Below are 55,782 nucleotides of genomic sequence, written 5' to 3'. Positions count from 1 at the left end.
CCTGATCCGCTGGACCGCACCCTGCTGGCACAGACCCGTGCCTTCCTCGACCTGCACCAGGTGCAGCTGTACAGCGAACACCTGAGCTACTGCGCCGCCGGCGGACATGTCTACGACCTGCTGCCGCTGCCGTTCACCGCCGAAGCCGTACACCATGTCGCCAGTCGCATCGCCCAGGTGCAGGACATGCTGGGCCGGCGCATCGCCGTGGAGAACATCTCCTACTACGCCGTTGCCGGCGCGGACATGAGCGAGATCGACTTCATCAACGCCGTGCTCGCCGAAGCCGACTGCGACCTGCTGCTGGACGTCAACAACGTCTTCGTCAACGCCTGCAACAACGGTTACGACGCCTTCGAATTCCTGGCCTGCGTGCCGTCCCACCGTGTCGCCTCGCTGCATGTGGCCGGCCATTTCGATGAAGACGATGGCTTCAAGATCGATACCCACGGTGCCCCGGTGAAAGGCGTGGTCTGGGCGCTGTTGCGCGAGGCCTATGCGCGGGTCGGCGTGCGCCCGACGCTGCTCGAACGCGACTTCAACTTTCCGCCGCTGGCGGAGTTGCTGACCGAGGTTGCACAGATCCGCCAAGCGCAGGTCGAGGCACGTTCACCCGAGGTGGCCCATGGCTGAGTCGCTGGCTACCCTGCAACGGCGCTGGGCCGATCATGTGCGGGACCCAGCAATTGCCGCACCCGACGGCGTCGAGGCGGGCAGGCTGGCGGTATACCGCCGCCTGTGCATCGACAGCCTGGACACCCTGCTGGCCGGCAGCCTGCCGCGCCTGCAACAGCAGTTGGGCATGCCACGCTGGCGCGACACGGTGGAGCACTACTACGCCCGCCACGCCTGCCAGACCCCGTTGTTCCCACAGATCGCCGGCGAGTTCGCGACCTGGCTGGCAGTACAGGACACGCTGGCACTCCCGGCCTGGACAGCGGAACTGGCGCACTACGAGAGCTCGCAGCAGTCGCTGCACATTGAAGCACGTGACGCCGGGCGGTCCCTGCACCGCGTTCCCGAGGGCAGCGATGTGCTGGCGGTTTCGCCGCTGGTGCGGGTGCTGGGCTACCAGTGGCCGGTGCATGAGGACGAGGCCCTGGAACCGGTGCCGAGCGCTGCGCCCACGCTGCTGCTGATCCAGCGCCGCGCCGATTTCAGCCTGCAGGTCGAGCAACTGTCACCGCTGGCCTACGCGCTGCTATCAGCCTTCGGTGACGACGGCGCGCCGGTGGATGAGGCACTGCAGACGCTGTCCGAAACGCATGGCGTGGCAACGGACGCATTGCGCGTGGCCTGCGTGCCCGTTCTGGGCGAGCTGTGCATGGCAGGCGTGCTGGTTGCATTGCCTGCTTCCTGAGGTTGCCGGCCAGCGGTCGGCACTACCCACTCGGTGCCCGGCCAGCGGCCGGTGCCCCCATTCCTGCTTCGAGGTCTCACCATGGCTGCTTCCAACACTTCCTTCCTGCACGGCTGGCGCCTGTTCGTGGCCATCGCCGTGGTCCTGATCGCATTCGCGCTGGCGGCCTTCGCCCTGTATCCCGATGCAGCCGAAGGCAGCCGTGCGGCGATCCGGATCACTGCACGCACATCGTTCCTGCTGTTCCTGGCGGCGTTCACCGCATCGTCGTTCGCCAGTCTTCTGCCCGGCCCGTTCACCCGGTTCCTGCTGCGCGAACGGCGCACCGTCGGTTTGTCCTTCGCGTTCTCGCACCTGCTGCATGCCATCGCCATCACCAGTTTCGGCATCCTCAACCCGGCGTTCTGGCCAGCACGATCCGCGCTGGCCAATCTTCCGGGCACGGTGGGCTACATCGCCATCCTGGCGCTGGCCATCACCTCGCATCGGGGGATCGCCCGCCGCATGGGCCCCACTGCTTGGCGTCGCCTGCACCTGTCCGGCATGTGGATCATCGCGGCGGTGTTCACCTACTCGTACTTCAAGCGCGTGCCAGGCAACTTCTGGTATGCGGTGCCGTCGGCACTGCTGTTCACCGCCTTCGTGGTGCGCTGGATCACCAAGCGGGCGCAGTCACTGCGCCGAAGCGCGCGTGCGCGGCCACCGCTGCGGAGTTCTCAAGGAGGCGGTTACTTGTAGAGCCGAGCCCATGCTCGGCTGCCTCTGGTTCAGCCGAGCATGGGCTCGGCTCTACAGAGGGATCCCAGCACGATCGGCATCGAATCCCCTGCGGAAAGGGATCTGCCCCACTTCAGGTCACGGCGCGCGGCGCAATGTCACCAGGGTGATCTCCGACGGCACGCCGATGCGTGCCGGGAAACCGGCCCAGAGACCCGCACCATTGCTCACGTAAAGGGTCATCCCGTCCACGTCGTAGCGACCGGAGACGAAGCCACCATTGGCCCGCTTCACCAGTTGGTCCATGCCGATGATCTGCCCACCGTGAGTGTGCCCGGACAATTGCAGCTTCACGCCGCGCGCCGCCGCCTCTCGCGCGTTGCGCGGGCGGTGGTCAAGCAGGATCACCGGCGCAGAGGGATCGGCGCCGGCCAAGGCGGCGTCCAGATCCGGCAGCGGCAGGCCGTAGCGTGCGGCCACCGGATCGGTGACCCCGGCAATGGTCAGCGCTGCATCACCGCGTCGTACCTGCAGGTGGCTGTTCTCCAGCACCTGCATGTGCAGCGCGCGGAACGCCTGCATCCATGCCTGGTACTGCGCGTAATACTCGTGGTTGCCGGTAATGGCGACGACACCGTCCGGCGCCCGCAGATCGGCCAGAGGACGCGCGTCGTCACGACGGGCCTCGACACTGCCGTCGATCAGATCGCCGGTGATCACGATCAGATCCGGCGCCAATGCGTTGCTCTCATCCACCACCCTGCGCACCCAGTCGCCGGTCAGCAGGCGGCTGGCATGGATGTCGGTCAGCTGCAGCACGCGATAGCCGTCGAACGCCGCTGGCAGCCCGGCAACGCTCACCTCGATCTGCCGGGGCTGGGGCACTGCCATGCCCTGACTGACACCATAACCACTGACCAGCAGGGCCAGCACGCCGGCCGCCGGCCGCAAGCGCCGCGTGCGCAATGCGGCTACCGCACGTGGCCAGCGCAGCAAGCGGGACGCGAGCAGGCCCACATCCATCGCCAGCATCAGCAACGCCAACAGCAACACCGCCGTGGAGCCGGTGGCCAGCGTGGCGATGGCCAGTTTCGGAATTTCCGGCGACGCCATGGTGCCCCAGAAGGTGGCGACGATACGCAGCTGCACGGCTACGCCCACCAGCAGCAGCGACAGCACGACCTTCAGCCAAGTGGGCATGCGCTGTGGCCAGAACAGGCGCCAGGCGACATACAGGCCCATCAACAAACCGATCGTACTCAGCACTGCAACCATCCTGGAAAGAAAGTGGGCCGCCATGGTGACGGCTGCAGGCGGTGTTGTGTAGCACCGAGCCCATGCCCGGTATTTCAATCTGCAGCCGAGCATGGGCTCGGCGCTACAACAACAGGGGCGTCAAGCCATTCCGTCGAGGCGCTGCACCCGCAGGCGGGCAATGCGGCGCTTCTCCATCGCCAGCACGGTGATGCGCACACCCGCCACCTCCACCGCATCGCCGGTGTCCGGCAGCCGGCCCAGCTGCTCCAGCACGAGCCCGGAGATGGTCATGTAGTCGGCACTGCGTGGCAGCGATACGCCGGTCAGCCGCTGCAGGTCGTCCAGGGTCAGCGCACCGTCGGCCTCCCACTGGTCCTCGCCCTGCGCGACCACGCCATAGCGCTCGTCCTGGGTATCGACCAGATCGCCGGCAATCGCCGCCAGCAGATCGTTGGCGGTCACCAGGCCTTCCACGCTGCCGTACTCATCCACCGCCACCGCCAGCGGTACCGGATGCTGGCGGATCAGTTCCAGCGCCTGCAGCGCACTGGCGCTGGACAGCACGTACTGCGGCTCGCGCAGGTTGCCTTCCAGCTGCAGCGGCCTGCCCTGCAGCAGGTCAGCCAGCAGGTCGCGGCTCTGCACCACGCCACGTAGGCTGTCCAGGTCACCCTCGCCCACCAGCAGCCGGGTGTGTGGCGATGCCACCAGGCGGGCCACCACATCCTCCTGGCCCCGCGCCAGGTCGATCCACTGCACATCGGCGCGCACGGTCATTACGCTCGACACCGGCCGGTCAGCCAGGCCCAGCACGCTACGGATCATCTCGTGCTCGGCCGGCTGCAGGCGCTCTTCGGCATCTACCGGCTCGTCCACGCCGTCATCGGCATGGCCGTTGGCCGGGCGCGCCCCGAGCATGCGCAGCACCGCATCAGCGGTGCGCTGGCGGAACGGCTGGCGGCGCTCGTTGCGCTCACGATTGAAACGCACCCACTGGTTGAACGCCTCGACCAGGATCGAGAAGGCGATCGCCGCGTACAGGTAGCCCTTCGGGATCTTGTAGCCCAGGCCCTCGGCCACCAGGCTGAAACCGATCATCAGCAGGAAGCCCAGGCACAGCACCACCACGGTGGGATGCTTGTTGACGAAGCGGGTCAACGGCTTGCTCGCCAGCAGCATCAGCGCCATCGCGATGGTGACGGCGGCATACATCACGCCCAGGTTGTCGACCATGCCGACCGCGGTGATCACCGAGTCCAGCGAGAACACCGCATCGAGCACCACGATCTGCGCCACCACCATGGCGAAGCTGGCGTAGACCTTCTTGCCGTCTTCGTGGTGCGCGCGGCCTTCCAGCCGTTCGTGCAGCTCCATGGTGCCCTTGAACAGCAGGAACAGGCCACCGCCCAGCAGGATCAGGTCACGCCCGGAGAAGCTGTGCTCGAACAGCGTAAGCAGCGGCGCGGTCAGTTTCATGATCCAGGCCAGCGCCGCCAGCAGCACCAGCCGCATCAGCAGGGCCAGTGCCAGGCCGATCACCCGCGCGCGGTCGCGCTGGTGTGGCGGAAGCTTGTCGGCAAGGATCGCGATGAACACCAGGTTGTCGATGCCGAGCACGATCTCAAGCACGACCAGGGTTGCAAGGCCCATCCAAATCGAGGGGTCAGCCAACCATTCCATTTCAGGTCCGTTTCGTCAGTGGGTAAGGGAGAAGAAGAAACACTCAGTCTGCTTCCTGCGCCCGCACCGGGTCGTACCCGAGCAGGTCGCCAGGCGTGCATTGCAGCTCCCGGCAGATCGCATCCAGCGTGGAAAAGCGGATGGCGCGCGCCTTGCCGGTCTTCAGGATCGACAGGTTCGCCAGGGTGATGTCGATGCGACCGGCCAGCTCGGACAGGGTCATGCCCCGTTCCTGCAGCACGCGGTCCAGGGTGATGACGATTGCCATCAGATGACACCGTCGAGGTCATCGCGCATCGCCGCGCCCACGGCGAAGACGCGTGCCAGCACGAACAGCATCAGCACCGCCACCAGCCCGGTGATCGACATGCCGCCGCCCACCTCCATCCAGCTGAAGTCCGGGCCCATCCAGGCCGCGTAGGCGCCGATCAGGATCGACAGCAGCTCCATCGCCAGCATCAGCCACGCCATGCGTTGCAGGCGCTGCGCATTGGCGTGGGTGAACGGCCTTTCACGCGCCGCCGATTTCAGCAGCCGCAGCAGATGGCGCAGGAACAGCAGGCACAGCACCAGCAGCGCGACGATCACAGCCAGCCCCAGGCAGAAGTGCAGGAACAGCGCGTTGCCGTGTGCAGCAGCGGCAGCGGCATCGTGGACGCTGTCGAGCAGCCAGCGACGGTCGTGCGCGACCAGCGGCACGGCCAGCAGTGCGGCCAGGATGCCCAGCCAGCACATCGCCCGGACGGCCTGGACGGCGGCCTGGGCCAGGGTGAACAAGCCTCGCGCGGGTCTGGCGCGGGCGGGACGAGCGGTCAAGCGGCCTCCGGCATTGGGGCGGCCTCGCCGCCCCGGGGTGGATTTATCGATAAACGATATATCACAACGTGCGTGAAAGGCTGAATCGCGGGCCTGGGCAGCCTGCGCGGCACGGGGCCAGCGTTATTGGCTGGGTGCAGTCTGCTCCAGCATCGCTTCGCCCGGCGTCACCGAGGCCATCGCCTGCACGCCGGCCTCGGCCGCCTGCCGCGTGACCAGCCGGAAACGCACCTGCAGCTTGGCCTGCCCGGGCGTGGCCCAGCCGTACTGGATCGCCACCTGGTCCGCCGACAACGGCCCACGGCCTGGCAGCGAGCGCGCCTGCAACGGCGTCGGCGCCGCCTGCACCAACCGGGCAAAGCCCTTCTGCACGACCGCCGCGTCGGCCTTTTCGGCGTAGACCGTACACGTGCCATCGTCAGCCCAGCTGACCGCATAGCGGCCGCTGGCCAGCGGCACCATCCAGGCCACGCCCGACTGCCCCTGCAGCAACGTTGCCGCCTCGGCAGGCTGCAGCGGTGACAGCCCGTTGGATTCCATCAACGACTGCAACCGCGCCGGTGCGCCGATGTGCTGCATGCAGGCGGTATCGAACAACTCACTGAAAGGGTCCTGCGCCTGTGCGCTGGCCTTCGGTGCACGTGCAGGCTGCGCCGCCGCCAGGGCAGGCAGCAGGGCCAGGATCAGCCAGGAGGCAGGGCGCATTGGAACTCCACGGTACGGAAAACAGCAGGGAGGATGGCAAAGCCCGGGCGCGGCGCGCAACGGCCGCGTTGCCGCCGGCCTCCCCGCGCCGGGATCAGGTTGTGATTTCGCCCTCGTCCTCGCCATCCCAGTAGTGGATACGGCTGGCGCGCACATGGATCAGTACCAGTCCCGGTGTATCCACTCCCTGTTCGAACCACCGTTCCAGGTCCTTCACCCAGTGCTCGCGCATCGTGGCCCGATCGCGCACCAGCGCCGCCCTTCCCTGCACGTGCACGAACAGCGGCGGCTTGCCCAGCAGCGACTTGCTGCCGGAGAAACCCAGTGCGACGGTGGGGTCAGCCTCGATCTCGCGCACCATGTCGGTGTCTTCCATGGTGAAGAACCAGCTGTCACCGTCATAGTCCACGTCACCGTTGTTGCTCATGGGGCGACCGGCAATTTCTCCACCGGCGCGGGTCTGCAGCATCGTGAAATCGATGCCGGCCATTTTCTTGGCAAGTTCTGGGAGGGTGAGCTGGGTCACGGCGCGGTCCTTGATCGGAGGGACGCCCAGCGTCTGCGCAGAGCGGTGACCGGAAAGTGCATGAGCACTTGCGGCCTCTTCACGGGAAACGAGATACGGCGCATGGTCCATGCGTGACGCACTCCACACCGCCATGCTTACGTTAAAGGCAGATAGAGGAACGCCCCTGCGGAGCACTACACCCAGCTAACAGGGGCGTGCCCGAGAATCGCGCAACCCCGTGGCACGACCGGCATGGCAGCCGGCGTGCACGCGGCGACTCCTCCCCCAACCGCACGGCCTCCACATGGATCTGTTCGCCTGGCTCGCGTTCGGCTGCTACCTGTTGGCGTTCTTCATTGTCTCGCTGTTTGCTGCGGCCTATCTGAAACGTTCCGACTTCATGCCCTACCACGCGCAGGCCGTGGGCATGTCGTGGGCGGAGATCGAACCGCGCATGCAGGTGCTGCTGATGGCACTCATCCGCGTGGTCGGCGCCGGGTGGATCGCACTGGCCGGTGCCGGCGTGATGCTGGCCTGGTTGATCTTCTTCGGTGGTCACTTCGCGCTGCCACAGCTGCTGGCGTTCCAGTTGTTCTGCCTGGTCGCCACCGCGCCCCCGGTGCTGGTCGCCTCCGGCGTGCGGCGACGCACCGGTGCGCGTACCCCGGTATCCACCGGCGCGGTCGTGGTGCTGCTGTCGCTCCTCGGCCTCGCGCTGGCCGTGCTGTCACTGTCCCGGTGAGTTCCCTTGCCCCCTCCCCACGAGGCTCCGCCATGAACCCCGAATCGATCTTCTACAGCGTGGTCAACGGTAATCTTCCACGTTCCCAGGCCGGCACCCTGCTCGGCTGGCGCTTCGTCGGCTATGACGATGCACTGCGTCGCATCCAGGTCGAGTTCGACGCCGGGACGGTGCTCACCAATCCGATGGGCAACGTGCAGGGCGGATTCCTGTCAGCGATGCTGGACGACTGCATGGGGCCGGCGATCTACGCCACCCTGCCAGCCAACCGCATCGCGGTCACGGTGGAATCCAAGACCAGTTTCGTCAACCCGGCACGGCCGGGGCGGATCATCGGCTGGGGCGAAGTCGAGCACAGCAAGGGCAGCATCGCCTTCACCCGTGGCTGGCTGACTGACCCGGCCGGCAAGGTACTGGCCACCGCCAGCGCCACCTTCCGGGTGGGTGCGCTGCGCTGGCGCGGTCTCTCGGTGCCGCGTCCCATCGCGAGGCGGATGATCGCGCGCACGCTGCGGCGCGTGCATGCGCGCATCGGTTGATGCGTATCCTCAACGTGCGTTGCGGCCGCCGCCGGCCACCCGCACGCGGTCGCGGCCCTGCGCCTTGGCCTGGTACATGGCCGCGTCGGCGGCACGCAGCAGGGTGCGCCAGCCCAGCGCATCGGTGCCCCCCTCGGCTACGCCGAAGCTGGCAGTGACCCGCAGTACGTTGCCTCCGGCCAGTGCGATGTCCAGCTGCCGCATGGCCACGCGCAGCGACTCGGCCAACTGGCGGCCGCCGGCCAGATCGCCGTCGGCGAGCAGCACCAGGAATTCCTCGCCACCGTAGCGGGCGATGCTGTCGCTGCGGCGCAGGTGGCGCTGCAGCAGCTGTGCCACCTGCACCAGCACCTGGTCGCCAGCAGCATGCCCATGGCCATCGTTGATGGCCTTGAAGCGATCGATGTCAAGCAGGATCACCACCGCGCTGGTGCCACCGTCGGCATGGCGCTGCTGCACCCTCTGGTCCAGCGCGCGCCGGTTCAACAACCCGGTCAGTTCATCGGTGCCGGCCAGCTGGCGCAGCTCGCTGGTCAACGCCGAGCGCTCGCGCGACTTCTCGCGCAGCACTTCGATGGCATCGAACAGGCGCTGCATCTCGGCCAGCGGGTGGGTCACGTGCTGTTCCGGGCCGGGCGCTTCCGAGGCGATCTGGATCACCTGCTTCTGTGCCTGCAGCAGCGGCCGCAGGATCTGCAGATGGGCAATGCGCAGCGCCACGCCGAGCACCACCAGCGTGCCAAGCACGGTCGCCACCAGCACCACCAGGCGCGTCGCTTCGCGGTTGCGGGTGCGCTCGAAACGGGCGATGGACACGCTCAGGTAACCGTCACGCAGCGCTTCCAGCGACCGCAGGGTCGGTACGTAGCGCGTGGTGAACTCGGCGGCGGTCCACGGCGGCGGCACGCCACGCCGTCCATCTTCGATCAGCTGTTCGATCATCGGCAGCGATTCGCCGAAGAACTGGCGGCGTGCCATGTCCCAATGCCAGGACAGCGTCGGATCGCTGCGGAACACGGCTTCATGGCTGCCTGCCAGCCGCCACAGTTCCAGCAGGCGGCCTTCGGTCTGCAATGCCGCCCGCACCTGTTCGTCACGCCAGGCCCCCGGTACCGCCACCGGCGCCATCACGTTCGAGGCCAGGCGGCCGCCATGCTCGCGCAGGTCGATCAGCACCTGGCCCTGCATCGCCGGGATCGCCGCTTCGCGGTCGGCACTGACCAGCACGCTGATCTGCGCCGAGGTCAGCACGTGCAGGCGATCGACCACGGCGAACATGCTGCTGATCGCGCGCTCCACGTCTTCCACCCGGCGCACTTCGTGCGGCTGTGCCGCCACCTGGTCCACCGCGGCCCGCGCCGACTGCAGGCGACGTTGCGCGTCGGCCAGCAGCCCATGTTCGTCGACCACGCCCGGATCGGCCTTGAACACGGTGTCCAGTTGCAGCAGGGCGGTGTCGACCCGCTTGCGCGCAACCGCCAGCTGCGCGGCCAGCCGCGCCTGTTCGGCCGCATCGGCCGTATTGACTCCCAGCAGGCTGTTGGCTGGGCCGCGCTCGGCCGACACCCGGTTGGCCAGGTCGAAGGTCTGCTGCAGTCGGCGCAGGCTGACCAGGTTGTCCTCGGCAGCGGTGAAGCGCAGCGTGCCCTGCACCAGTGCGATGGCCATCAGCGGCAGCGTACAGACTACGAACAGCCCGGCCAGGATCCAGACCCAGGTCCGCAATCCGATGGGCGACGCCTTGCGGGCCATGCACATTTCCCCTGTCGTGCGGAACACTGTAGCGGCCGCCTGCACAGGCGCCAAGCCGCTAACGGGCCAACCGTGGCCGTCGGTACACCGTGCCCGCCGCGAACGCACCGACAAGGCCGCGCGGACGCTCGAATCGGGACAAATACGTCATGCCCCGCCGCGTCAGATCCAGCGCTGGTCGACCAGTTCGCGCTTCACGTAGGCATAGAACACCGGCGCGGCGACCAGGCCCGGCAGGCCGAAGGCCGCCTCCATCACCAGCATGGCCAGCAGCAGCTCCCAGGCCCGCGCCTGGATTTCGCCACCGACAATGCGCGCGTTGAGGAAGTACTCCAGCTTGTGGATCACGATCAGGTACAGCAGCGCCGCCACCGCCACATAGAACGAGACCGACAGTGCGACGATGGTGATGATCGTGTTGGAGATGATGTTGCCCACCACCGGCAGCAGGCCGGCCAGGAAGGTGATCAGCACCAGGGTCTTGGACAGCGGCAGGTGCACGCCGAACAACGGCAGCACGCCCAGCAGGAAGATCGCGGTGAACACGGTGTTCAGCAGCGAGATCTTCACCTGCGCGAACACCACCTGGCGGAACGCGGTGGCCAGGCGGCTGGTGCGCCCGATCAGCTCCTGCGCCAGCGGACCCATCTTCGGCAGCGGCAGTTCGTCATACAGTGCGATCATCGCACCCAGCACCATGCCGATCAGCACGCGCACACCCACCTGGACCACCGAGGTACCGGCCACGCCCAGCTGGCGCTGATGCTCGGCGGCCCAGTCGTTCAGCGCCGCGCGCAGCGCCGGCATGTCCTCGGGGATGTAGGGTTGCAGCAGCGCCGGTACCTGATGCCGCGAGGTGTTGAGGATCTCCATCAGGCGCGCCAGCAATGCGTCCGGGCCGCCGGTCTCGTTGCGGAAGAACGAGGCCACGCCGATCCCGGCCAGCACCAGCGCACTGATGATGATCGCCGACAGCACGATCACGGCGATCGCCCGTGCGCGTCCCGGCGGCAGCCTGCCTTCCACGGTGGAAGCCAGCAGGTGGGTCAGCTGGAACACCAGCAGGCCGGACAGAAGGGTGACCACCAGGCCCAGTTTCAGCGCCAGCCACATGCCCAGCAGCATCATCAGCCACGCCGCGATCCTTGGAATGGGGGGCTTGGGCTGGGCAACGAGAGCGTCTTGCATGGGAGCGCGTCCGGGCGGGGTGGCCCATGGTAGAGGATTGGCGTGCTGATTCCGCGTGCAGGATGAATGGGCATTTCATCCTCGTTCGGCGGCAGCCGTGCCGTCCCCACGCGCGCTCACTCGCCGCAGCTGGCGGTGTTCTTGCCCTGGCGCTTGGCGTGGTACAGCGCGCGGTCGGCCAGTGCCAACCAGTCCTCGACACTGCCGCCACGCGGCGTGGCCGCAATGCCGATACTGACGCTGAATTCCACACCCGGCGTGGCCTGCCGCGCGGCCTCGAGCAGGTGCAGGCGCACCCGCTCGGCCACGTGCATCGCGTCAACAGGCGTGCAGTCGCGCAGCAGCACGACGAACTCATCGCCCCCCAGCCGCGCGGGCGTATCACCGGGCCGGGCAACGGTGCGCAATGTCGCCGCGATATGCCGCAGCACCTCGTCACCGGCGCGGTGGCCATGCGAGTCATTGATGCGCTTGAAGTCGTCCACATCGAGCATCAGCAGGCAGGCAAAGCCGCCCTGGCCCTGTGCCCGGTCCAGCGCCTGCTGCGCACGCAGGATCAGGAAGCCACGGTTGGCCAGCTCGACCAGCGGGTCCATCCGGCTGAGACGTTGCAGCTGGCGGTTCTGCGATTTGACCCGGCGCGCCAGCTGCCAGCTGAGAATGCTCAGGCCGATGCCATACACGAACAGGAACGGGACACTCAGCACGATCGTGCGCTGCGAGGTGACCGGCTGGTAAGGGAAGCCGAGCGCCCACCAGGTGAGCGCGAAGCCCAGCATCAGGGCCAGCGTGGCGCGCATCGCCAGGCGAACGCCACCGGCAGCGATCTTGTCGGCCACCAGCAGTGCGGCGAACAGTGCACTGGGCACCGCGCTCAACGCCATGAAGGCGATCCAGCCACCACCGAAAAAGGAGTCGGCCACCATGCAGCGGAACTGGACGAGCGCGGGCTGGCCGGAGCGCTGGGTCAGCATCAATGCAAGCGCAGGCCACGCCAGCGCGTTGAGCAGCAGCAGGACCCACGCCAGCGGCCCATCGTGGCGCTCGAGGATGATCGAAGCGATGGGGATTGCCCCCAGTCCATTGCCGACGAAACGCATCCAGCCGATGCGACGTGCCGCGCCAATGCCTTCGACCGCGCCTTCCGCCGAATCGGTGAAGAATGGCATTGCCCCCCCCTTGCGCGATCGCACCTGCTGCCACGGCCCTTGCCGGGCTGCCTGCGATGAGTCTGACAGCTTTGCGTCAATTCGGGATCAAGGTCGCGGCACGACGCGCGGGCCGGCCGCCCTGCTCCGACTGCCCTGCCTCGCCTGCGCTACCACCGAGGCGCCGCTGTCGAACCGCGCAGCATGAAGCTGAACTCCAGCGTCTGCTGAAGCGGTACATCGATCTGTTCGATGATGGCGAGCAGCAGGTTGACCGCGCGCTCGCCGATTTCACGCATCGGCTGCCGGATGGTCGTCAGCGGCGGGGTGAGATAACGCGAAGAGGCCAGGTCGTCGAAGCCGACGATGGAGAGCGCTTCCGGAACGCGGATGCCCCGGTCGCGACAGGCCGCCAGTGCCCCCAGTGCCATCTGGTCGCTGAAGCAGAACACCGCGGTCGGCACGGGCGTGCCGTCCAGCAGCGCCATCACCGCCGCATGCCCGGACTCAACGGAAAAGTCCCCGGGCACGATGCTCAGCTGGCGCAGGCGACCCCGCGCCTTGCCGGCGGCCCGGACCCCTTCCAGCCGCTGCTGGTGCAGGGGGTTGTCAGGTGGCCCGCCGACCACGGCGATCCGTTCGTGCCCCAGGCCGTACAGGTGCTCCATCACCGCGCGTGCGGCGGCCGCGTTGTCGATATGGACGCTGGGGATGCCCAGTGCGGGGTCGAACTCACATCCATTGACCACCGGCGCAGCTGCGCCGCGCTGCTCGACGATTTCGCGCGCGGTCGGTGGCAGGCGATGGCCCAGCACGATCATGCCGTCGGCCTCGTTGCGCCGGAGCATCTGTGCGTAGCGCTCCTCACGATCGGGTTGATGCTGGGTATCGCCCAGCAGAACCGCGTAGCCGACCGCCTGCGCGGCCTCCTCCGCACCCTGCAGGATCTGTGCGAAGAACGGATTGGCGATGTCCGGGACGGTGACCAGGATCTTGCCGCTGCGCTGGGTCTTGAGCGTCCGGGCCACCGTGTTGGGCACATAGCCCAATGCGGCGGCGGCCTGCTCGATGCGCGCACGGGTGGCCGGCAGCACCTTGTCCGGCCGGGAAAGCGCCCGTGACACCGTGCCTGCGGAGACGCCGACGTGCCTGGCGATGTCGTAGATGGTGGCCATGGCGTTAGTTCTCCTGTCCGCTGTGCAGTGCACAACAGGTCCTGCGTGCGCCCCTGCTAGGATAATGCAATCGATTGCATCGAGGGCGAATCACGTTGAAGACGCTCAAGGGTCCAGCGCTGTTCCTGGCGCAGTTCATCGGCGACACAGCTCCTTTTGATCGGCTGGACACGCTGGCCGGGTGGGCCGCGGGTCTGGGCTATTCTGGCGTACAAGTTCCCACCTCCGCGCCCCACCTGTTCGATCTGGCCGAGGCGGCGCGCAGCCAGGCGTACTGCGACGATGTTGCCGGCATGCTGGCCGGGCACGGCCTGCAGATCACCGAACTGTCGACGCATCTGCAGGGGCAGCTGGTCGCGGTCCATCCCGCCTACGACAGCCTGTTCGACGGATTCGCACCCGTAGACGTGCGCGGCAACCCGCCCGCGCGCCAGGCTTGGGCCGTGGAGCAGCTGCGGCTCGCCGCGCAGGCCAGCCAGCGCCTGGGGCTGACCGCGCACGCCACGTTCTCCGGTGCGCTGGCCTGGCCCTACTTCTATCCGTGGCCGCAGCGCCCGCCGGGCCTGGTGGAAGAAGCCTTCGCCGAACTCGGCCGCCGCTGGCGCCCGATCCTGGATGTGTTCGATGCCTGCGGCGTGGACCTGTGCTTCGAGATCCACCCGGGCGAGGACCTGCATGACGGTGCGACATTCGAGCGCTTCCTCGATGAGGTCGACCATCATCCCCGCGCGAAGATCCTGTACGACCCCAGCCACCTGCTGCTGCAGCAGATGGATTACCTCGGTTTCATCGACCGTTACCACGCCCGCATCGGCATCTTCCACGTCAAGGACGCGGAGTATCGCCCCAGCGTGCGCAGCGGCGTGTATGGCGGCTACCAGGACTGGATCGATCGTCCGGGCCGGTTCCGCTCACCCGGTGACGGCCAGATCGACTTCAAGGCGATCTTCTCGAAGTTCGCCCAGTACGACTTCCCCGGCTGGGCGGTGCTGGAGTGGGAGTGCTGCCTGAAACACCCGGAGGACGGCGCGCGCGAGGGTGCCGCCTTCATCCGCGATCACATCATCCATGTAACCGAACGCGCCTTCGACGACTTTGCCGGGAGCGCCACGGACGCTGGATCACTGCGCCGCATGCTGGGAATCTGAGCCACGACCGCCCCGGGAGGGCAAGCCATGACGCACGCCATGTCGCGCCTGGGCGCGATGATGTTTCTGCAGTTCTTCATCTGGGGGGCGTGGTTCGTCACCCTGGGCACCTACCTGGTACAGGGCCCGCTGCAGGCCAGCGCAAGCCAGGTGGCAACGGCGTTTCTCAGCCAGTCCATCGGTGCCATCGTGGCACCGTTCCTGGTCGGCCTGATCGCAGACCGCTATTTCGCGGCGCAGCGCATCCTGGCGGTGCTGCACCTGGCCGGCGCGGTGCTGATGTGGCTGGCGTCCACCGCCACCAGTTTCAGCGTGTTTTCCGCGTGCGTCATGGGCTACATGCTCCTGTTCATGCCGACGCTGGCACTGGCCAACAGCGTCGCCATGCGGCACATGCAATCGCCGGAGAAGCAGTTCCCGCTGGTACGCGTGGCCGGCAGCGTCGGCTGGATCGTTGCAGGCGTGCTGATCGGCTGGCTGGGCTGGGAACAGGCGCATCGGCTTGAACTGACCTTCCGCATGGCCGCATTGGCATCGCTGGTGCTGGGCCTGTATGCGTTCACCCTGCCGCACACGCCGCCACTGGCGCAGCAGCGCGATGCCGGGCTGGGACAGATCCTGGGGCTGGATTCACTGCGGTTGCTGAAGTCGCGCGCCTACCTGGTGTTCTTCCTGGCTTCCATCGCCATCTGCATCCCACTGTCGTTCTACTACAACTTCACCAATCCGTATCTCAACGACCTGGGCGTGCAGGGCGCGGCCGGCCTGCAGTCGCTGGGCCAGGTGTCCGAAGTGCTGCTGATGCTGGCCATGCCGTTCCTGTTCGTGCGGCTGGGGGTGAAGACCATGCTGGCGGTCGGCATGGCAGCCTGGGTCGTGCGCTACGCGCTGTTCGCCTTCGGCGATGCGGGCAGTGGCTTCTCCCTGCTTGTGATCGGCATCGTACTGCATGGCATCTGCTACGACTTCTTCTTCGTCACCGGCCAGATCTACACCGATGCCCACGCCGGCCCCGCCGCGCGCAGCAGCGCGCAGGGCTTCATCACCCTGGCCACCTATGGCGTGGGCATGCTGATCGGCACCTTCCTGTCCGGCGCGGTAGTGGAGCACTTCACCACCGAGGCCGGCCCCGATTGGCAGCAGATCTGGCTGTTCCCGGCCGGCGTTGCACTGGTGGTGCTGATCGCCTTCCTGCTGCTGTTCCGCGACCGCCCGGTAGCGGCGGCCGCGTCGTCCACACCCTGAGGAGACCGGCCGATGCCCCTGCTTGGAATCGCCATCGTTGGTACCGGCATGATCGGCGCGGTGCATCGCCGCGCGGCACTGCTGGCTGGCGCCGAGGTGCGCGGCGTGGCCGCCTCGTCGCCGCAGCGCGCGCGCGAGGTGGCGCATGCGTGGAATGTCCCGCGCGCCTATCGCGATATCGAGGACGTCGTCGCTGATCCCCAGGTACAGGTCGTGCACATCTGCACGCCCAACCACCTGCACCGCGCGATGGCGCAGGCCGCACTGGACGCCGGCAAGCACGTGATCTGCGAGAAACCGTTGGCGACGACGCTGGACGATGCGCAGGCGCTGGCGGCGCTGGCCGCCTCGACCGGACTGGTCGCCACCGTCCCCTTCGTCTACCGCTACCACCCGGTGGTCCGCGAGGCACGCGCACGCATCGCGCAGGGCGATCTGGGGCCACTGCACCTGATCCATGGCAGCTACCTGCAGGACTGGCTGCTGGACCCGGCCAGCAACAACTGGCGGGTTGACCCTGCACTGGGTGGCACATCGCGCGTGTTCGCTGACATCGGGTCGCATTGGTGCGACCTGGTTGAATGGGTCAGCGGCGAGTGCTTCGCCGAAGTGAACGCGGCGTTTGCCACAGTGATCGCCGAGCGCAGCGCAACCACCTCCCAGAGTTTCAGCACGCCGGCGACAGACGGCGCAAAGCAAGCGGTCGAGAGCGAGGACGTGGCCGCAGCGATGTTCAGGACCGGCGCGGGCACGCTGGCGTCATTGACGGTCAGCCAGGTCTCGGCCGGACGCCACAACCGGCTCTGGTTCGAGATCGACGGCGCCAACGCCAGCGTGGCGTTCAACCAGGAGGATGCCGAGCGGCTGTGGATCGGCCTGCCCGAGCAGCGCGAGGAAATCTTCGTGCGCGGCCCGGGCGCCGGCAGTGCCGAACAACGCCGGTTGTCGCCGCTGCCAGCGGGGCACGCACAGGGCTACGGGCAGTGCTTCGAAGCGTTCGTGGCCGACACCTATCGCGCCATTGAAGGCGAGCGGCCGCAGGGCCTGCCCACCTTCGAAGACGGCCTGCGCTCGGCGCGGATCGTTGATCGTGTCATTGCATCGGCCAGGTCACGCACCTGGACCACCATCGGTTGAATCCCGGGAGGATCTGTTGATGAACATCCCTGTCCGTAGAACTGCAACCCTCGTCCTGCTGCTGCTCGCAGTCCTGCCCGCCTTCGCAGGAAACACAGCCGGTGCGCAGAAGCCCATCGCCGTGCAGATGTACACGCTGCGCAACGCCGGCCCGCTTGACCAACAGCTGAAGATCGTCCACGACGCGGGCGTGCGTGCGGTGGAGACCGTCGGTACGCAGAATGCAAGCGCTGCGGAGCTGAAACAGTTGCTGGACCGTTACTCGATCAAAGCGGTTTCGTCGCACGTTCAGCTGGCCGAGCTGCGCGACAACCTGGATGCCGTGGTGGCCTTCAACCGCTCGATTGGCAACAGCACGCTGGTGGTGCCCTATCTGGACCAGAAGGACCGTCCGCGCGATGCCGCCGGCTGGACCGCGTTGGGCCGGGAGCTGGGCCGGATTGCCAAGCAGATGCGCGGCAAGGGGATGCAGCTGGCCTATCACAACCACGACTTCGAGCTGGTCGACTTCAATGGCAGGACCGGACTGGAGCTGCTGTTCGACGCCGCCGGCCCCGAGCTGCAGACCGAACTGGACCTGGCCTGGGTCGCGCGCGCGGGCCTGGACCCGGCCGTGATGCTTGGCAAGTTCCGCGGCCACATATTTGCGGTACACGCCAAGGACAATGCGCCCAAGGGCGAGGCCGAAGACGAAGGTGGATTCGCTGCGGTCGGCCAGGGCGTGCTGGACTGGGACGCGATCCTGCCGGCCGCCGCCACCGCTGGCGTGCAGTGGTACATCGTCGAACACGACCAGCCACGCGACCCGGCCAAGGTCATCCAGGCCGGCGCGGACTACCTGCGTGAACACCTGACCACCAACCTGCCCACCCGTGCCCACCGCTGACGCATCAAGGAGCCCCACATGAAAATGATCCTGGCAGTGGCCGTGGCCCTGGGCGGCATGAACGTTGCGACGGCAGCGTGGGCCAAGGACGACCCGGCCGCCGGCGCGAAACTCTACGCCCAGCACTGCACCGCCTGCCACGGTGCTGAACGCACCGGTGTACCGCCGACGTTCCCGGCGCTCACCGATGTCGGCAAGCGGCTGCAGCCCGCCCAGGTCAAGGACAGGATCAGGAAGGGCGGCGGTCTGATGCCCCCCTTCCCGCAGCTGTCACAGCAGGAGATCGATGACATCGCCAGCTACCTGGCGAAGTAGCGGGTGGGCGCTACAGCTCGCGCACCCAGATGTTGCGGTAGCTGACCTTGGAGTCATGTTCCTGCAGATACAGCGGCGCGCACCCATGCGGTGCGTACGAAGGCGCACCGATGTATTCGGTCCTGCCCGCCAGCACGGTGTCGTCCTGTACCAGCACGCCGTTGTGCAGCACGGTGATCCGTGCGGGCGACGTCAGGCCGCCGCCCGGCGAGAAGCGCGGGGCCTTCCAGAGGATGTCGTAGACCTGCCACTGGCCCGGTGCGCGCGAGGCGTTCACCCGTGGCATGGCCTGCTTGTAGATCGAACCCGCCTGGCCATTGGCGTAGGTCGGGTTGTGGTAGCTGTCGAGTACCTGCAACTCATAGAGTCCCTGCAGGAAGATCCCGCTGTTGCCCCGGTTCTGGCCGTCGAAGCCCTTCGTTTCGGTGGGCGTACGCCATTCGACATGCAGCTGGACATCGCAGAAGGGTTGCCGGGTACGGATGCCCTTGCTGCCCGGAACAACCGTCATGGCGCCTCCGGCAACCTTCCAGGGCACGCGGCCACCCTGCTCCGATTCCCACGCGGAGAGATCCTTGCCATCGAACAGCACGATCGCATCGGACGGTGCCTTGCCGGGTGGCGTTGCCACGGTCGCGGGCACAGGGGTCCACACTTCCGTCTTCTTCGGGTCACGCACAGCGTCGGCACTGTCCTGTGCGAACGCAGATGCAGCGGCCAGCAGGCCGGCGGTGATCAACGCAGGGCGGATCATCAGGTTGGTGTCCATCAGCTGGTCCCCCAGGCAGGTGTGCCGGGGACATAGGCGAGGTCACCGTCGTAGCGCCCCGGCACGGCGACGTACTGCAGCACCCCGGTCGCACCGACCTTGGAGGTGAAGAAGCCGAAGATGGCCAGCTGCTTGATCATCGTGAAGTAATGCGGCATGGCTTCGCCCTCTTCGGGCGTTCCAGTTTCGGTCACGTCTGCATTGCGCGCCTTGGCTTCGGCATCCAGTGTACGCAGCAATCCGGTGCGCGCCTCCGCCGTGAGCGACACGAAGCGGCCACCGGCGCGCTTGTCGATGTCCGCCAGCCCGGCGCGGAACACCGCCTGCTGCCTGGCGGTGTAGCAGTCGCTGACGAACGTCGCCATGAACGCACCGGCGCCCGCGTCCTTCGCCCCGGGTGTCCGGGTCCGCGGCAGGATGGTCTCGGCGATCTCGTCCAGCGTGCTGATTTCGGCATCGGAGAACGCGGCCATCGCCCCGGCCGCTGGCGCTTTGCCCTGCACCAGCGCAGGCAGGCCGACCATGGCCGCACCGGTGGCGGCGACGATCATCTTCAGCAGTTCGCGGCGATCCATCACAGGTTCCCCGCTTTCAGTTCGCGTACCGCGTGGTCGGCCGCGCGCGCGGTCAGCGCCATGTAGGTCAGCGACGGATTCACGCAGGCGCTGGAGGTCATGCAGGCACCGTCGGTGACGTACACATTGGGGGCATCCCAGACCTGGTTGTGCGCGTTCAATACCGAGCTCTTCCGGTCCCGTCCCATACGCGCAGTCCCCATCTCATGGATGCCCTTGCCCGGGGCGTAGTCGTTGTCGTGCATCTTCACGTCCTTGACCCCGGCCGCCTCCAGCATTTCGGCAGCATCGGCGGCCATGTCCTTGCGCATCGCCAGTTCGTTGGCGCGCATGGACACGTCCATCGCCAGCACCGGCAGCCCCCACTTGTCCTTGCGCTCGCGGTCCAGGCGGATCGTGTTGTCGTGGTGCGGCAGCATCTCACCGAACCCGGTCATGCCGATGCGCCAGTCACCGGGCACGGTCAGCGCTTCCTTCAGGTCGGCACCGATGTTCAGCTCGGCGATCTCGCGCGACCAGCCGGTGCGGCTGGCACCGCCCTGGTAGCCGAATCCGCGCAGGTAGCCACGCTTGTCGGCGGCGACATTGCGGAACCGCGGAATGTAGAAGCCGCACGGACGGCGGCCGAAGTAGTACTTGTCTTCGTAGCCCTCGACCCGGCCCGAGGCGCCCGCACCGAAATGATGGTCCATCACGTTGTGCCCCAGCTCGCCCGACGAAGACCCCAGCCCCCCCTCCCAGACATCGGTGGCCGAGTTCATCAGCAGCCAGGTCGAGTTGAAGGACGATGCGTTGAGGAAGATGACCTTGGCCGTGTACTGGTAGGTCTGCCCGGTCTCGGCGTCGATCACCTCCACGCCACGCGCGCGCTTGCGATCCTTGTCGTAGAGCACTTCCTTGACGATCGAGAACGGCCGCAGGGTCAGGTTGCCGGTCTTCATCGCCGCTGGCAGCGTCGCCGCCTGGGTCGAGAAGTAGGCTCCGAAGGGACAGCCCAGAATGCACTTGTTGCGATACTGGCAGTTCACGCGCCCCTGCTCGGGCATCGGCTGGGTGATGTTGGCCGTGCGCGAGTGGATCATGTGCCGCGTGCCGCCAAAGGCCTTCTTGATCCGCGCGGCCACGTCCTTCTCGACGATGTTCAACGGGATAGGCGGCAGGAACTCACCATCCGGCAGCACGTCCAGTCCCTCGCGCGTGCCGGCGATGCCGGCGAACTTTTCCACATGGTCGTACCACGGCGCGATGTCGGCATAGCGGATCGGCCAATCGGTGGCGATGCCCTCCTTGAGGTTCGCCTCGAAATCCAGGTCGGAGAAGCGGTAGCTCTGACGGCCCCACAACAGCGAACGGCCACCGACGTGGTAGCCGCGGAACCAGTCGAAACGCTTGGTTTCGATGTAGGGTGAGTCCTGCTCGTTGGCCCACATTCCTTCCAGGTTCTCGGCGAGGCCGTAGTCGCGCATCAGCACCGGAAAAGCGGCCTTCATCGCCTGCGTCGGCCGGTTGCGATGCGGGAAGTCCCACGCTTCCTTCATCGCATTGACGTAGTCCTTAACGTGCTCGATGTTGCGCCCGCGTTCCAGCATCAGGACCTTCAGGCCCTTCTCGGTCAGCTCCTTCGCTGCCCAGCCGCCACTGATTCCCGAGCCAACAACAATGGCGTCGTAGTGATTATCTGCCATGGGTCTCTCACCTGGGTGGATATCGTTTCAGACGTCGCAGAGGCGGATCGCCTCGCGCAATGAAGCAACGGGATCGGGCGCGGCAGGCATGAACTCCTGCGCCAGATACCCCTTGAAACCGGTGTCGCGGACCGCGCGGCAGATGGCCGGATAGTTGAGCTCCTGCTGGTCTCCGATCTCGTTCCGGCCGGGCACGCCTGCGGTGTGGTAGTGCTTGAAACAGGCATGGTGTTTTCCGATGGTGGCGATGATGTCGCCCTCCATGATCTGCATGTGGTAGATGTCGTAGAGCAGGCCGAAATTGTCCGAGCCGAGCCGCTGGCACAGCTCCACGCCCCATGCGGAGTGGTCGCACAGGTAGTCGCGATGATCGACCTTGGAGTTGAGCAGCTCCATCACCAGCACCACGCCGCGCTTCTCGGCATGCCCGAGGATGCGCTTGAGGCCGGCTTCGGCATTGGCCATGCCATCCTGCGGGTCCATACCGTTGCGGTTGCCGGAGAAGCAGATGAGGTTGCGGTAGCCGGCATCGGCGACCAGGTCGATGTGCCGCGTGTAGCGCTCCACCAGCTGGTCGTGGAACTCGCGGCCGGCGAAACCCTTGGTCAGGCCCAGCTCCGCGCCGTTGCACATCGAGCTGTAGACGCCGTGGGCCTTCAGCGTGGGCCAGTCCTCGGGACCGACCAGGTCGATCGCGGCGAAACCGATGTCCTTCACCGTCGTGCAGAGCTGGGCGACCGACAGCTGCGGGAAGGTCCAGCGGGCGACGGCGTGCTTCAGGTTTCCTTTGAGGGGGGCATCGGCGGCGAATGCAGGGAGCACACCTGCAGCCCCCAGGCCAATGCCGCCGGCAACCGCAAGACGTAGCGCGTCGCGTCGCGTGATGCCCATCGCCGGGGCCGGTCTGATCGAATGGATGGACATCCACCTGCCGGCCTCCCAACCGACATCAAACACTGAGGATTCACTGCAATGCAATCGATTGCACCATAGGGGAGGAATTTGTGTGTTTGCAAGTCGCAGTGCACGAAAATCAATGCTGCGAGGCACAACTCCGCAGCCGACCTGGAAAACAAAAGCCCCGCGTGAGCGAGGCTTTCCTTCTGGCGGTGGAAGCAGGACGACGCCTGTTGGCTACAGCGTCGAAATCGTGCCGCCGTCGATCCGATACTCCGTTCCGGCAATCGACGCCGACCGGGGAGACGCCAGGAACACAATCAGATCGGCCACCTCCTGCGGTGCCGCGGGCCGTCCCACCGGGATCCCGCCGAGCCAGTCCATGACCAGCCTCTTGCCACCTTCATAATCGGTTCCCGCTTCTGCCGCGATCCGCTCTGCAAATTCCCGGGATGCTTCTGTCTCGATCCAGCCCGGCGCTACGCTCAACACCCGCACGCCCTTGGGAGTGACCTCTCGTGAAAGCGACTTGCTGTAGGTCGTGAGTGCCGCTTTGGCGGCGGCATACGCGGTGGTGGACTCCGGCAGAGGCAGCATGCGCTGGATCGAACTGACGTGGATGATCACGCCAGCGCGCTGCGCGAGCATGGATGGCAGCAAGGCACGATCCAGACGGACCGCCGGCATCAGATTCAGGTTCAGCTCGGCAAGCCAGTGCGCATCACTGATCGCTGCGAAGCCGCCGCCAGGTGTCTTTGATCCCCCCAGCACATTGACCAGGATGTCTGCGCCGCCCCATGCCTGCAGCACGGCGTGGGCGAAAATGCCGGTGCCCTCGGCCGTCGACAGATCGGCGGCTACGTAGGCGACTCCTTCCACCGGGCGTGCCGGCAGGCTGCGCGCCGACGTCATCACCCTGGCCCCGGCCTCGGCAAGGGTCCTGACCACGGCCGCCCCCACACCGGCCGTGCCGCCGGTCACCACGGCCCGCAGGCCACCGAGTTGAAGATCGAAGCTCATGCGGTGATCTCCAGCGATGCGATCAGGCCCCGTTCCAGTTCGAAACGGTAGCTCAGCAGAATCGGACTGCCGGGGAAGTTGCCGCTCACGATGGCACGGACAACGTGGTGTTTCCCCTGCCGTTCGATGGCGCTCGGCACGCTGGTGGCGCTGTATTTGGCCGATGCCTCGGCCAGGAAGGCTTTGATGGCGTCGACGCCGACGAGGGTGTGCCCGTCGTCCTTCAGCACAGCCTGGGCGGCAAAACAACGCGCCAGCACTTCGGGGTCATGTTCGGCCGCGAAGTACGCGGCGATGGGTTCTGGGAGAGTCAACGCATTCATTCCTGGCTCCTGCAGTGGTGAGGCGCTCAGGATGTGCACGCAGGTCGGTTAAGTGAATGCCCTATAATCCGAATGGGTTATGTCAAGAATCTTACATAATGCGCGGATCCGAGTTCGCTGAACTGAAGGCCTTCGTGGCGGTAGTGGAACGTCAGAGCTTCGCGCGGGCGGCGGAACATCTGGGGGTATCGCCCTCGGCCCTGAGCCAGACCATCCGTCAACTGGAAGGCCGTCTCGGCACCCGCCTTCTGAATCGCACAACACGAAGCGTGGCACCCTCGGCAAGTGGCGGACGACTGTACGCGCGCATCGCGCCGCTGTTCCAGGAGTTGGCGGTAGCGGTCGCTGAAACCAGCGAAGCGAGCGGACGGATCAACGGGACCCTGCGCATCAATACGCTGGGCATCGCCGCAAGAACACTGATTGCCCCGCGGCTTGCCCGCTTCCACCAGGCCTACCCTGATGTCGTTGTCGACATCGTGGTCGACGACGCGCTCAGCGACATCGTCAGTGGGCGGTTTGATGCAGGCATCCGCGTGGGTGGGCAGCTCGAGAAGGATATGGTGGCCATCCGCCTCACTCCCGACCTGAACATGGTGGCCGTGGCGTCACCGGATTACCTCGCACGCCGTGGAACGCCGCGAACTCCGGCGGACCTGCAGGATCACGCCTGCATCAACTGGCGGCTGCAGAGTGACGGCAGGCAGTACCGATGGGAGTTCAAGAAGCGAGGCCGCCACCTGGAGGTCGCCGTGGACGGTCCTGTCGTCACCAATCACGCTGACGTCGGGATTGCGGCGGCACTGGCCGGCCTCGGAATCGCCTATCACTTCGAGCAGGATCGCGTGGGGGAACTGCTGGCCCAGGGATTGCTGGTGCGGGTACTGGCGGATTGGTCGGTCTCGCGCCCCGGGCTTTTTCTCTACTACCCGAACAGGCGGCACCGCCCCGCCCTGCTGGGTGCGTTCATTGATTGCCTGCTGGACCAGGGCGTGTTCGGTAATCGGTGACAACATCGAGGAACGTCCGCATCGGCCGCCGCCGGACAACAGGATCCCGGCAGTGCCTCAAGAACGACATGGGCCCCAGGCAGGCATGCCAGGAGCCCTTGTCGGGATGCACCGAAGATGCGCTTAGAACGGAATATCGTCGTCAGCGAAGTCGTCCATCGGCGGCGCCTGCTGCGGCTGCGGACGCTGGTTGCCACCCTGGTTGCCGTAGCCGCCGCCCTGGTTGCCGCCCTGGTTGCCATAGCCACCGCCCTGGCCACCACGCTGGCCGCCGCCACCGCCGCCGTACTCCTGGCGCGGCGCCTGCTGGCGCTGCGGACGATCGCCGCCGTAGTTGCCGCCACCACCGCCGCCGCCTTCACCGCGGCCGCCCAGCATCTGCATTTCATCAGCGATGATATCGGTGGAGTACTTCTCCACGCCGTCCTGGCCGGTGTACTTGTCGTAACGCAGGCTGCCTTCGACGTAGACCGAGCTGCCCTTGCGCAGGTACTCGCCGGCGATCTCGCCGAGCTTGCCGAAGAACACCACGCGGTGCCATTCGGTGCGCTCCTGCTGGTTGCCATCCTTGTCCTTGCGGACGCTGGTGGTGGCCAGGCTGATGCGGGTGATCGCCATGCCGCCCTGGGTGTACTTCACGTCCGGGTCGTTGCCGAGATTGCCGACCAGGATGACTTTGTTGATGCCGCGCGCCATAGGTACCTTCGTCCGTTGTCCAGGGGCAGACCGCCAGTGATAGCACAGCCCCGGGCGGGGTGCAGTACGCTGGGCCGCCCCTGGTGAAATTTTGGGGAATGCGAGAACGACGCATCTTACCATTGCCGCCGCCGTCCGCCCGGTCAGGAGACCCCGACCGCACCGAAGGATCAGGCTGATTTCCTTGTCCGGCAATGACTTACCTTCGCCCCGACCGACGTCCAGAGAGGCATTCGCGTCTGCGCATGGCATCATGCCCGGGCACCTTCCACCTGCCCGCTCCGCCCGCCCATGACGATCAAAGGCAAAGCCACCTCCCTCGACATCGCCCACCTGGCCGGGGTCTCCCAGCCGACCGTGTCGCGGGCCCTGCGTGGTAGCCCGATGGTCAACGCCGAGACCCGCGAGCGCATCCTGCGCATCGCCCGCGAGCTGAACTACAAGGTCGACAAGAACGCCTCCAGCCTGCGCCTGCGCAATGCCGGCACGCTGGCCCTGCTGTTCTTCGAGGACCCGACCAACGACGATTCGCTGATCAACCCGTTCTTCCATTCGATGCTGGGCTCGATCACCCGCGCCTGCGCCCTGCACGGGCAGGACCTGCTGGTGTCGTTCCAGCAGCTGTCCACCGACTGGCAGGCAGATTACGAAGACAGCAACAAGGCCGACGGCATCATCCTGCTCGGCTACGGTGACTACCACGAATCGCGCGACCGCCTGCAGCGGCTGGTCGAACAGGGCACGCACTTCGTGCGCTGGGGCGCCGCCCTGCCCGGCCAGCCCGGTGTCTCGATCGGCAGCGACAACTTCCAGGGCGGGCATGACATCACCACCCATCTGCTGCTGCAGGGCTGCCGCCGCATCGCCTTCCTTGGCCATGCCTCCAGCCACTACCCCGAATTCCAGGAGCGCTACCGCGGCCATGTCGCGGCCCTGCAGGACCACGGCCTGGCCGCCGAACCGGCGCTGCAGCACGATGCGATCACCACCGAGGCCTCCGGCCAGGAGGCCTGCCAGGCCCTGCTGGCGCGCGGCGAGCCGATCGATGCGATCTGCGCGGCCAGCGACCTGATCGCCATCGGTGCGATGCGCGCCCTGCGCGAGGCCGGGCTGCGGGTACCGCAGGACGTGGCGGTGACCGGCTTCGACGATATCCCGCTGGCCGCTTCGGTATCCCCGGCGCTGACCACGGTGCAGCAGGACACCAAGCAGGCCGGCCAGCTGCTGGTGGAGCGCCTGCTGACGCTGATCGGCCGGCAGCCGGTGGAGAGCCAGAGCATCCCGGTGAAGCTGGTGGTGCGGGAATCGTCGCTGCGCGGGTAGGCGCCGCAGGGCGGGATCGCTCTTGGCCTCGCCCTTGTTGTTTGGCTTGGTCTTACCCTAGTGCCAGTGCCGAGCCGTGCTCGGCAAACTACCCGCGACAGGCGCGCAGGTTCAGCGTGCCCCGGCCTTCGGCCCCAGCAACGCCAACAGCACATAGACCACGATCGAAGCGACGGTACCGAGCACCGCCGGCAATCCGTAGGCCCACGCCGAACGGCCCTGCTGGCGTGCCCACTGGGCCAGATACCAGGCCGAACCCAGGTTGATCAGCCAGGCAATGGCGAATGCCGGCCACTGCACGATGCCCACCGCGCGCAGCAGGGGCACGGACACCAGCGCGGCAACGATGGCTGCGATCAGGAAGATCAGTGCGGAGCGGGAATGGCGTGATCGTGCCGGTGAGCCGACAGGTAATTCCTTCAATTCCACAGCAGAGCCTCGATCCTGGTGTTATCCAAAAGGAACCACGTACTGCACCCGAAGGGAAGCGTTCTGTAGGGTCGGGCCGTGCTCGACTGATCCGGCATGGCGCGAACGGCAGCCGAGCATGGGCTCGGCTCTACATGACAATCAACCCTGGGCGAAGTCCTTCAGGATCTCGCCGACGCCGCTGGGCGAGATCTCGAAGCCCAGCGCGGTGCCGGGGTTGATCACCACGCCGTAGCCACCCGGCACGCGACGCAGCACGTCCAGCATCAGCCAGCGGATCTGGTGTTCGGCCTGCTGGCTGTAGATGCCCACCCGCGATGGGTCGGTAAACACGGCCACGTGCAGGGTGCCCTGCTTGTCAAACAGCAGCGGGTCGAAGCCGCTGCCGTCGGGGGTCACCAGGCTGCCGGTCTGCAGCACCACCTCGGAGGCGACGAAGGCTTCCATGAAGGCGCGGATCGGCACCGCCCCGTCCATCGCCGCCTTCAGCAGGGTTTCGATCGGGGTCTGCGGGGCGAGGTCGGTCATGGCGGTGCGGCACGGCGTGAGGGGTGCCTATTGTGCCGGATGTGGTCCCCCCGGTAGTGCCGGCCGCTGGCCGGCACCTGAAGGGACCATGGATTCATGAGTTGCCGGCCAGCGACCGGCACTACCGCCCCAGGCGCTGGTCCCGTGCCCGCTGGTCAGCCATCGCCTTGTCCAGTTCGGCCTGCAGTGCCGGCTGCTGCACGGTGGCGTCCAGCACATAGACCTTTACCCCATGCGCCGGCACGTTAGTCTTCAGCTGCCGCTCGACCTTCACCGTGCCGCCATCCAGCGCGTCACGCCACGTGCCGGCCTGCAGGTAGCGATCCACCTCGAAGGTGCGCGCCACATCGCCCTTGTTCAGCAGCACCAGCGCCGTCTGCGCCAGATCTTCCTGCTGCAGCACGCGCAGGAACACCGCTTCGTCGCCGTGCAGGCGCTCGTTCACCTGCAAGCCACGCTGCAGTGCCGGGGTCGCTTCACGCAGTTTGGCGATGCGCTGCAGCGGCGCGAAGATCGGGCTCTGCGGCGCGGCGTCCACGCGCGCTTGGCCAAAGTAGGCCCGGTTGCCGGCATGCTCGGCGCGGCCGCGCATGAAGCCGGTTTCCGAACCGTAATAGACCACCGGAATGCCGCGCGCGGTGAACAGCCAGTTGTGCGCGTCGATGAAGCCGTTGTCACTGGCCTGCAGGCGCGGCATGTCGTGGTTGTCGTAGAAGCTCATCAGCTCGTACGGATTGGCATACGGGCCACCGCTCAGGTGCAGCGGCTCGGCCAGCGTCTCGAAGCCCTTGCCGGCGGTGCCGAAGGTCTGCTCCAGAGCACCGCGCAACGGGAAGTCGAGCACGCTGACATTGGCGTTGGCCGGCCAGGTGTGCTCGGCAATGGTCGCCGCGTTGTAGTCGAAGGCTTCGCCGAACATGAACATGCCCGGATGCTCGGCGCGGATGCGCTTGACGAATTCATGCCACCACGGGTGCGGCAGCCAGCCGATGGTGTCGATGCGCAATGCGTCCACGCCCTGCGCGGTCCACTGCAGGTAAGCGCCGACCAGGTAATCCATCACCGCCGGATTGTCCTGGTTGAAGTCGGACAGCTCGGCCAGGTTGCCGTCGAAGATCGAGCCGTCCTTGCTGTCGACCGGACCGATGTTGTTGTAGAACGCGTGCAGCGGGTTGTGCTCCGGGTCCAGCTTCTGCGGCGGCAGGTTCTGGTGGTCGGCGATCAACTTTCCATCCTTGTCGAAGATCTGACCGAACTGCGGTTGCCGTGTCGGCATGGTCCAGGCCGGCGAACCGTGGTTGCCTACGATGTCCAGCACCACCTTCAGGCCGGCACCGTGCAGGCCCTTGGTCAGTCCGGCGAAGTCCAGGTCCCTGCTGGGCAGGTGCTCATCGAGTCTGTAGAAGTTGATGCCCCAGTAGCCGTGGTAGCCGGTCTTGCCGCGGTCGGTCAGCGTGCTGGTGCAGCTGATCGGCTTGCTGCCGGTGAAAGCTTGGTCGGGGTTGTCGATGATCGGCGTGATCCACACCGCGCCGAAACCCAGGTTGCGGATGTACTGCGCATTGTCGAGCACGCCACGGAAGTCGCCGCCGAGGTAGCCAATGTTGCCGTCCACCTTGTCCGGGCATGGCACCGGGATGTCGAAGGTGCGGTGCGCGCCACCCTGGTCGCGATGGTCATTGGATGGATCACCGTTGACGAAGCGGTCGGTGACCACGAAGTACACCGCATCGCTGGCGAACGGTTCGGTGGTGCCGACGTAGTCCGGGCGCGGCGTGGCCACGGCCTGGCCGGCGAACAGGGCAAGGGAAACGGCAACAGCCAGGACACCACGCATCACACCACCTCCGGACGGGACGGAACCCGCAGCACGCACAGGCCGGCGACGAACAGGCTGCAGCCGCCCAGCACCAGCACATGCATCGGCTGGCCACCCAGCCATGCGCGCAGGGCAAAGCCAAGCGCACTGGCCGCCACCAGCTGCGGGATCACGATGAAGAAATTGAAGATGCCCATGTACACACCCATCTTCGACGCAGGCACGCTGTCGGACAGCAGTGCATACGGCAACGACAGGATCGATGCCCAGGCAAAACCCACACCCACCATCGACAGCAGCAGCCAGTGCGGGTCGCGGATGAACATCAGCGAGACCAGGCCGGCAGCGCCCAGCCACAGGTTGACCAGGTGGCTCCAGCGCAGGCCGATCGCACGCACCATCGGTGGAATCAGCACCGCCGCCAACGCAGCGAAGCCGTTGTAGGCGCCAAACAGCACGCCAACCCAGTTGGCACCTTCGTTGTAGGCCGCCGACTGTGGATCGGTCGAACCGAAGTGGGTACCGGCCACCGCAGCAGTGGTGTAGATCCACATGGCGAAAAGCGCGAACCATGAGAAGAACTGCACCCACGCCAGGCGGCGCATGGTCACCGGCATCGCGCGCAGGTCGCCGACGATGGCGGCCAGCATATGCGTGGCCGGCAACACGCGCGCGGCCGCCAGCAGCAGGCCGTAGCCGGCGCACAGGCCTGCCAGCACATACAGCATCCTGTCGCCTTGCCGCCAGGTGATCAGCAGCGCCAACAGCACACCCAGCCCTAGCCACAGGGCCACCCGCGTCCATGGCGCCGGGCCGTTGATCACCGCTCCCGCATGATGCGCCGGCGGCTCGGCATCATCGAAGGCAGCCAGTTCTGCTGGTGAATATTCGCGGGTGCTGACCACCGTCCAGGTGATTGCCGCCAGCAGCACCGCCGCGCCGAAGTAGAACGCATAGCGCACGGTGTCCGGCACCTCACCGGCGGCGGCCGTATTGGCAACGCCGAAATGGGCCAGGATGAACGGCAGGAAGCTGGCGACGATGGCGCCCACGCCGATGAAGAAGCTCTGCATCGCGTAGCCGGCCGGACGCTGGCGTGGCGCCAGCTGGTCGCCGACAAAGGCACGGAAAGGCTCCATCGATACGTTGATCGAGGCATCGAGCACCCACAGCGTGCCGGCCGCGATCCACAGCGTCGGCGAATTCGGCATCACCAGCAGGGCCAGCGTGGTCAGCACCGCACCGATCATGAAGAACGGACGGCGCCGCCCCCAGCGCGTCCAGGTGCGATCGGACAGGTAACCGATCACCGGCTGCACCAGCAGGCCGGTCAGCGGCGCGGCGATCCACAGCCCCGGTACCGCGTCGATGTCCGCGCCCAGCGTCTCGAAAATGCGGCTGGCGTTGGCATTCTGCAGGGCGAAGCCGAACTGGATGCCGAGAAAACCGAAACACATGTTCCAGATCTGCCAGAACGACAGCTGGGGTTTGGCGGGGCGATTCATCGCGCGCCCTCTACGGCCACGGGCGCCACCGTCAGCGCCTGCACCTGCGCCTGGTTGAGCACGCCGTCGCGCCCGCCCTTGCCCCCGGTGTAGTGCGCGAAGTGCTGCAGTGTGCTCATGTTGAAGCCCTCTTCAAGCGTGACCGCGCATCGGCCCTTCGGCACCGGGAACGTCGCCGAGGTCGAGTCCTGCACGGCCACGCTGTGCGGCAGGGTGACGGTGTGCCGCTGCAACGGCTGGCCCGGGCACTGCAGCACCAGCTGCTTCACCGCGGCGGTCACGCCCGTGTTGATCGGCCCATTCGCGTTGCTGTACTGCAGGCGCAGGCGCACCTGCCCCGCCTTGGCCGAGGTGAACTGCCAGCGCTCGGCACCCTTCAATCGCTGCTGCGGACCGACGCAGACCATCGGACTGTGCAGCGATTCCAATGCGCCGTCGCGCCGGGTCAGGCTCAGACAATGCTGCAGGCCATCGTCACCGATGCGTGCCAGGCCATTGCTGGCGGTGAGCGCCCGGCCGTCCTGCCACAGCACCTGGCCGGCAGCGACCTCGACATTCCAGCCCCTGCCCTCGCGTCGCGCCTGCGGTGCGGCCGGCGTGGCCGGTGCGCGCGCATTGGCGTCGGCCGTCGTCGCCACGCTGCGCGGTGCCGCTGCGGTGGCCACCAGCTGCACGGTGGTGGTGGCGCCACGCGTCTTTACCTCGCCCGCCACCAGCAGGCCATCACCCACCTGCTTCGGCCGCTCCAGCACATAGCGCTTGCCATCGGCCTCCAGGGAGATGCGGCGCTGCTTGCCGAACAGTTCGGGGACCAGCGCGGCTGGCAGCTTGGGCTGCACGCGGCCATCGTCCTGCACGCCGAACACGCCCTCGACCACCATCGACAGATATCCAGCCACCGACCACAGCTGGCGCTCCGAATTGACCACCGGCCCGCTGAGCGCGCCTTCATCCACATGGACGGCCTGGGTGACCAGTTCGTAGTTCTCCATGTTGGAGCCTGCCAGCGCGGCACCGCGCATCAGCGAGCGGATCTCGGCGGCGATGCGCGGCGCATCGTCCAGCTGCCGCGCCGCACGCAGCGAGTAGGCACTGACGAACGGCCAGATCGCCCGGTTGTGATAGATCGGCTGTTGTGCTTCCTGCGGCCAGACCACCGGGCTGCCAGCCGGGCCCATCGGATACGCCGCCAGCGCACGCCGCGCGCGCTCGGGCGGCAGCACCTCGGCGAGGATGCCCAGCGAGAGGCCGAGCAGATCGACCTTGGCGTACGGTACCGGGTGCGCGGCTTCGCCGATGTAGCTCATGTACTGGCCGATATCCTCGCGCCAGAAGCGCGCATCGATCTGCTGCGCCAATGCATCGGCCCAGGCCTTGTAGTCGGCCGCGCGGGCATCGCCGTGCTGCCCGGCCAGGCGTTCGGCCAGGCGCAGTGCCTGGTAGTGGAGCACGTTGGTGGACAGTGCGTAGGAATCACCGATGAAACGCACATCCTCGCGGGTCCAGTCTGGATAGGTCTGCTCGCGCCAGTCCAGGAAGGAGGTCTCGCCGCGGTACAGGCCCATCTGCACGTCGAACACCATCGCGCGGTCCTGCGCCAGCGTGGCCTGCAGCGCCTGCCAGACCTGGTCGGCAAACGCGCGATCCTCCAGCAGGTGACGCGCGGCCAGGAACCACACCACGCGGTCGCTGCTGATCGGCCAGCTGCCGCCGGAGCCGGTGTCCTGCGCAACGAACAGGCCGGGCGTACGGCCATCGCGCGCCGCCGACAGCTTGAACTGCAGCGACTGCCGGGTGCGCTTCGGGTCCAGGCGTGCGAGCGCCAGATCGGCGGCAAAGCTGACATCGCGCGTCCACACATAGGGCCAGCGCGCGCCGGTCTGGAAGCACTCGCAGGGCACCGGCCGGCCTTCGTCGAAGGCGGGATCACGGATCGCATCCACGCGGTCCTGGTCCATCTCCTGCTGGGCCAGTGCGAACAGGGCATCGAACATCACGCTGCCGGTCTGGCTGCGCATCGGCATCGGCGCGATGCGCACCTCGCGCTTCGGCGCATGCAGCACGAAGCTGCCCTTGGCAGCGGCTTCGGCGCGCGCATGGCGGCCGTCGAATTGCAGGTCGGCCGCCTGCGCGGTCGTCCCCAGCGCTGCCCCCAGGGCAGCGGTCAGGCAAATGATCTTCAGCATCGAAGCGGCGGACCGGCTCGCGCCCGTCGGCCTCCCTCCCTCTCTGCACGCGTTGTAGGTCCGCACCGTCGTTGCCGGCGGGCGGGCGCGGCCCCTCCCTCAAGGTGCCCTGGCGCCATGGTAGACGCGGGGCTGTCGGCTGCGTCCAGTTGCATACGTATTCATGGCGTCGCGCGGTAGCGCACCCGCCGCGCTGGCTTATGGTCCGGGTCTGCCAACGGCGCCTTGGGAGGGGAATTGCCGATGTCACCCACTGCTGTACGCGCGGTATTCGCGCACATGCTGGGCCTGGCCCTGATCGGATGGGCCACGCTGGTACAGGCCGCGCCCCAGGTGGCCAGCGTCGAATCGCCGGGCAAGGTGTTGAAGGTCAGCCTGGTGCTGGACGGCGGCACGGCCCGCTACCGGGTCGAGCGCCTGGGCGACACTGTGGTGGAGGATTCGAAGCTCGGCTTCGCCCTGCGCGACGGGCGCCTGGACCGCGATTTCACTCTGCTGGGCCAGCAGCGGCGCAGCGTCGATGACACCTGGGACCAGCCGTGGGGCGAACGCCGGCTCACCCGCAACCATTTCAACGAGCTGATCGTGCAGCTGGCCGAAACCACCGGCAGCAAGCGCCGGCTGGATATAGTGTTCCGCGTCTACGACGATGGCCTTGGCTTCCGCTACGTATTCCCCGAACAGCCGAATCTGCACGAGGCCATCATCGATGACGAGCTGACCGAGTTCGCCATCGCACAGGACTCCACCGCCTGGTGGATCCCCGCCGGCGAGCCGATCCACTACGAGTACCTGTACCAGCGCACCCCGCTGCGCGAAGTACCGCTGGTGCATACGCCGATGACCCTGCGCAGCCGCGATGGCCTGCACGTGGCGATCCACGAGGCTGCGCTGGTGGACTACGCCGGCATGTGGCTGCGCCGCAGCGAGGGCCAGCGCCTGCGCGCGCAGCTGTCGCCCTCGGCTGAAGGCTGGAAGGTGCGCCGCACCCTGCCCTTCGCCACGCCGTGGCGCACGCTGCAGATCGCCGACCGTGCCGGCGGCATGGTCGAATCGGACCTGATCCTCAACCTCAACGAACCCAATGCACTGGGTGATGTGAGCTGGGTGAAACCAGCCAAGTACCTGGGCGTGTGGTGGTCGATGCACCTGGACTACGAGAGCTGGGCGACCGGGCCGAAGCACGCGGCCACCACCGCCAAGACGAAAAAAGTCATCGACTTCGCCGCGGCGCACGGCTTCCGCGGCGTGCTGGTGGAGGGCTGGAACCCAGGCTGGGACGGCATGTGGGTGGGCAATGGCTACGACTTCGATTTCACCCGCGCCACGCCCGATTTCGACATCGAAGCGCTGTCGGCGTATGGCCTGAAGAAAGGCGTGCACCTGATCGGCCACCATGAAACCGGCTGCGCCATCGAACATTACGAGGCCCAGCTGGACGCCGCGCTGGACCTGTACGCACGGCTGGGCGTGGACCAGTTCAAGACCGGCTACGTCTGCGACGACGGCCAGGTCGACCGCCGCAATCCCACGGGGGGCCCACTGTGGCGCGAGTGGCATGACGGGCAGTTCATGGCCCGCCACCATCTGAAGGTGGTGCAGGAAGCCGCGCGCCGGCACCTGTCGGTGAACCCGCATGAGCCGATCAAGGACACCGGCCTGCGCCGCACCTATCCCAACTGGATCTCGCGCGAAGGCGCACGCGGCATGGAGTACAACGCCTGGGGCCAACCACCGAACCCGCCGGAGCACGAGGTCAACCTGGTGTTCACCCGCATGCTGGCCGGGCCGATGGATTACACCCCCGGCATCCTCAGCCTGAAGGGCCGCCACGGCCAGGCCATCCCCAGTACGTTGGCGCGGCAGCTGGCGCTGTACGTGGTGCTGTACAGCCCGATCCAGATGGCCGCCGACCTGCCCGAACACTACCTGCAGCATCGCGAGGCGTTCCGTTTCATCGAGGACGTGGCGGTGGACTGGGAGCAGAGCCGCGTGCTCGATGGCGAAGTGGGTGACTACGTGACGATCGTGCGCCGCGACCGCAACAGCCGCGACTGGTTCCTCGGCAGCATCACCGATGAACACGGCCGCGTGCTGCCGGTGTCACTGGGCTTCCTGGAACCTGGCGTGCGCTACCGCGCCGAGATCTACCGTGATGGTGAAGGCGCGGATTTCCGCAGCAACCCGTTCGCGTTCGTTCGCGAAACCCGCGAAGTGACCAGCGCCGATGCACTGACGCTGGTGCTGGCACCCGGCGGTGGCCAGGCCATTCGCTTCACGCCGATCCGCTGAACGTTTTCCTGCCTGCGCCCCCGTAGCGCCCGAGCCCACGCTCGGGCGGCGGTGCGTAGCACCGAAATGCAGCCGAGCATGGGCTCGGCTCTACAGAACGAGACACTTGAAAGCGATTACATCCCTGCAGACGCCATTGAATACGTATGCAGGGTGATTCCCGCGAAGAACGCGCTGCCTACCATAGCGGCGACGACAGCGGCCACCGCGTCGCACGTTCACGGCCCCGCCGGAACGCTCACAAATCGATCTGCAACATTGCCTGGGAGGGGAAAATGTTGAACCACAAGCGCAGCGCGCTGAGCATCGCGCTGGCCGTTGTCCTGGCGCCGACACTGGCGTCGGCACAGTCCACGCAGAACACCACCACACCGGCCGGCACCGCCGCCACCAACCTCGATACGGTGCAGGTCACCGGCATCCGCCGCGGCATCGAGAGCGCGATCGCGGTCAAGCAGGACGCCACCTCGGTGGTCGAAGCGATCTCCGCCGAAGACATCGGCAAGCTGCCCGACGTCAGCATCGCCGAGTCCATTTCGCGCCTGCCCGGCCTGGCCGCCCAGCGCGTGGCGGGCCGCGCGCAGGTGATCAGCGTCCGCGGCCTGTCGCCGGACTTCGCCACCACCCTGCTCAATGGCCGCGAAGTGGTCAGCACTGGCGACAACCGTGGCGTCGAGTTCGACCAGTACCCGTCCGAACTGGTCAACGGCGTGACCGTGTACAAGACCCCTGACGCGGCACTGGTCGGCCAGGGCCTGTCGGGCACCATCGACATGCAGACCGCGCGCCCGCTCAGCTTCGGCGAGCGCGTGATCGCGGTCATTGGCCGCTACCAGAAGAGCTCGCTGGGCCGCGCCGCCAACACCGATCCGTACGGCAACCGCTTCAGCGCCAGCTACATCGACCAGTTCCTGGACAAGACCCTGGGCATCGCCATCGGCTATGCGCACAGCGACATGCCGATCCAGGAGAACCAGGTCGGCCTGTACGAACCGTGGACCACCGAGCACACCGACAAGGGCGACCGTCCGGGCGTGGGTGCCGGCACCTACTTCTCCGATGGCATCAAGGCGCTGCGCCGCACCGGCAACAACAAGCGCGACGGCGTGATGGCCACGATCCAGTTCCGGCCGAACAACAGCTGGACCAGCACCTTCGATGCGTTCCACACCGAAGCCGAGCAGATCGACACCGCCAACCAGTTCGAGCTGAACCTCAGCAACTACAACGGCAACTACACCCCGGGCCTGCTGGTCAGCAACCCGCAGGTCAACGCCAATGGTTCGTTCACTGGCGGCACCGCCAGCGGCGTGTACCCGCTGGTACGCGGCATGTACAACAAGCGCAAGGACAAGATCGACGCGTTCGGCTGGAACAACGAGTTCAACTTCAGTGGCGTCAAGCTGGTCGCCGACCTGAACTACTCCAAGGCCACGCGCGACGAGCTGAACCTGGAAAACAACCTGCAGCTGACGCCGATGCCGCAGCTGGATACGGTCGGCGTGTCGATCCGCCAGGACGGCTTCTCGCAGATCAGCCCGGGCCTGAACTACTCCAACCCGGATGCGTTGTTCCTGACCAACACCATCTATGGTTCCGGCTACGGCAAGGTGCCGAAGGTGGAAGACCGCCTGAAGGGTGGCAAGCTGGCCGCCACCATCGCCCTGCCCGACGCCGTCGCGTCGTGGGCGCCGGACATCGACATCGGCGTGAACTACGCCGACCGCCGCAAGGTGAAGACCCAGTCCGAAGGCAACATCCTGCTGGGTGCGCAGGGCGACGCCAACATCGCCTCGGACCTGCAGTACCGCCCGGTCAACCTGGGCTTCGCCGGCCTCGGCACCATCCCGGCCTGGAACGTACCGGCCGCGGTGGGCCGCTACATGACCTTCAACCCGGTCGACAACCTGGACTACCTGATTCCCAAGTCGTGGACGGTACAGGAGAAGATCACCACCGCCTGGGCGCGCCTGAACATCAACGCCGACATCGGCGACGTCGGCGTGCGCGGCAACATCGGCGTGCAGATGCAGCACACCGACCAGAGTTCGGATTCGCGCTACTGGGACAGCTCGCAGTCGGCCGGCAACAACGTGCAGCCGTACTCGAACGGCCGCACCTACAACGATTGGCTGCCGAGCCTGAACCTGGCCTTCCTGTTCCCGCACCAGCAGACGCTGCGCTTCGCCGCTGCAAAGCAGGTCGCACGCCCGCGCGTGGACCAGATGCGCGCCGGCCTGGAGTTCGGCGTGGACACCGGCACCGGCCGCCCCGGCGGCAGCGGCGGCAATCCGCTGCTGGACCCGTGGCGTGCCACCGCGCTGGACCTGTCCTACGAGAAGTACTTCGGCGAGAAGGCCTACGTGGCCGCCGCGATCTTCTACAAGGACCTGAAGAGCTACGTCTACACCCAATCGGTCGACAACTACGACTTCACCGCGCTGCTGGGCAGCTACGTGCCGCCGCCGGGCATGACGGCACCGGTGCTGACCACCGGCACCTTCTCCGCCCCGCAGAACGGCAAGGGCGGCACGCTGAAGGGCCTCGAACTGACCGCATCGTTCCCGCTGGAGATGCTGACCGACAGCCTGCGTGGCTTCGGCGTGCAGGCCAGCGCGACCTTCAACAAGAGCGACATCACCATCCTGGACCCGGAGAGCGCCTCCAGCGTGGGCAGTGATCCGATCAGCCTGCCGGGCCTGTCCAAGCGCGTGTACAACTTCACCGCCTATTACGAGCGCAGCGGCTTTGAAGCACGCGTCAGCCAGCGCCGCCGTTCGGACTTCATCGGCGAGATCGGCAACTTCAACGGCAACCGCAGCCTGCGCTACGTGGTCGGCGAGAACGTGACCGATGCGCAGATCAGCTACACCTTCAGCGACAGCAGTGCCCTGCGTGGCCTGACCCTGCTTCTGCAGGGCAGCAACCTGACCAACGAGCCGTACCGCACCTACGCCGGCAGCAAGGACCGCCCGCTGGAGTACATCGAGTGGGGCCGCACATACATGCTGGGCGTGAACTACAAGTTCTGATCACGGCCGGGTCGTGCCGGCCGCTGGCTGGCACCCCGAACCCGGTAGCGCCGGCCGCTGGCCGGCAACACAAAGGGAGCAGGACCGGAAACCCGCTGCGCAGGCAGCGGGTTTTCTTATGCGCGGATGCCAGCACGTGATCGGCAAGGCCCATGCAGCGACGTTCCAACCCGTAGATCCACGCCATGCGTGGATGCCGTTCTCTGGAATCCCACCCACAAAAAAGGGACGGGGCGCTTCGGCCCCGTCCCCGCAAGTACCGCCACCGGAGAAAACGGTCAGCTGCGTCGGGCGCAATACACCGCGCGCGGCGGCAGCTGGAGTTCGTTGCCCTGCACCGTGCCCGCATCCGGGCCCGGTACCGCCACCTGCTGCCAGTTGCCCGGCGGCAGCGGATGGGTCACCGCCTCGGCCGACAGGTTGAAGGCCAGCAGGAGGGTTTCATCTGCAAGCATACGCTCGAACAGCAGCACAGGCTCGGCGCTTTCAAGGAATCTGATGCTGCCATGCAGAAGCGCCGGCTGGGTATGCCGCCAGGCCAGGAACGCGCGGAACGCCGCCAGCACCGAGTGCGGGTCGCGTTCCTGCACGGCCACCGCCGCCGCCCGGTGCTCGGCCGGAATCGGCAGCCAGGGCTGGCCGCTGGTGAAACCTGCTAACGGCGCATCGGTCCATGGCAGCGGGGTGCGGCAGCCATCACGGCCCTTGAAGTTCGGCCAGAAGGTGATGCCGTAGGGGTCCTGCAGTGCCTCGAACGGTACCTCGGCCTCGGCCAGGCCCAGCTCCTCGCCCTGGTACAGGCAGACCGAGCCGCGCAGCGAGCACAGCATCGCCACCAGCATCCGCGCCAGGCGCGGATCGGCCGGGTGGCCGCCCCAGCGGCTGACCGCCCGCTCCACGTCGTGATTGGACACCGCCCAGCACGGCCAGCCTTCGGTCATCGCCGCTTCCAGCCGCGAGACCGTGTCGCGGATATAGGCCGCGCTGTAGTCATCCACCAGCAGCTCGAAGCTGTAACCCATGTGCAGGCGGCCATCGCGGGTGTACTCGGCGGTGGTCGCCAGCGAATCCTCCGAAGAGATCTCGCCCAGGCTGACCGCGCCCGGGTACTGATCCAGCAGCGCGCGCAGGCGCTCCAGGAACGGCAGGTTCTCCGGCTGGGTGTTGTTGTAGTAGTGGTACTGGTAGGCGTACGGGTTGTCCGGGCTGAAGCCGCGCCCCACCCGCTTCTCCGCCGGCTTGGGCGGGTTGTCACGCAGCTGCGCATCGTGGAAGCAGAAGTTGATCGCATCCAGGCGGAAGCCATCCACGCCGCGATCGAGCCAGAAACGGACATTGTCCAGGGTGGCCTGCTGCACGTCCGGGTGGTGGAAGTTCAGGTCCGGCTGGTCGACCAGGAAGTTGTGCAGGTAGTACTGCTCACGGCGCGGCTCCCACTGCCAGGCGCCGCCACCGAACAGCGACAGCCAGTTGTTCGGCGGGGTGCCGTCCTCGCGCGGGTCGGCCCACACGTACCAGTCGGCCTTCGGATTGCTGCGGTCCTGGCGGCTCTCACGGAACCAGGCATGCTCGATCGAGGTATGGCTCAGCACCTGGTCGATCATCACCTTCAGGCCCAGGCCGTGGGCCTTGGCCAGCAGGCGGTCGAAGTCGTCCAGGCTGCCGAACAGCGGGTCGACGTCGCGGTAGTCGGCGATGTCGTAGCCGAAATCGGCCATGGGGGACTTGAAGAACGGCGAGATCCAGATCGCATCCACGCCCAGCGCGGCAATGTGGTCCAGGCGCTCGATGATGCCCGGCAGGTCGCCCACCCCATCGCCGTTGGCATCGAGGAAACTGCGCGGGTAGATCTGGTAGATGACGGCTCCGCGCCACCATGGATAGTGCGACATCGACAGCCCCCCTCCGGGCATGCGGGACCCGCCGGCAGCGGGCCGAAATCCTGATCCGGCAAGCTTAGCGGTGGCCTCGCGGGCATGGCGCAACCTGCATACGTATTCACGCGAAGGGCCGCGCAGGCCGGGCTGGAATTGCCGCTCGGGCCGGTTTGCGCCCGAATTCACGGCCAGCGCCTATAATCGATGGTGAGCCTGAAAGCCTGATCGCATGACCATCACCGAAGACACCCGTCCCGCCCTGGGCCTGCCCCAGATCCAGTCGCTTGCCGCGGCCGACATGGCCGCCGTCGACGCCCTGATCCGGCGCCGGCTGTCCTCGGACGTCGTGCTGATCAACCAGATCGCCGACCACATCATTTCCGCCGGCGGCAAGCGCCTGCGCCCGATGCTGGTGATGCTGGCCGGCCACGCGGTCGGCCACGCCGGCCCGGAGCACCACCAGCTGGCGGCGATCATCGAGTTCATCCACACCTCTACCCTGCTGCACGACGACGTGGTGGACGAGTCCAGCCTGCGGCGTGGCCGCAGCACCGCCAACGCGCTGTGGGGCAACGCGCCCAGCGTGCTGGTGGGCGACTTCCTGTACTCGCGCAGCTTCCAGCTGATGGTCGAGCTGGAGCGCATGCCGGTGATGCAGATCCTGGCCGATGCCACCAACCGCATCGCCGAGGGTGAAGTGCTGCAGCTGCTGCACGTGCACAACCCGGATACCGACGAAGCCGCCTACCTGCGCGTGATCGAGCGCAAGACCGCGGTGCTGTTCGCCGCCGGTACCCGCCTGGGCGCGCTGGCCAGCGGCGTGGATGAAGCCACCCAGCAGGCCCTGTTCGACTACGGCATGCACCTGGGTTACGCATTCCAGATCGCCGACGACGTGCTGGACTACTCGGCCAACGCCGAGGAGCTGGGCAAGAACCTGGGCGACGACCTCGCCGAGGGCAAGGCCACGTTGCCGCTGATCCACGCGATGGCCCACTCCGATGACGCTACCCGCGAGCGCCTGCGCACCATCGTGCAGGACGGCGACGCCTCGGCAATGCCGGAAGTGCTGGCCGCGATCCGCGCCACCGGCGGCCTGGAGTACAGCCGCCGCCGTGCCGAAGAGTACGCCGAAGCCGCCGAGCGTGCCCTGGATGGCCTGGCCGACAACGATGCCGTGGCCGCCCTGCGTGGCCTGGCCCGCTACGCGGTGCAGCGCTCGCATTGATGGGTTGAGGTGTGCCGACCAACGGTCGGCACCCACCCACCGGCATTCCGGTGGGTGCCGACCGTTGGTCGGCACGGAAACGCTCGCATTGACCGCATCTGGTAGTGCCGGCCGCTGGCCGGCAACCTCATGATGCTGCGGGTGTCACGGGAATGCCGGCCAGCGGCCGGCACTACCACTGCACGGCTCAACGCTTCTCGAAGCGTTCCTCGAAGAATTCATCCAGCGCCTTCCACGCGCGCTTGGCCGCCCGCTCGTTGTACTGGCAGCCCGGTGGGCTGTTGGCGTCGCGCTCGGCGAAGCAGTGCACGGCACCGCTGTAGTTGGTGAACTCCCAATCGACCTTGGCCGCATCCATTTCCTTCTGGAAAGCGGCGATGTCCTCGGCGGTCACGCTCCTGTCATCGGCCCCGTTGAGCACCAGCACGGACGGATGGGCGCCACCGGCCTGCGCCGGCAGCGGCGAACCCAACCCACCGTGCAGGCTGACCACAGCGGCCAGCGGCGCACCGGCGCGGGCCAGCTCCAGCACCGTGGTGCCACCGAAACAGAAACCGACCGCACCGATCCGGCTGGCATCCAGCGGTACCTTGCCGGCCTGCGCCTTGAGCACGTTCACCGCTTCCAGTGCACGCGCACGCAGCAGCGGCCGGTCGTTGCGCAGCTTGCTGGCCACCGGTCCCGCCTCCGCATCGCTCTTCGGCCGCACGTCCTTGCCGTAGACATCAGCCACCAGCACCACGTAGTCATCACCGGCCAGCTGCTTGGCCTTCTCGATGGCCGACTCGTTCACGCCCTTCCAGTTCGGCACCATCACCAGGCCGGGGCGCTTGTCATGCTCGCCATCGTCATAGACCAGCACACCACTGAAGGTCGTGCCCTGGTGCTTCCACTCCACCGGCTGCGTCTTCATCGCCGCCCACGCCGGCATCGCCGCCAGCCCCAGCATCATCGCCACACCGCATCGCCAACGATTCATGCGCCTGCTCCGCAAGAAAAAGGGGACGGAGGGGATTAAGCCGTTTTCGCCCCTCCCGCGTCGCATTCTGCATTGGCGGCGTGACGCAGGTGTGGTTGGATACGACTTAATCCCCTCCGTCCCCTTTTTTCGCATGAATCCTGTTGATCGCTTTCTGTCTGGCCTGATCCCGCGTTTGCCTGCCGAGGATGCCCCGCAGTGGGCATATGTCCAGGGCGCCAGCGCCGAGGACCTGCAGCGCCTGCGTGTGCAGTGGCCGCAGGTGCCGGACAGCCTGGTGGAACTCCTATCGCGCGTGGATGGCACCCACTACCGGGAGTACCCCGGCGGCAAGGTCTGCGTACTGATGCTGGGCTCGGACGTGGAGGACGGTGGCTACCCGTACTACCTGCGATCAGTCGCGCAGATCTTCGAGGACCAGCAGCAGTGGGACGACAGCATCCGTTCCATCTACGAAGAGTGGCTGGATGACGAGCCGGAGATCCTGGGTAAAGGCATCGACGGTGATCTGCCGATGAGCAGGCGCCTGTGCTTCTCGCACTGCATGAACAACGGCGGCACCTCGATGCTGTACCTGGATTTCGATCCGGCACCGGGTGGCACCGTCGGCCAGGTGGTGCGCTACCTGCACGATCCGGACAGCTACGCAGTCATTGCGCCGAGCTTCGATGCGTACCTGCAGCAGCTGATCGATGGCGATTACGCGTTCATCGACGAAGACGAATGAAGGCAGCCGAGCATGGGCGTGGCTCTACAGTAGAGCCACGCCATGCGTGGATGAATTTCCCCGCAGGTTGCCGGCCAGCGGCCGGCACTACCCGCGTTCGATCCAGTGCAACGTGCCCGGCTCGAATGCCAGCAGATCCGACGCCGCCAGATGCGCGCGCGGCCAGCGGCGTTCCGGCGGCTTCGGCTGCCGGGCACCCACCGGACCGTCGTAGTCGCGCACCAGCAGGCCGATGCGCGCGGCCCCAGCCTGCAACAGCGCATCGATACGCTGCAACCACTGGCCGGCATCGTCCAGGGCTTCATCGCGGCGTGCCTGCTGATCCTGTTCATGCCGCGCCAACTGCGCCGCCAACGCGCGCGCGATCTTAGCTTCGCTCCAGCCCTTCTTCCGCCAGCGTTCGGCATCGCTGTTCCACTCACGAACCGCCTGCGCCGAGGCCAGCGACGTGCCGCAATCGCAGTGCACGGCACTCAACCACGGCTGCCAACCGGACCCGACCGCTGACTGCAGGCTGGGCGAATCCTGCGCAAACAGGCGCCGGCCACTGCGCTGCATGATCGCGGCGGCTTCAATGTGCGATAAGGATGCGGGCAGGAACAGGGTAATGAAGGTGCACACGCGGCTATCCGGGTCCGTCCGGGGATGCGCCCATGGTAACTCGCCGGGGTCAGAGCCCTTTCCTGAGGAAAGGGATCCGACCCCGATCCGGCGGATCAGGCGATGCCCAACCCCGGAATCGCGCTGATGCTGTCCGGATCGAATCCGGCCAGTTCGGCGAAATGGCGGCCACGCGCCACGTAGTCGCGGTAAGCACCAAAGCTCGGCGCACCCGGCGACAGCAGCACCACCCCGCCCTGCGCGCCCAGCGCCGTGCGCGCCAACGCCATCGCCTCGGCAAGATCGCCCGCAGCGTGCAGGCCGAAGCGGCTGGCGTCGGCCAGCGGCTGCAGCATCGCGTGGATGCGCGGGCCGTTGCTGCCCATGGTCACGATCTCCACCGGCGGCACATCGTGCGCCATGTGCTGCATGAAGTCGGTCCAGTCCAGGCCACGGTCGTGCCCGCCCACCAGCAGCGCGATGCGCTGCCCGGCGAAGCACTCCAGCGCAGCCAGGCTGGCATGCGGCGTGGTGCTGATCGAATCGTTGACGTAGGTCAGGCCATCGGCCACGCCAATCCGCTGCAGGCGGTTCGGCAGCGGGCGGAAATCCTGCACCGCCGGTGCCAGCGCCACCGCGTCCAGGCCCAGCGCTTCCAGTGCAGCCAGCACCGCGCACAGGTTGCCGCGGTTGTGGCGGCCCGGCAGCGGCGTGTTGCGGGTATCGAACACCGCCTGTTCGCCGCGATGCACGATGTCGCCCCGCATATGCCAGCCCTGCGGCTGGTTGAACCAGACCACCTCACTATCGGGCAGCGACAGTGCCGCCAGGTGCGGATCGGCCGCATTGAGCACGGCAATGCGCGGCGCGGCTTCCGTCACCAGCCGCAGCTTGTCTTCGATGTAACGTTGTTCGCTGCCGTGCCAGTCCAGGTGTTCCGGGAACAGGTTCAGCACCACTGCCACCTGCGGGTGGGCGCCACTGCGCGCCACTTCACCGGTCTGGTAGCTGGACAGCTCGACGGCCCAGTACTCGGGCGCTGGCTGCGGGTCCAGCACTTCCAGCAGCGGCAGGCCGATGTTGCCGACCAGTCCGGTGCGGTGGCCGGCCGCGCGCAACAGGTGCGCGACCAGCGCGGTGGTGGTGCTCTTGCCCTTGGTGCCGGTCACGCACACGGTGTCGTGCACGATGCCATCGTCAGCCGCATGCTCGGCGAACCACAGCGCAGTGCCGCCGATGAAGGTGGTGCCCTGCGCTGCCGCCGCCAGCGCGATCGGCTGATAGGGACTGATGCCGGGCGATTTGATCACCACGTCGAACGCGGCCAGCGCTTCAGCGGAAGGCTCGCCACGCACGTCCAGGGCGCCCTGTGTTTCCACGCGTGCGGCCCCGACTTCGGCCGCCGGGCAGAACAGGCTCAGCGGCAGCGTGGGCAGGCGCTCACGAAGTACCGCAAACGCGGCGCGGCCCTCGCGGCCCCAGCCCCACAGCGCGACGCGCTTTCCTTCAAGCTTCGAAATCTTCACGCACCCGGTCCCACAGCGCAGCCGGAACGCGGTGCTCGCCCTGCAGCTGCAGCAGCGGCGCCAGTTCCAGTTCGGCGGCATCCAGCTGCGGCTGGATTTCATTGCAGAAGCGCTTCACCAACACGTCTTCCTTCCATTCCGGGCGCTGGGCCAGGGTCGCCATCGCCGCACGCGATTCGCGGCCTTCGCCCACGCACTCGAACGGCTTGTGGTCTTGGAACTCCAGCAGCGCGTCGAAGCCAGCGGCCTGCTCGGCATCGTCCAGCAGGTTGCGGCCGAAGATGCGCACCAGGCGCGTCTTGGGCATGAACGGAGCCAGCGCCAGGAACACGAAATGGCACTTCGGGCAGACGCCGCACCAGCGGTTCACCGGGCGCTCGCCAAGAATGTGGAAATTGCGGTTGCAGCTGGAGAAGTGCGCGTCGTAGAAATCGGTCTTGGCGAACTGGCGGGCCACCGCCAGCTCGGACAACGGGCGCAGCAGCGAGTAGTACTGCAGGTCCGCCGCAACGTGCGCCTGTACATGGCTGCCGAAGGCCTGTTCAAACACCCAGCCCTTGGACCACTGGTGGTTCACTTCGCCGGTGCCTGGAATCTGGCTGCCGTAGCTGGCCGAACGCTCGTTGGAGAACACCACCTGGTCCACGCCCTGCAGCAACGCGGCCAGCACCATGATTGCCGAGTTCACCGCAGTGACCGGGATGTGGCCGTTCCAGGCGCCCTGGCGGTTGAGCTCGAACAGTTCCGGCGCCAGCGCACGGCCCAGGTTCAGTGTCGGCAGGCCGGTGCGCTCGGCACAGGCGCGGATCAGCTGCGAGCCACCGATCCAGGTCACCGTTTCGTCCACGCCGGCACGGCGCAGCGCTTCGATGCTGACCAGCGAATCCTTGCCGCCGCCGATGGCCACCAGTGCGTGCGGCTGCAGGCCCAGCGCCGGCGCCTGCACGGCCTCGCCCTGCACCGGCAACCGGAACCGGCCGCGCAGGTTCAGGCCGTTACGGTAGGCGAATTCGCCCAGGCCATTGAGGTAAATGGTCTCCACCAGTGCGGCGGTATCGGCATCGATGCTGTAACTGTCGATGCTGACCGTATCCGGTACGCCGGCCTTGTAGTAGCTGACGCCGGCGATCAGGTGCAGCAGCTGCAGCGCACGCTGCACGGCAGCGGCGCGCGCCTCGTCCAGCACGAACGGGGCACCCGGCACGGTGATGGTCTCCACCATCTCCGGGCCGTCGTCGAAGGCGTAGACCAGCCGGGCCACGCCGGTATCCGCTGCGAAGTCGCAGCGGACGAAGCGGAAGCGGGAAACCTGGTGTTTGTCGAAAGCAGTCATGGTGTATCCGGTCAGGCACGGGCCCGCGCGAGGGCGCGGGGCGTGTCGGTGGGCGGGTGCAGGGCGCGCGCGGTGGTCATTCGATCACGTCTTCGCGCGGCAGCATCCGCTGGTTGTAGGTGTTGGCCATCACATAGCCGTAGGCACCGGCATCGGCGATCAGCATCACGTCGTCCGGCGCGGTCGACACCGGCAGCTTGCGGCGCTTGCCGAACACATCGCTGGATTCGCAGATCGGCCCGACCACATCGAACGCCGCTTCGGCATAACCGCCCTGGCGGCTGAGATTCTCGATGTCATGCCAGGCGTCGTACAGCGCCGGGCGCATCAGTGCGTTCATGCCGGCGTCCAGGCCGACACGGCGCACGCCGTCCTTTTCCACCACCTGGGTGGCATGGGTCAGCAGCACGCCCGATTCGGCCACCAGGTAGCGGCCCGGCTCGATCGCCAGGCGGAATGCCGGGTGCAGTGCCTTGACCTCGGCCAGGCCCTCGGCCCAGGCGTCCAGGTCGAAGGGTTCGTCTTCGTCGCTGTACGGAATCGGCAGGCCACCACCGATATCGATGGTCTGTACGCTGCCGATGCGGCGAGCGAAACCGGCCAGCTCATCGCACATCAGCCGCCAGTGCTGCGCGGTTTCCACGCCGCTGCCCAGGTGCGCATGCAGGCCCACCACGCGGCTGCCCAGTTCGGTGGCCGCGCGCACGAACTCGTCGACGCGGGCGATCGGCAGGCCGAACTTGGACTCCTTGCCACCGGTACGGACCTTGGCGTGGTGGCCCTCACCCCGGCCCAGATCGACGCGCAGCCACAGCTCGCGGTTACGGAACAGGTCCGGCCAGCGCTGCAGCGCTTCCACGTTGTCGACGGTCACGGTCACGCCCAGCGCAAACGCCGCCTCGTACTCGCTGCGCGGGCAGAAGCTGGGGGTGAACAGCACGCGCTTGGGCGACAGTTCCGGCAGGTGCTGGAACACATGCTTCAGCTCGCCGTGCGACACGCACTCCAGGCCGAAGCCTTCGGCTTCCAGCAGCTGCAGGATGGCCGGGTGGCTGTTGGCCTTGATCGCGTAGTAGCGCTGGTCGATCGGCTTGATCGCGGCCAGTGCACGGGCGCGGGCGCGCACCGTCGGCAGGTGGTAGACGTAGCGCGGCGTACCGGCATCGGCCAGCTGCAGCAGGTGCGCACGCTGGCCGCGCCACCACGGCGTGCCGCGCGGGCGCACGGTGCCGGCAATCTCGCGCCAGCGCGGGCCGAACACTTCGGTCTCCTCCACCGGCATCGCGCCGCTGTCGATCAGCTCTGCGTGCAGGATCGGCAGCAGGCCATCGGCATCGGCCTCGTCGATGACGAAGGTCAGGTTCAGGTCGTTGGACGACTGCGAGATCATGTGCACGCGCTCACGGCCGAAGGTCGCCCACACGTCCGACAGCTTGTGCAGCAGCGACCGCATGCCGCGGCCCACCAGGGTGATCGCCGCGCACGGCACGATCACTTTCACCTTGCAGATCTGCGACAGGTCGGCCGACAGCGCGGCCAGCACATCGGTGTTGACCAGGTTCTCGGACGGGTCCAGCGACACGGTGACGTTGGTCTCGGCCGAACCGATCAGGTCCACCGACAGGCCGTGCTTCTTGAACAGGTTGAACACATCGGCCAGGAAGCCGACCTGCTGCCACATGCCGATGCCTTCCATCGACACCAGCACGATGCCATTGCGGCGGCTGATCGCCTTCACCCCCGGCACCGGTGCGGCGCTGCCATCGATGCTGGTGCCCGGCAGTTCCGGGCGCTCGGTATCGAGGATGGCCATCGGCACGCCGGCATCGCGGCACGGCTTGATCGAGCGCGGGTGAAGCACCTTGGCGCCGGTGGTGGCGATTTCCTGCGCTTCGTAATAGTCCAGGCGGGTCAGCAGGCGCGCGTCCGGCACGTCCTTCGGATTGGCGCTGAACATGCCCGGCACATCGGTCCAGATCTCCACCCGGCTGGCGCCGAGCAGCGCACCGAAGTACGCCGCCGAGGTATCCGAGCCACCACGGCCGAGGATGGCGGTACCACCATCGGCATGCCGCGAAATGAAGCCCTGGGTGATCAGCAGGCGGGTCGGCTGCGCGCGGAAGCGCTGCATCCACTCCGCGTCGGCGCGCCACTGGCAGTTCACCGACAGCCGCTGCGACCAGTCGCTCTGGTTCGGCTGCGGCGGCATCGCGTCCAGCCACTGGCGGGCATCCATCCAGCCCATGTCCAGGCCCGAGGCGCGCAGATAGGCCGCGCCCAGGGTGGAGGACAGCAGCTCGCCCTGGCCCAGCACTTCGGCCTGCCAATCCAGCGGACGGGTGGCCGCCCGCGCATCGTCGAGCAGGCCCTGCAGTGCCGCCAGCCGTTCGGCCAGCACCTCGCGGCCCAGGCCGAGTTCGGCCAGGAAGCCCTCATGCCGCTCGACAAGCGCTGCCACGCGATCACCGCTGTCCGCCGCGCCGTCGGCAATCGCGGTCAGTTCGTTGGTGACCCCGGACAGCGCCGATACCACCACCAGCACGCGCGATCCGGTCTCTTCCGCGCGTTTTTTCGCCAGCTTCCCGATCGTGTCCCAGCGGTGACGACGCGACACCGAGGTGCCGCCGAACTTCAGTACGATCCAACGATCGACAAGGGGGGAAGCTGACATGGATTGGCTATGTAGAATGTGGGGAAGCCGCCCTCGGGGGCGGAACCTTTGATTCTAAGCGCAATATCCCCGTAGATGGCCGTCCTCCGTTACCTGCAGCTCGACGTCTTCGCCCCCCGCCCCGGAACCGGCAATCCACTGGGCGCCATCCTGGACGCCGACGCGCTCTCCAGCAGCCAGATGCAGGCCCTGGCCGCCTGGCTGAACCTGTCCGAGACGGTGTTCTTCCTGCGCCCCACCGCGCCCGGCGCCGACTACCACATCCGCATCTTCACCCCGACCCGTGAGCTGGCCTTCGCCGGCCACCCCAGCGTCGGCGCCGCCTGGGCGGCGGTGACCTGCGGCCTGGCCCAACCGCGCGACGGCGCCCTGCTGCAGCAATGCGCGGCAGGGGTGCTGCCAGTACGGGTGAGCGGCCCGGCCGAGGCACTGGAGATCCAGCTGGCCAGCCCGCCGGCACGGCAACTGGACACGGAGGCAGACGGAGCGCCCGCCGCGCTGTTGGCGCTCGCTGCCGACGGGCAGGTGCCCGAACTCTGGGACAACGGCGCACGCTGGTGGCTGCTGCCACTGCGCGATGCCGCCGCCGTTCGCGAGCTGGCACCGGACATGGCCGCGCTGGCCGACTGGAGCCTCGCCACCGACGCTACAGGCCTGGCCGTCTTCGCCGATGAAGCCGGCACCGGCCACACCCGCGTGGTGCGTGCCTTCTGCCCCGCCGATGCCCCCAGCGTGCCCGAGGACCCGGTCACTGGCAGCGCCAATGCGCTGATCGGCGCCTGGCTGCGGCAGCGCGATGCCCTGCCCGGCGGCGAAGGCCGCTACGTGGCCAGCCAGGGCCGCGAAGTGGGCCGCGATGGCCGCGTGCAGGTGCAGGTCGACGCGCAGGGCACGGTGTGGATCGGCGGCCAGGTGCAGCCGGTCATCGACGGCCAGATCCGTTGGCTGTAGAGCCGAGCCCACGCTCGGCTGCTTCTTCTCACACCCCGACACAGCCGAGCATGGGCTCGGCTCTACAACCGCGCGTTAAGCTGCGCGCCACCCGATCCTGGAGTTTCGCCCCGATGACCACCCGCCGTTTCCTGCAGCTGGATGTGTTTTCCCCGCGCGCCGGCGCTGGCAACCCGCTGGCCGTGGTACTCGATGCCGACGGCCTGGACGATGCCAGCATGCAGGCCATCGCGCGCTGGACGCGCCTGCCCGAGACCACCTTCGTGTTTCCGCCCCAGGCCGACGGTGCCAGCTACCGGCTGCGCATGTTCAGCCCGCAGAAGGAAGTGCCGTTCGCCGGTCACCCCAGCGTCGGCACGGCGCATGCGGTGCTGCAGGCAGGCCTGGCCACACCGGTCGACGGCGTGCTGGTGCAGGACGGCATTGCCGGTGCCCTGCCGCTGCGCGTCAGCGGTGAGGGCGCGCAGCAGCGCATCGCCATCCGCACACCGCGCGCGCAGTTGGCGGAGATCGCTGAAGCCACCGATCCGCGCCTGCTGGCAGCACTGAAGGACTGGCCACTGGGCTCGCTGCCGCCGGCGCGCATGCAGGGCGGACGCAGCTGGTGGGTGGTGCAGGTGGCCGATGAAGCCGCATTGCGCGCCCTGCATCCGGACTGGGACGCGGTGGCTGCGCTGGCCGAGTCCACCGACAGCATGGGCGTGTTCGCCTATGCCTTCAGCGATGGCAGTGAGGGATTCGATCTGGCCGTGCGCGCTTTCGTCGGCAATGGTCGGCGCTTCGAGGACGCCGCCTCCGGGGCCGCCAATGCAGTGCTGGCCGCGTGGCTGGACCTGCGCGACGCGCTGCCACGTGGCCGTGCACCGTTCGAAGTCAGCCAGGGCCGCGAAGTCGGCCACGATGCGCGTCTGACCCTGCGGGTCGATGAGGACGGCGAGGTCTGGTCCGGGGGACAGGTGCAGACCGTCATCACCGGCACCCTTGATTGGTAAAGGGGTACTGTAGAGCCGAGCCCACGCTCGGCTGCTCCTCGGCCAGATCACGGGACCTGCAGAAGCCGAGCATGGGCTCGGCTCTACAGATGCGCCGGCTCAGCCCAGCTCGGCTTCCAGGCTGATCGGCACCGCGCTCAGCGCCTTGGATACCGGGCAGTTCTGCTTGGCATCATCGGCAATGGCACGGAACTGCGTCGCATCGATGCCGGGCACCACCGCCCTGACCTTCAGGCGGATCTGCGACAACTGCGGACCGCCTTCCAGCGACAGGTCGACCTTGGCTTCGGTGTCCAGCGAGGTCGGGGTGAAGCCTGCTTCGCCGAGCTTGGCTGACAACGCCATGGTGAAACAACCCGCGTGCGCGGCGGCAATCAGCTCTTCCGGATTGGTGCCCTTTTCGTCGCCGAAGCGGCTGTTGAAACCGTAGCGGGTCTTGTCCAGCAGCCCACTCTGCGGCGTGCTCAACTGCCCCTTGCCCGTCTTCAGATCGCCTTCCCAGTGCGCGGTGGCGTGTCGCGAGATTCCCATTGTGCTGCTCCTGCGTGGCGGTGATGAACGGCTACCCTCGCACGCCACGCGTTAGCCCTGCGTCGCTCCGCCGCACGCCGGACGTCGCCCCCGAGTCCGGCGCGTGGACACTTCCTCGCCAGCCCGGAACGCATTTTCCTCTTGTTTTCAGTGGTTTCGCGCACCCCACCGATCGGCGGGCGCCGGCGATCGAACACGCTGGCGTGCCCCCATCCCCCACCGCCGACCATGTACTGAATCGGCCTGGATATGAAAAAACATGCACTTTCCGCGCTTCGGGCTATTGGCGGCGCCCAAGAGTTGCCCTACATTGCGCTTGCCGACGGGGTTCGGCGCCGACCAAACAACCAACCGTTCACGGAACAGGAAACCATGGCAAAGACCGCTAAGAAGGCTGCCCCGAAGAAGGCAGCGAAGAAAGTCGCGACGAAGGCAGCCGCCAAGCCGGCCGCTCCGAAGCCGATCAAGGAAGTGCTGACCAAGTCCGGCCTGGTTGCACACATCGCTGAAGCCTCCGGCGTCGTCGCCAAGGACGTCCGCGCTGTGCTGGCCTCGCTGGAAAGCGCCGTCGCCTCCTCGGTGCACAAGAAGGGCGCTGGCTCCTTCACCCTGCCGGGCCTGCTGAAGATCACCACCGTCAATGTGCCGGCCAAGCCGAAGCGCAAGGGCATCAACCCGTTCACCAAGGAAGAGCAGTGGTTCGCCGCCAAGCCGGCCACCACCAAGCTGAAGGTGCGTCCGCTGAAGAAGCTGAAGGACGCCGCGCTGTAAGCGCGCGCCCCAACGTGGATTCCGACGGGACGGCTCTGGCCGTCCCGTTTTTTTTGCGTGCCCGGCGGTAGATCCACGCCATGCGTGGATGCGTCGCGCTGTGGCAATCCGCAACACAGCGTTGCCGCCTCCCCGGGAATGCCCGTACAGGCCCGTCGCCACTGGCCGAGCGCGGCCTGGGCAGGTGCTGGAACGTACCGGGTGGAACACTGCGTGCAGCGCCGGCCGTCGCCTCAGGCCGTGGCCTTGCCTATGGTGGGCACATCCTCCACAGCTACGGCGAGCACACCCTCATGGCCAGCCCCTCCACCCGCTACCGGATCTCGGTGACCCCCATCGAAAAGGACGGGCTGCAGTGCACAGGGCGCTGCACCATCGAACTGGAGCATCGCGCCAGCCGCGACCTGATGCGCCTGCTGGAGGCGGCCCCGCGTACCGCCGGGATCAGCGGCGACGAGCGTGCGACCCTGGTGATCGCCACCCAGCTGCTGCGCGATATCGTGCAGCGCCATGCCGAGACCGGCGGCCACGCATTGGCGGCCATCGCCGGTCAGGTCCTGCCAGCGCTGGACGCTCTGGATCAGCTGCCCTCCTCCCGCTGATCCCGGCGCAATCGCTACACTGCCGCCCTCCAGGTTGCCTCGGGGAGGAGGCAGACATGCGCAGGATCCCGTTGCTGATCGCACCCTTGGTGCTGCTGGGCTGTTCACGCCCGGCAGCACAGACGACCGGCGACATCGCGGCAGCGTCCGCTCCCGTCGCTGCTACCGCAGCCATGGACACCCGCACCGGCCCCGATCCCGCAGCAGTGCAGGCAAGTGAAATGCCGGTGCTGTCCGCTGTCGCCGACGGTGCCGAGCCGCCATCGACGATGCTCAACCGCTACGTAGCGGCGTTGCTCAACCGCGACCGCGCCGCCAGCGATGCCGCCTGGACGATCCCGCCCAGCGACCCGCGGCATGCGGACGACGCCGCGCTGCGGCAGCTGCAGGACCTGCGCACCCTGCGCCTGCACAGCGATCCCCCGGTCGCCCGCGACGATCGGCAGCCACCGCAGCTGCTTGAAGTGCCGGTGCAGATCCGCGCGGTCACCGCCAACGGTACGTTCCGCTTCGGTGGCTGGTACCGCGTGCAACCCAGCAGCGATGGCAGCGCCTGGCAGATCCAGTCGGCGCAACTGCGTCCGATGCTGGACTGAACCGTTACAGCCGCATGCACGCGCGATTCAGCCTGCACGGCTACTCTTTGATCCATCCATTCCCTGCCATCGGTCACCGCCATGCGCCTGCGTTCCCTGATGACCCGCCTCGCTGCCTCCACCGTACTGATCGCCGCTGCGATCGGCGCGCAGGCGGCTCCCTCCATTTCCGGCCGCGAACTGTCGGTGGGTGCCAGCGACGTCCAGCAGTACCTCGATGGCAGCTTCCCGCGCACCCAGGACGCCCTTGGCGGCCTGATCTCCCTGACCATGAGCCATCCTCAGCTGAGCCTTCCGGCCGGCGAGCGCTTGAACCTGGGCATGGACGTGGCACTGGCCACCGCCGGCGGCAACCCGGCCAAACTGGGTACGGTGAAGCTCAGCAGCGGCCTGCGCTACGACGCGCAGACCCAGGGCTTCCACCTGCAGCAGCCCAGCGTGGACGACTTCACCCCGGCCAACCAGGGCGGCCGCCTCGACTCACGCACCCGTGGCCTGCTCAATGCCTGGCTGAGCGACTACGCCCAGCGCGAACCGATCTACAAGCTGGACCCGGCCGTGGCCGGGGTGCTCGGCGCGCTTCAGGTACAGGCGGCACAGGTCAAAAACGGCAAGCTGGTGGTCACCTTCAACCAGAACCTGGGCAACCTGGTGCCGGCAGGCCTGCTGGGCAAATAAGGTAGTGCCGGCCGCGGGCCGGCAGCGCAGACTGCATCTGCCGGCCAGCGGCCGGCACTACCGGTATAGCGGATCACGCGGCAAGTGCCTTGACCACCGCCTCGCTGAAAGCAGGAATGTCATCCGGCTTGCGGCTGGTGATCACGTTGCCGTCTACCACGACCTCGGCGTCGCGCCAGTTCGCACCGGCGTTGGCCAGATCCTGCTGAAGGGAGGGCCAGGAAGTCAGCTCGCGGCCATCGGCCAGCCCGCTGTTGATCAGCAGCCACGGGCCATGACAGATCGCGGCGACGGGCTTGCCGGCTTCATCCACTGAGCGGATGAAGCTGAGCACCGCGTCGTCGGTGCGCAGTGTGTCCGGATTGATCACACCTCCCGGCAGCACCAGGGCATCAAAGCCCGCCGGATCCGCCTCATCCAGCGGGATGTCGACCGCGACGGCGTCGCCCCAGTTCTTCTCTTTCCAGCCCTTGATGGTCGCCTCCTTTGCGGGCGACACCACGCTGACCCGCGCACCTTCCGCTTCCAGCAGCCGTTTGGGCTCGGTCAATTCGGACTGTTCAAAGCCGTGGGTCGCGAGGATTGCGATCTGTTTGCCCTTCAATCGCTCTGCCATGGGTGCACTCCAGTTGGGGGAGTGCACAGCGTGGACGAACGGCCCTTGCACGGCGGTGACCCTGCCGTGCACGGCAGGTGGAGAGCCTCCCGCAAGTGCCGGCAGCTGGCCGGCTCCTGCATCGCGCCATGCCGGCCAGCGGCCGGCCCTACCCGGTACCGGTCAGCGCTTGGGCTGCAGCATGGTGCCGGTGCACTTGGGCGAGCCGCAGCGGCATTCCCAGATCTTCTTCAACTTGGCGGTGTGGCGCTCGGCCAGGGTGATGCCGTAGTTATAGGTCAGCTCTTCGCCAGCCTTGATATCGCGCAGCGCCTCGATGAACACCTTGTCGCCACGGCTGTCGCCGTCCTCATCTTCCTCGATCACCGCCTCGCAGTTCGGGTCGCAGCTGTGGTTGATCCAGCGCGCGTCGTTGCCCTTGTAGTTGGCATCGATCACCCAGTCGTCATTGAGGGTGAACAGGAAGGTATGGCCGCTTTCGACGTCGCCGCTGTCATCGGCATCAACGTCGCCATGGCTGCGCAGCAGGCCCTTGTACTGGATCACGCGCTCGCCCTGCTTGATCGGGGCGACGGCGAACACGCCGTTGCCATGGATGGCGGACTTGCGGGCTTGGATCTTCTTCGGCATCGGCACGGGCTGTTTGCAGCGGATGGAACAGGGATTCTCGCCCATTCCGGGTGATTGCGAAAATCAC

General features: G+C 67.1%; 53 protein-coding genes (1 of these 53 cut by a window edge). 22 read left to right on the top strand and 31 right to left on the bottom strand.

Annotation, left to right across the window (positions count from 1 at the left end):
- The 3 genes from ACUDTM_RS17880 to ACUDTM_RS17870 form a co-directional block, all read left to right on the top strand.
- Nucleotides 1-633 carry the 3' portion of an HvfB family MNIO-type RiPP peptide maturase gene (locus tag ACUDTM_RS17880; protein ID WP_088496743.1) on the top strand. It extends 207 nt beyond the left edge of the window, so only the last 633 of its 840 coding nucleotides appear in the window; its start codon lies off the left edge, out of view; the stop codon is at nt 631-633.
- Nucleotides 626-1,360: an HvfC family RiPP maturation protein gene (locus ACUDTM_RS17875; RefSeq protein ID WP_252745244.1), complete on the top strand. Its 735-nt coding sequence runs from the start codon at nt 626-628 to the stop codon at nt 1,358-1,360. Before ACUDTM_RS17880 ends, ACUDTM_RS17875 begins: the two co-directional genes overlap by 8 nt.
- Before the next feature lie 81 nt (nt 1,361-1,441).
- Nucleotides 1,442-2,098, top strand: coding sequence for a ferric reductase-like transmembrane domain-containing protein (locus tag ACUDTM_RS17870; protein ID WP_088496741.1), 657 nt, complete (start codon nt 1,442-1,444; stop codon nt 2,096-2,098).
- 117 nt (nt 2,099-2,215) lie between these two features.
- On the opposite strand, the gene ACUDTM_RS17865 is transcribed toward ACUDTM_RS17870, so the two are convergent.
- The 6 genes from ACUDTM_RS17865 to ACUDTM_RS17840 all read right to left on the bottom strand — a co-directional run bounded on the left by ACUDTM_RS17865 (nt 2,216) and on the right by ACUDTM_RS17840 (nt 7,061).
- On the bottom strand, nt 2,216-3,352 hold the full coding sequence (locus ACUDTM_RS17865; protein WP_072168663.1) for a metallophosphoesterase: 1,137 nt from the start codon (nt 3,350-3,352) through the stop codon (nt 2,216-2,218).
- 120 nt (nt 3,353-3,472) lie between these two features.
- Nucleotides 3,473-5,014 (bottom strand): TerC family protein, encoded by a 1,542-nt coding sequence (locus ACUDTM_RS17860; RefSeq protein ID WP_188241191.1) that lies wholly within the window; start codon nt 5,012-5,014, stop codon nt 3,473-3,475.
- 43 nt (nt 5,015-5,057) lie between these two features.
- Nucleotides 5,058-5,282 carry a helix-turn-helix domain-containing protein gene (locus ACUDTM_RS17855; RefSeq protein ID WP_188241192.1) on the bottom strand — a complete coding sequence of 75 codons (225 nt, stop codon included), beginning with the start codon at nt 5,280-5,282 and terminating at the stop codon, nt 5,058-5,060.
- Nucleotides 5,282-5,749: a DUF2975 domain-containing protein gene (locus tag ACUDTM_RS17850; RefSeq protein ID WP_032954010.1), complete on the bottom strand. Its 468-nt coding sequence runs from the start codon at nt 5,747-5,749 to the stop codon at nt 5,282-5,284. Before ACUDTM_RS17850 ends, ACUDTM_RS17855 begins: the two co-directional genes overlap by 1 nt.
- 204 nt (nt 5,750-5,953) lie before the next feature.
- Nucleotides 5,954-6,535: an NMCC_0638 family (lipo)protein gene (locus ACUDTM_RS17845; RefSeq protein WP_180884927.1), complete on the bottom strand. Its 582-nt coding sequence runs from the start codon at nt 6,533-6,535 to the stop codon at nt 5,954-5,956.
- A 94-nt stretch (nt 6,536-6,629) separates the two neighbouring features.
- Nucleotides 6,630-7,061 carry a pyridoxamine 5'-phosphate oxidase family protein gene (locus ACUDTM_RS17840; RefSeq protein WP_072168661.1) on the bottom strand — a complete coding sequence of 144 codons (432 nt, stop codon included), beginning with the start codon at nt 7,059-7,061 and terminating at the stop codon, nt 6,630-6,632.
- A 286-nt stretch (nt 7,062-7,347) separates the two neighbouring features.
- On the opposite strand from ACUDTM_RS17840, the gene ACUDTM_RS17835 reads away from it, so the two are divergent.
- Nucleotides 7,348-7,785 carry a hypothetical protein gene (locus ACUDTM_RS17835; RefSeq protein WP_227836618.1) on the top strand — a complete coding sequence of 146 codons (438 nt, stop codon included), beginning with the start codon at nt 7,348-7,350 and terminating at the stop codon, nt 7,783-7,785.
- Nucleotides 7,786-7,817: 32 nt separating this feature from the next.
- Entirely contained in the window at nt 7,818-8,324 is a 507-nt protein-coding gene (locus ACUDTM_RS17830; RefSeq protein WP_088496565.1) for a PaaI family thioesterase, read from the top strand.
- Between the two features lie 9 nt (nt 8,325-8,333).
- Here ACUDTM_RS17830 and ACUDTM_RS17825 read toward each other — a convergent pair whose 3' ends face one another.
- The 4 genes from ACUDTM_RS17825 to ACUDTM_RS17810 all read right to left on the bottom strand — a co-directional run bounded on the left by ACUDTM_RS17825 (nt 8,334) and on the right by ACUDTM_RS17810 (nt 13,587).
- Nucleotides 8,334-10,076 carry a GGDEF domain-containing protein gene (locus tag ACUDTM_RS17825; protein ID WP_111007909.1) on the bottom strand — a complete coding sequence of 581 codons (1,743 nt, stop codon included), beginning with the start codon at nt 10,074-10,076 and terminating at the stop codon, nt 8,334-8,336.
- 162 nt (nt 10,077-10,238) lie between these two features.
- Nucleotides 10,239-11,264 (bottom strand): AI-2E family transporter, encoded by a 1,026-nt coding sequence (locus ACUDTM_RS17820; protein WP_072168658.1) that lies wholly within the window; start codon nt 11,262-11,264, stop codon nt 10,239-10,241.
- A 116-nt stretch (nt 11,265-11,380) separates the two neighbouring features.
- The gene (locus ACUDTM_RS17815; RefSeq protein WP_072168657.1) at nt 11,381-12,433 is read right to left on the bottom strand and encodes a sensor domain-containing diguanylate cyclase; all 1,053 of its coding nucleotides are present in this window, start codon (nt 12,431-12,433) and stop codon (nt 11,381-11,383) included.
- Nucleotides 12,434-12,582: 149 nt separating this feature from the next.
- Complete coding sequence (locus tag ACUDTM_RS17810; protein WP_088496563.1) at nt 12,583-13,587, bottom strand: LacI family DNA-binding transcriptional regulator; 1,005 nt, start codon at nt 13,585-13,587, stop codon at nt 12,583-12,585.
- Nucleotides 13,588-13,682: 95 nt separating this feature from the next.
- On the opposite strand from ACUDTM_RS17810, the gene ACUDTM_RS17805 reads away from it, so the two are divergent.
- The 5 genes from ACUDTM_RS17805 to ACUDTM_RS17785 are packed head-to-tail and all read left to right on the top strand — an operon-like array spanning nt 13,683 to nt 18,318.
- Complete coding sequence (locus tag ACUDTM_RS17805) at nt 13,683-14,735, top strand: sugar phosphate isomerase/epimerase family protein (protein WP_072168655.1); 1,053 nt, start codon at nt 13,683-13,685, stop codon at nt 14,733-14,735.
- 27 nt (nt 14,736-14,762) lie between these two features.
- Entirely contained in the window at nt 14,763-15,980 is a 1,218-nt protein-coding gene (locus tag ACUDTM_RS17800; protein WP_072168654.1) for a nucleoside permease, read from the top strand.
- A gap of 12 nt (nt 15,981-15,992) precedes the next feature.
- Nucleotides 15,993-17,117: a Gfo/Idh/MocA family protein gene (locus ACUDTM_RS17795; protein ID WP_188241195.1), complete on the top strand. Its 1,125-nt coding sequence runs from the start codon at nt 15,993-15,995 to the stop codon at nt 17,115-17,117.
- A gap of 19 nt (nt 17,118-17,136) precedes the next feature.
- Nucleotides 17,137-18,003, top strand: a complete 867-nt coding sequence (locus tag ACUDTM_RS17790) for a sugar phosphate isomerase/epimerase family protein (protein ID WP_088496560.1) — start codon at nt 17,137-17,139, stop codon at nt 18,001-18,003.
- Between the two features lie 18 nt (nt 18,004-18,021).
- A complete protein-coding gene (locus ACUDTM_RS17785) occupies nt 18,022-18,318 on the top strand; it encodes a c-type cytochrome (RefSeq protein ID WP_005415640.1) in 297 nt (98 codons plus the stop codon).
- A gap of 10 nt (nt 18,319-18,328) precedes the next feature.
- On the opposite strand, the gene ACUDTM_RS17780 is transcribed toward ACUDTM_RS17785, so the two are convergent.
- The 6 genes from ACUDTM_RS17780 to ACUDTM_RS17755 form a co-directional block, all read right to left on the bottom strand.
- Nucleotides 18,329-19,087, bottom strand: a complete 759-nt coding sequence (locus ACUDTM_RS17780) for a 3-keto-disaccharide hydrolase (RefSeq protein WP_072168651.1) — start codon at nt 19,085-19,087, stop codon at nt 18,329-18,331.
- Nucleotides 19,087-19,662 (bottom strand): gluconate 2-dehydrogenase subunit 3 family protein, encoded by a 576-nt coding sequence (locus tag ACUDTM_RS17775; protein WP_088496559.1) that lies wholly within the window; start codon nt 19,660-19,662, stop codon nt 19,087-19,089. The genes ACUDTM_RS17780 and ACUDTM_RS17775 overlap by 1 nt, the downstream gene beginning before the upstream one ends.
- On the bottom strand, nt 19,662-21,347 hold the full coding sequence (locus tag ACUDTM_RS17770) for a GMC oxidoreductase (protein ID WP_134972169.1): 1,686 nt from the start codon (nt 21,345-21,347) through the stop codon (nt 19,662-19,664). The genes ACUDTM_RS17775 and ACUDTM_RS17770 overlap by 1 nt, the downstream gene beginning before the upstream one ends.
- A 27-nt stretch (nt 21,348-21,374) precedes the next feature.
- Nucleotides 21,375-22,271 (bottom strand): hydroxypyruvate isomerase family protein, encoded by an 897-nt coding sequence (locus tag ACUDTM_RS17765; protein ID WP_353761292.1) that lies wholly within the window; start codon nt 22,269-22,271, stop codon nt 21,375-21,377.
- A 210-nt stretch (nt 22,272-22,481) separates the two neighbouring features.
- Nucleotides 22,482-23,264, bottom strand: a complete 783-nt coding sequence (locus ACUDTM_RS17760; protein ID WP_061479191.1) for an SDR family oxidoreductase — start codon at nt 23,262-23,264, stop codon at nt 22,482-22,484.
- Nucleotides 23,261-23,587 (bottom strand): nuclear transport factor 2 family protein, encoded by a 327-nt coding sequence (locus ACUDTM_RS17755; RefSeq protein ID WP_072168647.1) that lies wholly within the window; start codon nt 23,585-23,587, stop codon nt 23,261-23,263. The genes ACUDTM_RS17760 and ACUDTM_RS17755 overlap by 4 nt, the downstream gene beginning before the upstream one ends.
- Before the next feature lie 98 nt (nt 23,588-23,685).
- On the opposite strand from ACUDTM_RS17755, the gene ACUDTM_RS17750 reads away from it, so the two are divergent.
- On the top strand, nt 23,686-24,597 hold the full coding sequence (locus tag ACUDTM_RS17750) for a LysR family transcriptional regulator (protein WP_072168646.1): 912 nt from the start codon (nt 23,686-23,688) through the stop codon (nt 24,595-24,597).
- 123 nt (nt 24,598-24,720) lie between these two features.
- Here the strand turns inward: ACUDTM_RS17750 and ACUDTM_RS17745 are convergent, their stop codons facing one another.
- Entirely contained in the window at nt 24,721-25,293 is a 573-nt protein-coding gene (locus ACUDTM_RS17745) for a single-stranded DNA-binding protein (RefSeq protein WP_043034165.1), read from the bottom strand.
- 291 nt (nt 25,294-25,584) lie between these two features.
- On the opposite strand from ACUDTM_RS17745, the gene ACUDTM_RS17740 reads away from it, so the two are divergent.
- Complete coding sequence (locus tag ACUDTM_RS17740) at nt 25,585-26,616, top strand: LacI family DNA-binding transcriptional regulator (RefSeq protein WP_088496557.1); 1,032 nt, start codon at nt 25,585-25,587, stop codon at nt 26,614-26,616.
- A 111-nt stretch (nt 26,617-26,727) separates the two neighbouring features.
- On the opposite strand, the gene ACUDTM_RS17735 is transcribed toward ACUDTM_RS17740, so the two are convergent.
- The 5 genes from ACUDTM_RS17735 to ACUDTM_RS17715 all read right to left on the bottom strand — a co-directional run bounded on the left by ACUDTM_RS17735 (nt 26,728) and on the right by ACUDTM_RS17715 (nt 33,083).
- On the bottom strand, nt 26,728-27,045 hold the full coding sequence (locus ACUDTM_RS17735; RefSeq protein ID WP_111201188.1) for a hypothetical protein: 318 nt from the start codon (nt 27,043-27,045) through the stop codon (nt 26,728-26,730).
- 141 nt (nt 27,046-27,186) lie between these two features.
- The gene (locus ACUDTM_RS17730; RefSeq protein ID WP_072168643.1) at nt 27,187-27,573 is read right to left on the bottom strand and encodes an SseB family protein; all 387 of its coding nucleotides are present in this window, start codon (nt 27,571-27,573) and stop codon (nt 27,187-27,189) included.
- Between the two features lie 121 nt (nt 27,574-27,694).
- Entirely contained in the window at nt 27,695-29,410 is a 1,716-nt protein-coding gene (locus tag ACUDTM_RS17725; RefSeq protein ID WP_188241200.1) for an alpha-amylase family glycosyl hydrolase, read from the bottom strand.
- The gene (locus ACUDTM_RS17720) at nt 29,410-30,897 is read right to left on the bottom strand and encodes an MFS transporter (RefSeq protein ID WP_088496554.1); all 1,488 of its coding nucleotides are present in this window, start codon (nt 30,895-30,897) and stop codon (nt 29,410-29,412) included. Before ACUDTM_RS17720 ends, ACUDTM_RS17725 begins: the two co-directional genes overlap by 1 nt.
- Entirely contained in the window at nt 30,894-33,083 is a 2,190-nt protein-coding gene (locus tag ACUDTM_RS17715) for an MGH1-like glycoside hydrolase domain-containing protein (protein WP_334271299.1), read from the bottom strand. The genes ACUDTM_RS17720 and ACUDTM_RS17715 overlap by 4 nt, the downstream gene beginning before the upstream one ends.
- A 237-nt stretch (nt 33,084-33,320) precedes the next feature.
- Between ACUDTM_RS17715 and ACUDTM_RS17710 the strand changes: the two genes are divergently transcribed.
- Together ACUDTM_RS17710 and ACUDTM_RS17705 are read left to right on the top strand one after the other, a co-directional pair.
- Complete coding sequence (locus ACUDTM_RS17710; protein WP_334271300.1) at nt 33,321-35,375, top strand: glycoside hydrolase family 97 protein; 2,055 nt, start codon at nt 33,321-33,323, stop codon at nt 35,373-35,375.
- A 275-nt stretch (nt 35,376-35,650) separates the two neighbouring features.
- Nucleotides 35,651-38,407 carry a TonB-dependent receptor gene (locus ACUDTM_RS17705; RefSeq protein ID WP_445391434.1) on the top strand — a complete coding sequence of 919 codons (2,757 nt, stop codon included), beginning with the start codon at nt 35,651-35,653 and terminating at the stop codon, nt 38,405-38,407.
- A 278-nt stretch (nt 38,408-38,685) separates the two neighbouring features.
- Here the strand turns inward: ACUDTM_RS17705 and ACUDTM_RS17700 are convergent, their stop codons facing one another.
- A complete protein-coding gene (locus tag ACUDTM_RS17700) occupies nt 38,686-40,299 on the bottom strand; it encodes an alpha-glucosidase family protein (protein WP_111007895.1) in 1,614 nt (537 codons plus the stop codon).
- A gap of 214 nt (nt 40,300-40,513) precedes the next feature.
- Here ACUDTM_RS17700 and ACUDTM_RS17695 point away from each other — a divergent pair, with 214 nt between their 5' ends.
- Nucleotides 40,514-41,512 carry a polyprenyl synthetase family protein gene (locus ACUDTM_RS17695; protein WP_111007894.1) on the top strand — a complete coding sequence of 333 codons (999 nt, stop codon included), beginning with the start codon at nt 40,514-40,516 and terminating at the stop codon, nt 41,510-41,512.
- Between the two features lie 187 nt (nt 41,513-41,699).
- On the opposite strand, the gene ACUDTM_RS17690 is transcribed toward ACUDTM_RS17695, so the two are convergent.
- Nucleotides 41,700-42,491 (bottom strand): dienelactone hydrolase family protein, encoded by a 792-nt coding sequence (locus ACUDTM_RS17690; protein ID WP_111007893.1) that lies wholly within the window; start codon nt 42,489-42,491, stop codon nt 41,700-41,702.
- 133 nt (nt 42,492-42,624) lie between these two features.
- On the opposite strand from ACUDTM_RS17690, the gene ACUDTM_RS17685 reads away from it, so the two are divergent.
- The gene (locus ACUDTM_RS17685) at nt 42,625-43,218 is read left to right on the top strand and encodes an SMI1/KNR4 family protein (protein WP_088496736.1); all 594 of its coding nucleotides are present in this window, start codon (nt 42,625-42,627) and stop codon (nt 43,216-43,218) included.
- A gap of 87 nt (nt 43,219-43,305) precedes the next feature.
- Here ACUDTM_RS17685 and ACUDTM_RS17680 read toward each other — a convergent pair whose 3' ends face one another.
- From ACUDTM_RS17680 to ACUDTM_RS17665, 4 genes are all read right to left on the bottom strand, one after another.
- Entirely contained in the window at nt 43,306-43,839 is a 534-nt protein-coding gene (locus ACUDTM_RS17680; RefSeq protein WP_088496735.1) for a hypothetical protein, read from the bottom strand.
- Between the two features lie 95 nt (nt 43,840-43,934).
- The gene (gene murD / locus ACUDTM_RS17675) at nt 43,935-45,344 is read right to left on the bottom strand and encodes a UDP-N-acetylmuramoyl-L-alanine--D-glutamate ligase (RefSeq protein WP_088496734.1); all 1,410 of its coding nucleotides are present in this window, start codon (nt 45,342-45,344) and stop codon (nt 43,935-43,937) included.
- Nucleotides 45,325-46,677: a UDP-N-acetyl-alpha-D-muramoyl-L-alanyl-L-glutamate epimerase gene (gene murL / locus ACUDTM_RS17670; RefSeq protein WP_065177916.1), complete on the bottom strand. Its 1,353-nt coding sequence runs from the start codon at nt 46,675-46,677 to the stop codon at nt 45,325-45,327. The genes murD and murL overlap by 20 nt, the downstream gene beginning before the upstream one ends.
- A 76-nt stretch (nt 46,678-46,753) precedes the next feature.
- The gene (locus ACUDTM_RS17665; protein ID WP_353080146.1) at nt 46,754-49,348 is read right to left on the bottom strand and encodes a bifunctional aspartate kinase/diaminopimelate decarboxylase; all 2,595 of its coding nucleotides are present in this window, start codon (nt 49,346-49,348) and stop codon (nt 46,754-46,756) included.
- A gap of 75 nt (nt 49,349-49,423) precedes the next feature.
- Between ACUDTM_RS17665 and ACUDTM_RS17660 the strand changes: the two genes are divergently transcribed.
- A complete protein-coding gene (locus tag ACUDTM_RS17660; RefSeq protein WP_227836607.1) occupies nt 49,424-50,299 on the top strand; it encodes a PhzF family phenazine biosynthesis protein in 876 nt (291 codons plus the stop codon).
- Nucleotides 50,300-50,412: 113 nt separating this feature from the next.
- Nucleotides 50,413-51,291 (top strand): PhzF family phenazine biosynthesis protein, encoded by an 879-nt coding sequence (locus tag ACUDTM_RS17655; RefSeq protein WP_088496730.1) that lies wholly within the window; start codon nt 50,413-50,415, stop codon nt 51,289-51,291.
- Nucleotides 51,292-51,390: 99 nt separating this feature from the next.
- On the opposite strand, the gene ACUDTM_RS17650 is transcribed toward ACUDTM_RS17655, so the two are convergent.
- Nucleotides 51,391-51,822 carry an OsmC family protein gene (locus ACUDTM_RS17650; RefSeq protein WP_072168629.1) on the bottom strand — a complete coding sequence of 144 codons (432 nt, stop codon included), beginning with the start codon at nt 51,820-51,822 and terminating at the stop codon, nt 51,391-51,393.
- A gap of 372 nt (nt 51,823-52,194) precedes the next feature.
- Between ACUDTM_RS17650 and ACUDTM_RS17645 the strand changes: the two genes are divergently transcribed.
- The 4 genes from ACUDTM_RS17645 (at nt 52,195) to ACUDTM_RS17630 (ending at nt 54,469) form a co-directional block, all read left to right on the top strand.
- Nucleotides 52,195-52,593 carry an HU family DNA-binding protein gene (locus ACUDTM_RS17645; RefSeq protein WP_072168628.1) on the top strand — a complete coding sequence of 133 codons (399 nt, stop codon included), beginning with the start codon at nt 52,195-52,197 and terminating at the stop codon, nt 52,591-52,593.
- 293 nt (nt 52,594-52,886) lie between these two features.
- Nucleotides 52,887-53,195, top strand: coding sequence for a DUF3861 family protein (locus ACUDTM_RS17640; protein ID WP_005415605.1), 309 nt, complete (start codon nt 52,887-52,889; stop codon nt 53,193-53,195).
- 56 nt (nt 53,196-53,251) lie between these two features.
- Nucleotides 53,252-53,791: a hypothetical protein gene (locus ACUDTM_RS17635; RefSeq protein WP_439426665.1), complete on the top strand. Its 540-nt coding sequence runs from the start codon at nt 53,252-53,254 to the stop codon at nt 53,789-53,791.
- Nucleotides 53,792-53,872: 81 nt separating this feature from the next.
- The gene (locus ACUDTM_RS17630; protein WP_005415603.1) at nt 53,873-54,469 is read left to right on the top strand and encodes a DUF1439 domain-containing protein; all 597 of its coding nucleotides are present in this window, start codon (nt 53,873-53,875) and stop codon (nt 54,467-54,469) included.
- A gap of 73 nt (nt 54,470-54,542) precedes the next feature.
- On the opposite strand, the gene ACUDTM_RS17625 is transcribed toward ACUDTM_RS17630, so the two are convergent.
- Complete coding sequence (locus ACUDTM_RS17625) at nt 54,543-55,085, bottom strand: type 1 glutamine amidotransferase domain-containing protein (protein ID WP_005415602.1); 543 nt, start codon at nt 55,083-55,085, stop codon at nt 54,543-54,545.
- 162 nt (nt 55,086-55,247) lie between these two features.
- Entirely contained in the window at nt 55,248-55,715 is a 468-nt protein-coding gene (locus ACUDTM_RS17620) for an SET domain-containing protein (protein WP_012479369.1), read from the bottom strand.
- Nucleotides 55,716-55,782: the final 67 nt, after the last annotated feature.

Source organism: Stenotrophomonas maltophilia group sp. vghtpe118 (assembly GCF_052605195.1).
This window is presented reverse-complemented; position numbering and strand designations above follow the sequence as displayed.

Bases quoted from the DNA above. Each gene is read 5' to 3' on its own strand.
- ACUDTM_RS17830 (WP_088496565.1), top strand. From the start codon at position 7,818: ATGAACCCCGAATCGATCTTCTACAGCGTGGTCAACGGTAATCTTCCA.
- ACUDTM_RS17855 (WP_188241192.1), bottom strand. From the start codon at position 5,282: ATGGCAATCGTCATCACCCTGGACCGCGTGCTGCAGGAACGGGGCATG.
- ACUDTM_RS17620 (WP_012479369.1), bottom strand. From the start codon at position 55,715: ATGCCGAAGAAGATCCAAGCCCGCAAGTCCGCCATCCATGGCAACGGC.
- ACUDTM_RS17640 (WP_005415605.1), top strand. From the start codon at position 52,887: ATGGCCAGCCCCTCCACCCGCTACCGGATCTCGGTGACCCCCATCGAA.
- ACUDTM_RS17850 (WP_032954010.1), bottom strand. From the start codon at position 5,749: ATGTGCTGGCTGGGCATCCTGGCCGCACTGCTGGCCGTGCCGCTGGTC.
- ACUDTM_RS17760 (WP_061479191.1), bottom strand. From the start codon at position 23,264: ATGAGCTTCGATCTTCAACTCGGTGGCCTGCGGGCCGTGGTGACCGGC.
- ACUDTM_RS17695 (WP_111007894.1), top strand. From the start codon at position 40,514: ATGACCATCACCGAAGACACCCGTCCCGCCCTGGGCCTGCCCCAGATC.
- ACUDTM_RS17765 (WP_353761292.1), bottom strand. From the start codon at position 22,271: ATGTCCATCCATTCGATCAGACCGGCCCCGGCGATGGGCATCACGCGA.
- ACUDTM_RS17720 (WP_088496554.1), bottom strand. From the start codon at position 30,897: ATGAATCGCCCCGCCAAACCCCAGCTGTCGTTCTGGCAGATCTGGAAC.
- ACUDTM_RS17870 (WP_088496741.1), top strand. From the start codon at position 1,442: ATGGCTGCTTCCAACACTTCCTTCCTGCACGGCTGGCGCCTGTTCGTG.
- ACUDTM_RS17835 (WP_227836618.1), top strand. From the start codon at position 7,348: ATGGATCTGTTCGCCTGGCTCGCGTTCGGCTGCTACCTGTTGGCGTTC.
- ACUDTM_RS17715 (WP_334271299.1), bottom strand. From the start codon at position 33,083: ATGCTGAAGATCATTTGCCTGACCGCTGCCCTGGGGGCAGCGCTGGGG.
- ACUDTM_RS17815 (WP_072168657.1), bottom strand. From the start codon at position 12,433: ATGCCATTCTTCACCGATTCGGCGGAAGGCGCGGTCGAAGGCATTGGC.
- ACUDTM_RS17665 (WP_353080146.1), bottom strand. From the start codon at position 49,348: ATGTCAGCTTCCCCCCTTGTCGATCGTTGGATCGTACTGAAGTTCGGC.
- ACUDTM_RS17655 (WP_088496730.1), top strand. From the start codon at position 50,413: ATGACCACCCGCCGTTTCCTGCAGCTGGATGTGTTTTCCCCGCGCGCC.
- ACUDTM_RS17740 (WP_088496557.1), top strand. From the start codon at position 25,585: ATGACGATCAAAGGCAAAGCCACCTCCCTCGACATCGCCCACCTGGCC.
- murL (WP_065177916.1), bottom strand. From the start codon at position 46,677: ATGACTGCTTTCGACAAACACCAGGTTTCCCGCTTCCGCTTCGTCCGC.
- ACUDTM_RS17795 (WP_188241195.1), top strand. From the start codon at position 15,993: ATGCCCCTGCTTGGAATCGCCATCGTTGGTACCGGCATGATCGGCGCG.
- ACUDTM_RS17750 (WP_072168646.1), top strand. From the start codon at position 23,686: ATGCGCGGATCCGAGTTCGCTGAACTGAAGGCCTTCGTGGCGGTAGTG.
- ACUDTM_RS17865 (WP_072168663.1), bottom strand. From the start codon at position 3,352: ATGGTTGCAGTGCTGAGTACGATCGGTTTGTTGATGGGCCTGTATGTC.
- ACUDTM_RS17875 (WP_252745244.1), top strand. From the start codon at position 626: ATGGCTGAGTCGCTGGCTACCCTGCAACGGCGCTGGGCCGATCATGTG.
- ACUDTM_RS17650 (WP_072168629.1), bottom strand. From the start codon at position 51,822: ATGGGAATCTCGCGACACGCCACCGCGCACTGGGAAGGCGATCTGAAG.
- ACUDTM_RS17845 (WP_180884927.1), bottom strand. From the start codon at position 6,535: ATGCGCCCTGCCTCCTGGCTGATCCTGGCCCTGCTGCCTGCCCTGGCG.
- ACUDTM_RS17825 (WP_111007909.1), bottom strand. From the start codon at position 10,076: ATGGCCCGCAAGGCGTCGCCCATCGGATTGCGGACCTGGGTCTGGATC.
- ACUDTM_RS17790 (WP_088496560.1), top strand. From the start codon at position 17,137: ATGAACATCCCTGTCCGTAGAACTGCAACCCTCGTCCTGCTGCTGCTC.
- ACUDTM_RS17660 (WP_227836607.1), top strand. From the start codon at position 49,424: ATGGCCGTCCTCCGTTACCTGCAGCTCGACGTCTTCGCCCCCCGCCCC.
- ACUDTM_RS17705 (WP_445391434.1), top strand. From the start codon at position 35,651: ATGTTGAACCACAAGCGCAGCGCGCTGAGCATCGCGCTGGCCGTTGTC.
- ACUDTM_RS17635 (WP_439426665.1), top strand. From the start codon at position 53,252: ATGCGCAGGATCCCGTTGCTGATCGCACCCTTGGTGCTGCTGGGCTGT.
- ACUDTM_RS17700 (WP_111007895.1), bottom strand. From the start codon at position 40,299: ATGTCGCACTATCCATGGTGGCGCGGAGCCGTCATCTACCAGATCTAC.
- ACUDTM_RS17630 (WP_005415603.1), top strand. From the start codon at position 53,873: ATGCGCCTGCGTTCCCTGATGACCCGCCTCGCTGCCTCCACCGTACTG.
- ACUDTM_RS17685 (WP_088496736.1), top strand. From the start codon at position 42,625: ATGAATCCTGTTGATCGCTTTCTGTCTGGCCTGATCCCGCGTTTGCCT.
- ACUDTM_RS17730 (WP_072168643.1), bottom strand. From the start codon at position 27,573: ATGACCGACCTCGCCCCGCAGACCCCGATCGAAACCCTGCTGAAGGCG.
- ACUDTM_RS17645 (WP_072168628.1), top strand. From the start codon at position 52,195: ATGGCAAAGACCGCTAAGAAGGCTGCCCCGAAGAAGGCAGCGAAGAAA.
- ACUDTM_RS17770 (WP_134972169.1), bottom strand. From the start codon at position 21,347: ATGGCAGATAATCACTACGACGCCATTGTTGTTGGCTCGGGAATCAGT.
- ACUDTM_RS17780 (WP_072168651.1), bottom strand. From the start codon at position 19,087: ATGGACACCAACCTGATGATCCGCCCTGCGTTGATCACCGCCGGCCTG.
- ACUDTM_RS17755 (WP_072168647.1), bottom strand. From the start codon at position 23,587: ATGAATGCGTTGACTCTCCCAGAACCCATCGCCGCGTACTTCGCGGCC.
- ACUDTM_RS17625 (WP_005415602.1), bottom strand. From the start codon at position 55,085: ATGGCAGAGCGATTGAAGGGCAAACAGATCGCAATCCTCGCGACCCAC.
- ACUDTM_RS17745 (WP_043034165.1), bottom strand. From the start codon at position 25,293: ATGGCGCGCGGCATCAACAAAGTCATCCTGGTCGGCAATCTCGGCAAC.
- ACUDTM_RS17820 (WP_072168658.1), bottom strand. From the start codon at position 11,264: ATGCAAGACGCTCTCGTTGCCCAGCCCAAGCCCCCCATTCCAAGGATC.
- ACUDTM_RS17725 (WP_188241200.1), bottom strand. From the start codon at position 29,410: ATGCGTGGTGTCCTGGCTGTTGCCGTTTCCCTTGCCCTGTTCGCCGGC.
- ACUDTM_RS17775 (WP_088496559.1), bottom strand. From the start codon at position 19,662: ATGGATCGCCGCGAACTGCTGAAGATGATCGTCGCCGCCACCGGTGCG.
- ACUDTM_RS17800 (WP_072168654.1), top strand. From the start codon at position 14,763: ATGACGCACGCCATGTCGCGCCTGGGCGCGATGATGTTTCTGCAGTTC.
- ACUDTM_RS17785 (WP_005415640.1), top strand. From the start codon at position 18,022: ATGAAAATGATCCTGGCAGTGGCCGTGGCCCTGGGCGGCATGAACGTT.
- ACUDTM_RS17860 (WP_188241191.1), bottom strand. From the start codon at position 5,014: ATGGAATGGTTGGCTGACCCCTCGATTTGGATGGGCCTTGCAACCCTG.
- ACUDTM_RS17810 (WP_088496563.1), bottom strand. From the start codon at position 13,587: ATGGCCACCATCTACGACATCGCCAGGCACGTCGGCGTCTCCGCAGGC.
- ACUDTM_RS17690 (WP_111007893.1), bottom strand. From the start codon at position 42,491: ATGAATCGTTGGCGATGCGGTGTGGCGATGATGCTGGGGCTGGCGGCG.